The organism is Cupriavidus sp. PB-02 (genome assembly GCF_058252315.1).
In genome coordinates this window covers 1,203,241-1,259,596 of sequence record NZ_JBXPSX010000003.1, presented here as the reverse complement: position 1 = coordinate 1,259,596, position 56,356 = coordinate 1,203,241, and the positions used below count along the sequence as shown (strand labels likewise).

Genomic DNA, 56,356 nt, shown 5'->3' with positions numbered 1-56,356 from the left:
GGACGGCGTGGACGGTGCGTACCTGTGCTATCCGGTGCGTCCCGGCTACATCCAGGCCACCTCATACTTCGCTGATGCCGCACGGCGTGCCGGCGTTGAGGTCGTGGTCGAGATGTCGCAAATCTCGGCACGAGAAGATTCCAAGAGCCATGCCGCGCGCGACCACTGGATTGCCGAGCGCGTTCTCGACTGGTCCGATGTTCCGACCGTCCATATTCGCCCGACCTACTTCTCCGAGTGGCTGACATTTCCGTGGGTGCTCGATCCCCTGGTGCAGGAAGGCAAGATCACGTTGCCCTACGGGGAAGGGCGTCATGCGCCGATTGCGGCCGAGGACCAGGCGCGCCTGATCGCCAGTATTCTCGCGGAACCCGCAGGCCATATTGGCAAGACTTACTCCCTCTTCGGCCCCGTCGAGCTGAATCAGCAGGAGGTCGCGAGCGAGATCAGCAAGGTGCTGGGACGCGAGATCACCTATGTGCCCTCGACCCTTGAGCAATATCGCGAACATCTGCAGAAGTACAACCTGCCTGAGTTCGTGATCCAGCATTTCCTTGAAACCGCCATCGACTATCAGAACGGAATCTTCTCCGGTACGGATGGCGTTATCGAAGAAATCACGGGCCAGGCGCCGCAGACTGTGGCTGCGTTTGTACAGGACAATCGTCAAGTGTTCCAGGCGTAGTTTCGGCAGGAACCCGCTGCCCACACAGTCGGATGATCGTATGGGCGGGCGGGGGACGTAGGTCCATGAAACGCAGTGGCAACTCTACATTTAATACGAGCGGTACGTCTGGCATTGGCTTCGAACCGCCGTTCAGGAGAACGAAGTGAGCATCCCTGTCACTATCGGTGGCTTCATCGCGCCCGATTCGGAACTGTCTCGAAAGGCCGCATCACTTGTCGAGAGCGTGCACTCGAAAGCGATGCTGAACCACGTCCACCGGACCTGGTGGTTCGCCGAGTTCCTTGGGCAAAGGCGGCAATTGAAGTACGACCGGGAGGTCGTTTACCTTGCATCCGTCCTTCACGATCTTGGCTTGACCCATGAGTTCGTTGCCGATCAGCGTTTCGAAGTCGATGGCGCCAATGCTGCCAGCAAATTCTTGCGAGGACATGGCTACCCGGCATCCAAAACCGATCTGGTCTGGGAAGCGATCGCGCTGCATTCCAGCAGTGGCATCGCCGAGCTTATGGCGCCAGAGATTGCCCTGGTCTTCATGGGCGCCCATGTTGATGTGCTCGGATTGAGTTATGACGAGGTGACGCCTTCCTTCGTCGATGACGTTGTTCAAGCGTATCCGAGACTCGGATTCAAAGCGGCATTCCAGGAAGCCCTGGCCGAAGTCGCCAGGAAGAAGCCACATACCGCGATCGGCACTGGACTGGCCGACATCGGGCACCGCCACGTACACGGATTCTGCATTCCGGACGTCTGCGACCTGATCAATGGCACCCCGTTTAAAAGTTGATACAGCCATTGCCGTATCGGTGGCCCTGCATCAATGAATGACTTTGGTGACATATCCTTCAACGCCAATACGACCGCATTTTCGCGAGTCCGCGCGCTTGGGAGTTGCCGGCGGCTGTTCAGGGGCGGCTACCGGCCCTTCTCCGACGTTCGGTTTGGCGAGGTGAACGGCCGCTATGGCCGACGAGCGGGGATCCTGGCTTTGCCTACGGAAGGTCCGGTGAGCGTCCGTCAGCGGTCATTCAAGGCGGTGCGTTGGTCGTCTTTTCACCTGGGCCGAACCGGGCCCTCGAAAATGCTTTGAAATATAGCGCGTGAACGCCCGCGCGGGAGACGGCGCGCAGCCGATCGATGACCTCGGCAGGAAGGGAGAACGACGTGAGCAGTTTGTTCATGCAGGCCCGTTCCGCTTTGTCCGTCAACTATGAGCGAGTAGCATGAGCAGCCTGGGCCGGAGCAAGGGCTTTTCTTAGGGAAATCGCCGTCCGCCTACCATGCCAACGACGCCAGTCCGCGGGCAGCCCCTGCCACATAGATGAACAGGGCAACCCAGTTCAGCCCATGGACAAGCGACATGCGCACAAACTGCGCCGAGCCGATCACGGAGCGGTAGCCGTGCAGGATGTTGCGGGCATTCAAGGGCTGACGGCGCTCTGGCGGCAGCGACTCTGGCAAGCGCGCATACACGATCAGCATCAGCCCGCCGACTACACCGAGAAAACCGAACACCGCGCGCCAGCCCCAGAGTACGGTGAGCCAGCCCGCCAATACCGGCAGGACGATAGGGCCTGCGGCCTGGATCAAGCTGGTGCGGGCGATCATTTTTTGTGCGACTTCGCCGCTGTACAGGTCGCGGATGATGGCGCGCCCCAGGATCATCCCCGAGCCCGCCGCCAATCCTTGCACCATGCGCAGCACCCACAAATGTTCCATGCGGGTAACCAGCAAGCACGCGAGGGAAGTCAGAGTGAGCACGCCAAGCGAGCCGAGCAGCACCACCCGGCGACCCAACGCATCGGCCAGCACGCCGTGCCAAAGGGCCATGAAGGCGCTGGCCAATAAGAACAGGGACACCACCTGCTGCGCTTCCGATGCGGACGCACGCAGATCCCGCTGCAGGGCTGGTAGCAGGGGAATCAGCATGTCGCTCCACAAGGGCATGAGCACAGCCATGATCCCCAGCAACAGCAGCATATGGGCGCCTTGATGGGCGTAGCCGGCGTGGGAGCTTCGTCGATCGTCGTGGTGGCGGTGGTCATGGCGTCGTTCGGTTAAGGTTGGCGTACACCGTCAGTTTCCCTGTGACGGTCAGCTCAGCGAGCCACTAAGAGGACCGCGGCAACCAGGATCGCGAGGAACGCGGTCTCGCTGACCATCAGTACGACCGGCTTGAATCCCACGGTCGCGATATCCTTCAGGTGCGACTTCATGCCGATCGCGGCCATCGAGACCACCAGCAGCCAGGTCGACAGCGTCTGCAGCGCGTGCTGCAGTGCGGCTGGAATCAGGCCGGCGCTGTTGATGGCGACCATCAGCGCGAAGGCCACCACGAACCAGGGCAGCATCGGCGGCTTCTTCGTGCCGGCCGGCCCGGCAACATGGTGCTTGCGGTACGACAGCGTGATGACCAGGATCACCGGCAGCAGCATCGCGACGCGCAGCAGCTTCACGATCGTCGCGATGTCGCCGGTCTCCTTGGACATTCCGTAGCCCGCGCCGACCACCTGCGCCACGTCGTGGATCGTGCCACCCAGAAAGACGCCGGCATGCTCGCTGCCAAAGCCAAGCGCCGAGACGATCATTGGGTAGAGCACCATCGCGGCCGTGGAGAGCGTGCTGACGCCAATGACGGTGAAGATGGTGGCGCGCTCCTTCACGTTGTCTTCTGGATGGGCGGGCATCACCGCGGCGATCGCCATCGCCGCCGAGGCACCGCAGATCCCCACGGCGCCGCCCGTCAGGACGCCGAACCGGTTTCGATAGCCGAGCATCCTGGCCAGCACGATGCCGAATCCGATGGTCAGCGCCACCGACAGCACGACCATCGCGATCGGCATCGCACCCAAGGCCGTGATCTGCGACACCGTGATGCGCACGCCGAGAAGCGCCACGCCGATGCGCAGCAGCGTGGTTGCGGAGAACTGGATGCCCGGAACGCACCGGCCCTCGGTCGACAGGAAGTTCAGGGCCATGCCGAGCAGCAAGGCAAAGAGCATCGGCGACACGTGGTAGTGCCCGGCCAGGGAGATGGCGGCCACCGCCACCACCACCGACACCAGGATGCCGTGGAAGTTCGTGCGGGCGGGCTCGCGCCAGCCGGACAGCGTCAGTGAGAGATTCATGGAGGAGGACTCGCGGTAGGGAGTTGCGTCGAAGTGGTCCCGAATGCGTTCAGGCCGCCGCTTGCGGCCGCGATTTCTTCCTTCGTGGCGCCAATTTACAGCGCCTTCCGGATATGACGGCGCGTGCCCGGTGCGTACAGATGCGTTCACTGCGATACCGAGAAATTCAAGCACCTTTCGGCTCGAGCACGCCGGGCACAGCGGGAGGCACGCCCATCACCACGAATTTCTCGGCCCACTCGAAGTATGGTCCATACGTGAATTTGCTTTTGACGATCCGGGAGATTGAATTTACATCTTGGGAGGGTCAGGGAAAACGTGATGTCCTGTCTATTACGCAGCGCCAGCCTCACCAACTACGTCGAAGTCGCACTCGCAAACTTACTGGCCCTTCCGCTGGGGAAAGCACCGGGAGGTTTCATTGCTCGTCAACATCAGTCCCCGACTTGCCGAACTGAAAGCGGCTTCGATATTGCCCGGGAGAAGAACCGATGCGCTCACGGAAGAGTCGGGAAAACGACGCCTCCCAGACAGCCCGACACGCCGGTGATGACGCCGACATGGTCGAGCAGGCGAGACCTCTTGCCTGTCGGTCCGACGACTTCGGTGTTGCGCAGGAATTCAAGGACGCCGTACGAGAATGCGGCAGCGCGTGTTCCGCCGCCCGAGAAGGCCAGAATTATCAGGTTCTCGTTGTCCGCCGCGTACTGTGGGCGCGTAAAAAGCCGATAGCCGGCATTGGGGTCAGCGTGGGTGATCGGAGGATTGACAGGCCGGCTGGCGCAGCCGCCCAGCAGGAGCAACAACGCAAGTATCAGCAATGCAGGCATCTGCATTCGTGTCGTGGATCCTCCGGATCGGCCCATGCATGCCTCGTTGTCACGAGCGAGCGTGCGAACCTGGAAATCGGTTGCGACCGCGAATTAGAATAGTCGGAAATCCGGTGTGTCTGCTAATGCATACACCAAATGGTTGGCGCTACCGCAAGGAGAATTCGATGCGATTCGGAATTGGAGGAAGCCAAACCTCGTTGGCGTCCCTCGGATATCGGATCAGTAAGTTTTTATCCGCACTCTATAGGGCTGCCCCCGGCTTTCCCCCGGTCTCGATCAGCGGAATCGCACCTTCCTTTTCCGCCAGTTCCGGCAGTTCGCGCATCGGGCCCGGGGGGCGGCCCACCAGCGAAGCGGTCAATGGGATCCTGATGTTCGGCGTCTCGACCTCGGTGATGACCGCAGCGGTGATGGATATGATCAAGCACAACATGGCCAGGCTGCCGCAGGGCGAACGGCCGTAGGTCAGAAAGGCAGAAGCCGGGGCCAGAGAGTCTTTGTGGTTCCCTTGAGTTTCACCGGCGTGTTTGACGACAACCGGTATTTTGACGTCTTTGTCGAATACGCTAAGGCGGCGCCTGAAGACGTGCTGGTGCGAATCAGCGTCTTCAACCGCGGCCCGGACGCGGCACCACTGCACCTGTTGCCGACCCTGTGGTTCCGCAACACGTGGTCGCAGCCGTGGGGCGGTTCGAAGCCGATCCTCGAGCGCGTCGCTGCCTCCGGGCAGGCGGCGGTCCGCGCGCGTCACAGCGACCCGTTGTTTCAGGAATCGCTGGGCGAGTATTACCTCTACTGCGACGCCGACGTGCCGCTGCTCTTCACCGAGAATGAGACCAACAACACCCGGCTGTTCGGCACGGGCAATGCGTCGCCCACGTGAAGGACGGCATCCACAACTTCATCGTGCACGGCGATGCCGCGGCGGTGAATCCCGCGCAGCAGGGAACCAAGGCGGCGCCCCACTATCAGCTCAACATCGGCGGTGGTGAGTCACAAGTCTTGCGGTTGCGGTTGACGACCCAGGCGCCGGGGGCGGCGTCCGCGCCCTTCCATGGCTTCGACGCGGTGTTCGCCGCCAGGCTGGAGGAGGCCGATGCCTTCTACGCGTCGATCACACCGCTCGCGATTCGCGATGACGCGGACCGTGTGAGCGTCATGCGCCAGGCGCTGGCCGGCATGCTGTGGACGAAGCAATACTTTTACTATGACCTTGGCCTCTGGCTCGACGAGCACGGCGCGGGTGCCCGCTTGCCGCAACTGGAACGCAAGCGAGTGCGCAACAGCGAATGGGCGCATATGTTCAACGACGACATCATCTCGATGCCGGACAAATGGGAGTATCCCTGGTACGCCGCGTGGGACCTGGCGTTCCACATGATTCCGCTGGGCATGGTCGATCCCGACTTCGCCAAGCAACAGCTCGACCTGATGCTGCGCAACGACTACCTGCACCCGAACGGCCAGCTCCCTGCTTACGAGTGGAACTTCGGCGATGTCAACCCGCCCGTGCATGCCTGGGCGACGATGCAGCTCTACTTATTCGACAAGGAGCGCAGCGGTGGCAGCGGCGATGTCGAGTTCCTCAAGTACGCCTTCGCCAAACTGCTGGTCAATTTCACCTGGTGGGTCAATCGCAAGGACCGCGCCGGTGCCAATGTCTTCGAGGGCGGCTTTCTCGGGCTCGACAATATCGGCGTGTTCGACCGCTCATCGCCACTGCCCACTGGCGGGTACCTGGATCAGGCCGACGGGACGGCGTGGATGGTGTTCTTCAGCGAGCAAATGCTGCGCATCGCGGTCGAGCTCGCGTTGCAGAAGCCGCTCTACGAGGAGTTCGTCGAGAAATTCTTCCAGCACACGGTGTTCATTGCCGGCGCGCTGGACCGCGTCGGTGAGCGGAACGACGAAATGTGGGATGAGGAGGATGGCTTCTTCTACGATGTATTGCGTTTCCCGGACGGCAGCGCCACGCGACTCAAGGTGCGCTCCATCGTCGGGCTGCTGCCACTGGCCGCAGTGGCCGTGTTCGAAGAAGACATCCTCGTAAAGCTGCCGAAGTTCCGTGAGCGTGCGGGACTGTTTCTGAGTCGCCACCCCGAGCTTGCCGCCAACATGCATTTGCCTCCAAAGCCCGGCGTAGCCAATCGCCGCATGCTGGCGATCGTTGGCGAGCAGAAGCTGCGCCGCATCCTGGCGCGCATGCTGGACGAGGACGAGTTCTTCGGCCCGCATGGCATTCGCGCGCTGTCGCGCTTCCACCTCGAACACCCCTATGTCTTTCACCACGCGGGTCAGGAGCATCGGGTGGCCTATGTGCCGGGCGATTCCGACACCGGCATGTTCGGCGGCAATTCCAACTGGCGCGGGCCGGTGTGGATGCCGATCAACTTCCTGCTTTACACCGCGCTGATACGCCTGTACGCCTATTTCGGCGAGGACTTCAAGGTTGAGTGCCCAACCGGCTCGGGGCAGATGATGACGTTGCTCGACGTGGCCAAGGAATTGGGCGAACGCCTGAGCCGGATCTTCCTGCGCGATCGCGACGGCCGCCGACCGGTGTATGGCGCGGCGAGCAAGTTCCGCGACGACCCGCACTGGCGCGACCTGGTGCTGTTTTATGAATATTTCCACGGCGACACCGGTGCCGGGATCGGCGCGAGCCACCAGACCGGCTGGACAGGCTGCGTCGCGCGTATTATCCAGGCGAATTCCGTGCTGTCGAAGGACATGCTGCTCATGCCGGGCGCGGAGGTGGCGGCCTTACGCGCCCCGCACACGCCCCCGGAGTCTGCCATCTCCGGCAATCCTGTCAATCCCGAGGAAGCTATCTAGGCCACCTAGGCCGCCCAGGCCATCGAGGCGACCGAGGCGACCGAGGCCATCCCGGCCGCGAGCGACGAAACCTGCAGAGCCCGCGCGATGCCGCGCCTGCCGGGCAACGGAACGAAGGAGTACACCATGGAAAGTTACTACGCCAGCAGAAACCTGCCCCATCCGACGATCCCGGCGCTGAAGCCCCTCGACTTGCTAAAAGGCCAGACCGCGCTGGTGACCGGCGCCAATTCCGGCATCGGTCGCGCCATCGCGGTCGCGCTCGGCAGAGCTGGCGCCAACGTGGTAGTCAACTACGTGGCTAACCCCGCAGATGCCGAGGCGGTTGCCGAAGAGATTCGCGGCGGCGGGCAGCACGCGATCATCGCACTGGCCGACGTAGCGGATGAGGCGCAAGTGCAAGCCATGTTCGCCGCGGCGGTGCAGGAGTTCGGTACCGTCGACATCCTCGTCAGCAATGCCGGCATGGAGCGCAACGCGCCGTTCCACGAGATGAGCGTGGCGCAATGGGACGCGGTGATCAGTGTCAACCTGCGCGGCGCGTTCCTGTGTGCGCGTGAGGCCGTGCGCGAGTTCCTCCGGCGCGGCGTGCGCCCGGGCATTTCAGTGGCGGCCGGCAAGATCATCTTCACGAGTTCAGTACACGAGGTGATTCCGTGGGCTGGCCACGTCAATTACGCAGCCTCCAAGGGTGGGTTGATGCTGCTGATGAAGAGCCTGGCACAAGAGGTCGCCGAGAAGCGCATCCGCGTCAATTCCATAGCGCCGGGCGCAATTCGGACGCCGATCAACACGGCGGCATGGTCTACGCCCGAGGCCTATGCCGAACTGATGAAGCTCGTGCCCTACAAGCGTATCGGCGAGATCGAGGAGATTGGCCATGCCGCAGTCTGGTTAGCTTCGGACTTCACCGACTACATTGTCGGCACGACGCTTTTCATCGATGGCGGGATGACGCTATATCCTGGGTTCGAAACAGGGGGTTGACGGCTGTGCTGACACCTCGCTATCCAGCGCTTTACCAGCTCAACACCCGGGTCTGGTTGAGCGAGTGTCGCTATCGCTCGGCCATGCGGCCACGCTGGATGATATCGCCGACACCGAACTGGACCGTCTGGTGGAGATGGGTTTCGACTGGCTCTGGTTGCTGAGCGTTTGGCAGACGGGGCCAGCCGCGCAGCGCATCTCGCGCAGCAACGCGGCGTGGCGGCGCGAGTTCGTGCAAACGCTGCCTGACCTGCGGGAGGAGGATATCGCTGGCTCCGGCTTTGCGATCACGCGTTACACCGTGCGCCGCGACCTCGGAGGCGACGAAGCGCTGGCGCGCCTGCACACTCGCGCGCGACAGCGCGGGCCGCGCCTGATGCTCGATTTCGTATGGGCTTCGCACGAGTGCATGTTCGTGGCCGTGAACTACTCGCCGCAGCAAAGCCAATGCTTCATGCGAACTCCCTTCAGGGAACTGGGGGAGGGGACCGTACGACTCCAGGACTGGCTTAGCCCGGCTGCCTATGATCGGCCGGGCGATGACCTGCGCGCCCGTGGTCTTTCCCTGGACATGCCGCCCTGGGGCTACCATGCCTTTGATGTGCAATGGATTGACTGACGGGGGGAGTTTGGCCGCGGGGACTGCATCAACTAGTCTCCGAGGGCGCGCTCCGGCGCGGTCGCCCCCGCCAGGCTGCGAGGGGCCGGACACGACTCACTGCTGCTTTCCTCCCTTGATGTTGCCGGCCACGCCTCCCGCGACGGCACCTACTGCGGCGCCAGTCCACCCGCTTCCTCCCGCGATGGCGGCAATGCCTGCACCGGCTAGTGCACCCACGCCCGCGCCGGTCACCGTCCCTTGTTGTTGCGGCGTCATGTTCGTGCAGCCGACAACGCCGGCGAGGACGAGCGCCATGCCAATCCCTTCGAGTCCTTTCATGTGTGTCCCCTACTTGTTGCTCTGCAGTCCGGGCACGACCATTTCGAACCATATCGTTTCGATGACCGGCCGCTGCAGCCGATCCGAATGCGCGGCGTACCAGCGGTCGAGTCCTTCGCGCACCGTGTCGAGCGTCTGGCCCTTCAGCCCCCTCGCAAGACGCGGAATGACGCTTTGCGAATCGGTTGGCGGTTTGCCTGCATGAAAGGCGATATCAACCTGGGCGAGATTGGCGATGCCGATGAGGTAGGCCTTTTTCGTCTGTTCCGATGACTCGGTCCACTGCTTCCCGGTGATCAGGGGGATTTCTTCCGCGCGGAGAGTGCCCGATACCATCGCCAGCGTCACGCATCCCACGGCCATCGCCGCGCGCAGTTTCAGTTTCATCAACATCGCGTTCTCCTCGGGACTCTGCGCTGCAATGGTCCCGTAAGCGGGCTGGACCCTGCGATACCGCAAAGCCCGGTTGCGCAGGTTCCTGGCCGCGGTGGCAAGAAATCGCGTCCAACCGCCAGCCCCGTCGACCTTTCGTTCCGCAGGCTCATTTCTTCGACGCGGGCTCGACCGAGACGGCCACCGCTTCGGTATAGATCGCCTGAACTTGGTCCCCCTTCTTGATGTTTTTCAACTGGTCTGGATCCCGAACGTTCAGGTCGACCGTATTACCTTTTGGTCCGCGCAGCGTAACGAGTTGCTTTTTCGTGTCCACTGCGACGACGTTCGCAACGATTGTCACCTCGCGGGCCGCGCTCCCGCCCGGCTTCGCGCCAAGCGGAGCCCGCTCCCCCGACTCGCGCTCGGTTTGTCCGGCAATGCCACCACCACCTTTCTTGAGATCCAGCGACAGCGCCTGCTTGTATTCGGCGACGACCTTGTCGCCTACCTTGAGCTGGTCGAAGTTTCGTACTTCTTCGCCCGCCACGAGATTGGATACCCCTTTCGGTCCCTTCAATGTAATGGTCCTCGTTGCCGGGTCGATGCCCACTACGGTTGTCGTCTCTTTCACGGTCTGGGAAAAAGCGGCCTTACCGGGCGCAGTCATCGACTGGCCCGTGGTTTCCTGCGCCGGTGCGATTACCGGCTGCGTGAGCAAGGCAAGCGTGGCCAGGGTGGGAAGTATCGTCATCCTCATTTTGTTCTCCCTTGAATGACCGAGCTCAAGCTCCACCGGCCTTCGCTTGTGGCAATGCGTTTAAGGGCGGCGAGCGCGTCATGTCCGTACGATGGCCCTGGCACACCGAGACGAGAAGCAATCTCATTGAGGTCGCACCGAATTCTAGGCCATGGGATTGATTTGCCTCGACGTTTAACTATAGGAGCCAGTCAGGCGTGGAGTTAATAAATCGCAAGGTTATAAGCACGCGGCCCCAAACCATTGATATGACGGCGACGGTACGCGGCTTCCCGATGCCGGATAAGCGCCGTACGTAATGCTTTTCGCTCGCCTGCCGAGACCGATTGAGCCTTGGTTCGGCAGCGCGCAGTGTGGGAGCCCGGCGCGGTGGATGCGCGGCGGGCGCTATGATAGCGCCCCCACGGCGTCGCGAACCTCTGAATCCAAGGCGCTTCTGTGCATCAACTTTCAGATCGCGCCATGCAAAGGACCGGACGCCTTGACGGCTGTTAGCGGCTAATCCCCCGTGATCCAACAACTGGCGCAAGACCGGTGGTTGTCATGTTCTAGACTCAAGGTATCGATGGTCAGGCGCGGAAGGGCTGACGGGCGCGCAACGGCCTTCACGGAAGGCTGGCGGCGCTCACCGTGTGGCTGGGCGTTGCCACCATGCGCACGGAGTTCTTCGTCATGAACGCGTCCCGGCTGGTCCATATCCTTGCTGGACTCCTGTTCATGCTGGCCTTTGCCTTACAGGGTGTCCAGGGCGCTGAACCGCAATCGCCGACAGGCGCCTCCGCTCCGGCCGCTCCCCCACCCGCACGCCAGTTCAGCCTGAATCACGCGCCCTGGCGCGGCGACTTCGACGGCATGCTTGAGCGGCGCTCAATCCGTGTGCTCGTACCCTACAGCCGCACGCTTTACACAACCGCGCGCGGTTTGCCTTCGCCAGCTACAACGCCGGCCCCGCTGATATCGCCAAGATGCGCAAGGAGGCCGTGCAGCGCGGGCTGGACCCTGACCAGTGGCTCAACAATGTGGAGATCGTGGTCGCCGAGAAGATCGGCATCGGGACGACCACGTACGTGCGGAACATCTACAAATACTACGCTGCCTACCGGCTCATCGTGGACGGCAAGGCAGAGCGGGACAAAGCCATCGAGAAGGTGCGCCAGTAACGTAGGCTCTTGAAGAGAAGGGGGAGTCAAGGTGAACGCAAAGAAGTCGCGGGGAAAAGCCAAGACGGCAATCGCCGAGGTGGAGGAGAACGCCCCGGTATTTCGCGCACGCGCAGAGCGTCTCGCCGCCGGTAAGGCTTTGCGCGATAGTGTTTCGCGCGTCAGTCACGCGGACTGGACACCGCCAGCCCATGGCCGGGACCCCATAGAGATTCTCGAAGCATCGAGTCAGGACCGACTGCCGGAACTGGTACCAATCCGCTACGGCCGCATGCTCCGTAGCCCTTTCACGTTCCTGCGCGGCTCCGCCGCACTCATGGCGCACGATCTCGCCACGACCCCAAGCACTGGAATTCGGGTGCAAGCCTGCGGGGACTGCCACCTGCTGAATTTTGGTTTGTTTGCGACGCCGGAGCGCAATCTGGTCTTCGATCTGAACGACTTTGACGAAACCCTGCCCGCCCCCTGGGAATGGGATCTCAAACGGCTGGCAGCCAGTTTTGCGGTCGCAGCACGCGACAACAAGTTGTCAGATGCGGATGCCCGGAAAGCCGCCCTGGAGTGCGTGCGTGCGTATCGGGAGCGTCTGCGGGAGTATTCCCGGATGGACCCTCTGGAGGTCTGGTACGCGCGCCTGGACGCGGAAACCATCATTGCGATGGCGCCCGATGAAAAGGCGAAGAAGTTCCGGGAGCAAATGGCTGCGAAAGCCCGCCAGCGTGTCGTCGAACACCTCTTTCCAAAGATTGCCGAGGAAGCGGGTGGGCGACTCCGCCTTGTCGACCAACCACCCCTTGTCTATCACGTCACTGACGCTGACATCGAGGAAGGGTTTCGTGAGGGGCTGATCGACTACCGGCAGACGCTTTCCGACGAGCGGCGCGTCCTGCTGGATCGCTACCGCCTGGAAGACTTCGCCCTGAAAGTGGTGGGTATTGGCAGTGTGGGAACGCGCTGCTTCATGGGACTGTTTTCCGACGAAGAAGGGCATCCCCTGCTCCTCCAGATCAAGGAAGCCTGCCGGTCTGTTCTTGAGCCCTACGCGGGCAAGAGCCGCTATGACCTACAGGGGCAGCGCGTCGTCATGGGGCAACGGCTGATGCAGTCCTCCAGCGACATCTTTCTGGGATGGGCGCGGGGGCGACAAGGCAATGACTATTTTTTGCGCCAGTTGCGCGACATGAAGATGTCTTTTCCCGTCGAAGGCATGGCCCCCGTGCAGTTCAACCGCTATGCCGAGGTCTGCGGCTGGACGCTTGCTCGTGCCCACGCCAAGTCCGGGGATGCCACGACCATTAGTGGCTATCTGGGCAAGGGCGACACGTTTGACCAGGCAATGGGCGCGTTCGCTCTTGCCTACGCGGATCAGACGGAGCATGACCACGCGGCCTTGGTGAGGGCGGTACGCACAGGACGGGTCGAGGCTCTTATTGAGGAGGAGTAGAGATCAGAACGCAAGCCGCCATGAAAGCCGCATCCAAAGAAGATCCTCCGGCCGCAGCGCCGCCTGGCTCCCTGACTCTTGCTGCAATGAGGCTAGGGTTGTGCATTGGGGCGGTGGCGCTGTTCACCGGTTGCGGGTCTCTCGGCCCCAAAACCATTCCCATGGATCGTTTCGATTACAGCACGGCGGTCGCCGATTCGTGGAAGCAGCAAATGCTCTTGAACATTGTCAAGCTGCGCTACATGGATTTGCCGGTCTTTGTGGAAGTCGCGTCCGTCGTTAGCGGCTACTCGCTGCAAACCGGCGTGACCGTCGGCGGCACGCTTTCGTCGGAGCGGGCGGTTCAGGGCAACTTCTTCTCGTCGGGGGTACAGGGCATCTACACTGACCGGCCCACCATCACCTACACGCCGGCGACGGGGGAGAAGTTCTTGCGTGGACTCATCACGCCAATTGACCCAAAGAACATTTTCTTCATGCTCCAGGGAGGTTATGCGGCGGACTTCATCCTGAGTCTGACCGTCGAGTCGCTCAATGGCGTGCGTAATCGCTCGATAGCTGGCGGCGCACTGAGGGAGGCGGATCCTGAGTTCCGGCGCGCGCTCGCGTTGTTGCGCGAAGTGCAGGCCGCAGGTGCGGTCGGGATGCGGGTGGAGGAGGACAAGACCAAAGGCTCGACCGCTGTGCTGTTCTTCCGGCGTGACGACCTGCCGCCTGACATCGTGGAAAAGACGGCTGAAATCCGGCGGTTGCTCAAGCTCCCGGCCGACGCGCAAAGGCTCACGCTCACCTATTCCCCGGCGCGTGGAGCGGCCAACGAACTGTCAGTGAACAGCCGCTCGATGCTACAAGTCATGATTGCCTTTTCGAGTTACTTGGACGTACCGGAAGCGCACTTGAAGGAACACAGCGCGCTGCCCGCGTTCGAGCACGCGTCCACGGAGAGCCGGGAGGATAGGGTTCGGATTCACAGCGGCAAGGACAGGCCGCCGGACACATTTGCCGCCGTGCACTACCGCGACTATTGGTTTTGGGTCAACCACGGCGACTTGCAAACAAAACGCGCCCTCACGGCGGTCATGTTTTTCTTCACGCTGGTCGAAACTGGCGGCAACGAGAGGCTGCCGTTAATCACAATCCCGGCACAGTAGGAGCACATACGGTCCCAGTGACGCAAGAAGCATGGCGATTTCATGCTGGACACCAGGGGCAGTGGCGCTCCAGCGCGGCCGGCTTCATCGCTCCTGCCGCGCTCGCCACTGAGAGACGCTGCAGCCAAAGTGCCCGTTAAACCAGCGCGAGAAGGCACTCAGGGACGAGAAGCCCAGCAGTGTCGCCACTTCGGAGAGCGGACGCTCGCGATTCTCGATATACCGTGTGGCCAGGTCGACCCGCACTGCATTGACGACCTTGGAATAGTTTTCACCGTATTGCTCGAGATGATGATGCACGGTCCGACGGTCCACACCGAGTTGCTCCGCCACGCGCTCGACCGAGCAAACGCCCAGCGGGAGCATGGCAATCACCAGTTGCCGCACCTTGTCGGGCATGCTGGCGTTGGACTGCGCAAGCATCGTGTCGAGATACCGTCGCACCTGGTTCGCCATGGCCGGTTCATAGGAGGGCAAGGGTACTTCCAGGTCAGCGGCCCGGCATACGATGCCGTTGAAATCCTGATTGAACATGACTGGCATGCCGAACACGCGCATGTGCGTGGCGGTGCTGACTGGCGCCGCGTGCGTAAAGCAGATGCTGCGCGGCCTCCAGGACGCTCCCACGAAGGCCTGCAGCAAGCGATACAGCACGCCAACCATCAACTCAATGGACTGGCGCAACGAGCCGGGAACCCCGCTCAGCACTTCCTCCCGGATCATGACAAGGCCTTCCGCTTCCTCGATGCGCATCGCCAGCGCCTCATTGTGCAACCGTAGGTAGCGGGCCATGGATTCGACCGCCTTGCGCAAGGTGGGCTCCTCACGCACCGCGAAGGCCAGCGGGCCAAGGTTGGCAAGCTGGCGTGTCTCGGCCATGCGCAAGCCGAAGTCCTCGGCGTCCGCCGCCTGCGCGGAGGCCTCAAGCAGGCTGGCCACCGCTTCAGCCGGGATCTTGATGTCGTGGTCCAGTAACGCGTAACGGCTGATTCCGGCAGCGCTCAAGTGCTGATAGGGATCCAGGCCCACGGCGCGTGCGACCTCGACATAGTTGGTGAGGCTGGCGCTGCGTAATAGGTAGGACATCGCGTTTTCCCTGAATCTCCCAAAATGTAAATTCAATCTCCCAAATCGTCAAATTGGAATTGGTGGTTGGCCAATACTTCGGGTGTCGCGCCGAACCCCTTGTAGATGGCAACGATTCGAAGGAGACGATGATGAGTAGTGAGAAAAGCAGCAGGGCCGAGCCCAGCCCCACGCCGGTCTGCGACCAGATGCGGGCCACGGGGAACTGGAACCCTGCCTGGGACGCCTTTGCCGAACTCGACCCGATCTGGGCCGAGAAATTCATGGTGATGGGCGTGCATCCCATTCTCGCGGGCGTGCTCGAGCCGAAGGTGCTTGAGTTTCTTGCTATCGCAGTGGACGCGTCGTGCACCCATATGTACGCGCCGGGCACGCGCCGTCACATCCGCAAGGCGCTCGAACTTGGCGCCACCAAGGAAGAAATCGCCGCCGTGCTCCAGGCGGTCAGCGTGCTGGGGATTCACACCAGCAGCCTGGGAGCGCCAATTCTTCTCGAAGAGTTGGCCGCCATGCAACGGGAACGCGCTGCTGACGACCGCGCAGCCGCCTGAAGGCCATCCCCAGATCCAATCACATTCTCAAAGAGGAAGACAAGACATGCATTTCCTAGACGACTCCCTGCTGCCCGAAAATCAGGAAAAGCTCGTGATCCAGGTCGCGCCCTATGGCCCGCAGTGGATCCCGGGTGATTCGGATGACATTCCGGTCACCATGGACGAGCAGGTCCAGAAGGCAGTCGACTGCTACAACGCCGGCGCGACCGTGCTTCACGTGCATGTGCGCGAGGCCGATGGCAAGGGCAGCAAGCGCCTGTCCATGTTCAACGAGATGCTGGCGCGCCTGCGCGAGGCGGTGCCGAAGATGGTGCTGCAAGTGGGTGGTTCCATCTCGTTCGCCCCCGAGGACGAAGGCCAGGCTGCCAAATGGCTTACCGACGATACGCGCCACATGCTGGCCGAGCTGACGCCGCGTCCTGACCAGGTGACGATCGCCATCAACACCAGCCAGATGAACATCATGGAGCTGATGACGCCCGCTGACGTGGCCGGCACCTCGTTGACCAATCCGGCGATCCAGGCGGCTTACAACGACATGATCGTGCCGTCGAACCCGTCGTGGCATGTGGAGCACCTGAAGCGGCTGACCGCCGCCGGCATCCAGCCGCACTTCATGCTCGGCAGCCTGACCCAGTTGGAAACGGTTGAGCGCCTGATCCGCCGCGGCGTGTACACCGGGCCGCTGGTCCTGAACTATGTGGCGATCGGCGGCGGCCAATCCGGCCTGCATCCGGCCGACATGATCGAGTTCGTGCGCCGCACCCCGGATGGCGCCGTGCTCACGCTGGAGACGCTTAATCGCAATGTGGTGCCGATGAACACCATGGCCATCGCCATGGGTCTGCACGTGCGGGTCGGCATTGAGGACACGCTGTTCGGGCCGGACGGCGAGCGCGCGACTTCCGTGCAGCAGATCGAGAAGATGGTGCGCATCGCACGTGAGCTGAATCGCGAGATCGCCAGCGGCGAAGACGCACATCGCATCTATCAGACTGGTACGTACTGGAACAGCACCGACGAGACGCTGCGGCACCTCGGCATGACGCCGAACCGGGCGCCCGCACAGCGCGGCATTCCGCTGCGCAAAGCAGCCTAGCAAAAATGAATCGGGGCGGCGCGCGGCAGCGTACCGCGTCCGCCCCCGGGGCGCTGTAGAGCGCTTCTGGGCGCAACTATCAGTCCCCCTCAGGAGACAAAAGATGTTCTGGAAAAAGAGTCCTTCCACCGTCCTGGCAGGCCTGCTTGTGATCCACCTGCTGGCGCACGTGGATCGCAATATGCTGCTGGGCTTCTCGCCGCAAATCATTGCGGATCTCAATATCAGCAACGCACAGTATGGTTTCCTGGTTGGCGCCGTCTGGGTCCTGAGTTTCGGATTCGTGGCCCTGTTCATGGGCTCGCTGGCCGACCGCTTCAGCCGCACGCGGGTCATCGCCGCCGGTGTATTGATCTGGAGCGCCTGCACATGGGCCTCCGGGCATGCCCAGAGCTTTGAACAAATGGTCGTGGCGCGCTTCTTTGTCGCCAGCGGCGAAGCCGCGCTGGTACCCGCGGCAGTGGCGTTGCTTGCCGAGTTGTTCTCCGCGAAGCGCCGCAGCTCGGCCATGGGCGTCTTCTTCGTGGGCATTCCGTTGGGCGTCGGCTGCAGCTTCCTGCTCGCGGGAACGTTCGGTGCCGAGCATGGCTGGCGTACCACCTTCTATGCATTGGGCCTCATAGGCGTGGCTATCGCGGTGCTGCTCGCTTTCCTGAAGGATGACCGCAGCCAGCTCCCGCCGCACGAGCGGGGCGCGCCCTTCGGGCAGCAGGTGCGTTCGGTGCTGGGAACCATTCATGATCGTCCTGCGCTGCTGCTCATCATCATCGGCTTCGTACTCGTGCACATGATCTTTGCCGGGCTCGCCTTCACGCAACTGTGGCTGGTCAAGGAGCGCGGCATGGACGCCGCCGAAATCGCCACCCGCATCGGCATGCTGCAGCTTGCGTTCGGCGCGCTCGGCTCCCTCGTGGGCGGCGTCATCGGCGACAGCCTGGCCCGAAAGTTCCGCGGCTCCCACGCCTCGCTGATGACTTTCCTGGTCATCCTGTGCGCGGCACCGATGATCGCCTACCGCTTTGCCGCCCCCGGCTCGGCCGTTTTCTATATCGGCATGTGCGCGGGCTTCTTCCTGCCACTTACGCTGTACGGTCCGGTCAACGCCGCCATCATGAGCATGGTGCCCCAGCAGACACGCTCGACAGTGACTGGCTTCACGATGCTGTGCATCAATGTGTTCGCGGTCGCCATCGGCAATCTGGCTGTGGGCTGGGCGATCGACTATCTCGATACGCACGGCGTGCCAGCGCCGCTCACCCAGGTGGTGCTGGTAACCGATGTGATCGCGATCAGTTCGGCGCTGTTCTTCGCGCTGGCCGCGCGCGCCGCGCGCAGTGTGCCCCTGACGGGAAACATCGTCCAAAGTGCGAGCCAGGGTTAGGGCGCGGCATTGCAATCGCTCGTCGCTTTTGATCGGCACTCCCATCCCAATATCTCAACATCACCCGCTATTTCGAGGGGGAGGCTTACATGCAGCAAAATCTCATCATCCCAACGCCGTCGGCGTACGCGTACCCGTTGCTCATCAAGCAATTGCTGGTCAACGCACTGAGCCTTTACGGCGATCAGGAAATTGCCTATCGCGGCGACATGCGCTACAGCTTTCGCGAGTTCCGTCAACGCATCGGCCGGCTTGCGTCGGCGCTAAGCACGCTCGGTGCGCGCCACGGCACGACGGTGGCGGTGATGGACTGGGATAGCCATCGCTATCTGGAGGGCTACTTCGGCATTCCGATGATGGGGGCAACGCTGTTTACCGTGAACGTACGCCTGTCGCCGCAGCAGATCCTCTACACGCTGAATGACGCCGAGGCCGCGATTGTGCTGGTGCATGCGGACTTTCTCCCGGTCCTCGAGCAGATCAAGGATGGCCTCAAAGGTGTGCGCCAGGTTGTGGTGATGGCAGACGGCCAGGCCATGCCGCAGACAGAACTGCCGGTGGCGGGCGAGTACGAGGCGCTACTGGGGCAGGCCTCGCCCGGTTTCACGTTCCAAGACTTCGACGAGAATACCAAGGCGGCGACCTTCTACACGACAGGGACGACAGGCGACCCGAAGGGCGTGAGCTATAGTCACCGCGATATCGTCCTGCATGCCCTCGTCACGGCCACGAGCCTGTGTGCGCAAAAGGATGGCCAGCGCCTGCACCGCGAAGACGTCTACATGCCCATTACGCCGATGTTCCACGTGCTTGCATGGGGCATGCCATATGTCTCCGTCATGCTTGGCCTCAAGACTGTTCTACCCGGCCGCTACGCCCCCGACCTCCTGTTGAAACTGCGCGAGTCGGAGCGGGTCACCTTCTCCCATTGCGTCCCGACTATTCTGCAGATGCTGCTGCAGGCGTCACACGATGGCACGCACGATCTGTCGGGGTGGAAACTGATCATCGGCGGCTCGGCGCTTTCACACGCCCTGTGCGAAGCGGCTCTCGCCCGAGGTATCGATGTGTTCGCCGGCTACGGCATGTCGGAGACCGGACCAGTCGTTTCGCTGGCACAGCTTCCGCCTGGCCTTACGGATGCTGATCCGCGCGACGAGGTATGGATGCGATGCTCGCCCGGCCGTCCCGTGCCGTTGGTGGACTTCCGTGTCGTTGACGACGGGATGAACGATTTGCCGCGCGACGGCAAGAGCCAGGGGGAGATCGTCCTGCGCGCACCCTTTCTCACGCAGGGCTATATTACTCAGCAGTCCCAAATATATGCGACAGATGGGGCATCAAAGAATGATCGAATGAGGGTGCGCTTTTTCTGCAGCCCACGCAGTTGTTGCTCGACGCGAATCTCCAGCTTCTCGCCGGTGCGCAGCGGATTGCGCGCCACGCCGGTGCGCTTGAGGTGACTCCATACCAGCTCGTCCGGATTGAGGTCCGGCGCGTAACCCGGCAGGAAGTGCAACGTTAATCTGCCGCCAGTGGATTCGACGTACTCGCGCACACTTGCCTTCTTATGGGCTGGCAAGCCGTCAATGACAAGATGCACCGGCTTGCGCCTGCCCCTCATCATCTGCCTGAGCAATTCGATGAACAGCTCCGCGGTGAGCGCGCCCTTGTACGTCGCGAACCAGAAGCCGCCCCGGGCGTTGACCGCCGAGGCTGCCGAGATCGATTGGCGCTGGCCGGGGCGCTCGATCACCGGACTCTGCCCTTTGAGCGCCCAAGTCTTGCCGTGCACCGTGTCGGCTCGAAACCCGGATTCATCCCAGAAGTAGATTTCCGCCCCACTACGTCGGGCCCTTGCTGCAAGGTCGGGATAGGTCTCACGCTGCCAGCGCTCAATCGCCTGGGGATCTCGCTGATAGGCGCGCTGCAGTGGTTTTTGTGGCGTCAGGCCCAAACGGGCCAGCAACCTCCCCACTGCGGTCAGACCCATGCGCACACCAAACTTTTGCTCAATCAAGGTGGCCACGATTTGCCGCGTCCACAGCCCGAAGTCCAATCCGAATTGCCGCGGGTCCCTGCCGTTAATCCAGCGTAGAACCTGGGCCTGCTGGCGCGCTGTGAGCTTGGGCGGTCGACCGGTGGCAGGCCGCGCTGCCAGTGCCCGCTCCCCATTGCCGCGCCCGCTGGCAGCCTTGAGCCATCGGTAGATCGAGGTGCGATTCATTCCCAGGGACTTCACTACCTCCGACGGCTTCTCGCCTTCCTTCACCCGGCGCAACGCCAGCAGCCGAAATTCTTCCTGCGTCGCGCGATCCAGTTGGCGGCCATCTCGTTTCATGGCTCATGAGACTACCGTCGATCCCATTCGTTCAATTTTTGTCGCCTTATTTTGGGACTGGTCAGTAAGAAGCCCGAAGCGTCCGAGGAACTCTGGTCAGGCGGCTATTTGCACACGCAGGACATCGCGGTCATGACGCCAGACGGATTCGTTCAGATCGTCGATCGCATCAAGGACGTGATCAAGACCGGTGGCGAGTGGGTATCCTCAATCGAGGTGGAAGGCCTTATCGCCGACGTACCAGGCGTGCAAGAGTGCGCCGTGATCGGCGTGCGCGACGAGAAGTGGGGCGAGCGCCCGATGGCGTTCATCGTTTGCAAGCCTGGTATTCGGCTAGAGCCAGGGGCAATCTGCGAACGACTGCTGGAACATGTCGAATCGAAGCGAATCAGCAAATATGCCGTCCCGGAACTGGACCGCATAGCCTTTGTTTCCGAAATTCCGCGAACCAGTGTCGGCAAGATCAATAAGAAAGAACTACGCGAGCGCTCGGCCTGATCAGGATGGGGCGGCTTTGATATACGTGGCCCCCTCAGTTTCTTCTCATCCAGCCCTCCCCTGCCGGTGAGGTGCGAAGAGCGGTCATCCAGGGGGAGGCTGGCAATCATCTCTCCCTCGGCCAAAGCGGTCGGCCTCCGGAGCGCATCATGGAACGGCCGAGTCTGGCCGGGAAGGGACCTCCGCCATCAGGCTGCCGGTCGGCGCTTGCCGACCCGTTGCCATCATTCGGGTTTCCGCGACGGCAACGTCCGGGCATCCCGCCTCATCGGCTGAGCGAGCTGTCCGGATTTCGCTTGCTTGAGCCGTGGATTGATATCAATGCAACGCCTCACTATTATGATTTGATGCGGCTGCTCGGGCAGGAGCCTGCGAGGAGAATCGTCATGCGGATGCTATGGAAGGCTGCGTTTCGGACATTCCCAGTCTTGCTGTTCGCCTCCGAGAATGCCGGCTGCTTCTGATCACAATGGTTCCGAGGGCAACAACCGAATCCTGCTATATTTCGGTTGGCTGACCCTGTTCGTCCATCTGGCAACGCCGGCCGGTTACCTGGTTGATATACAGACGTCGTACCTGCTCAAGAATCAGTTGCATGCGACGGCGACGGAGATATCGACATTCCGCCTGGTTACGGGCATACCCGTGTACATTGCGTTCGCTTTTGGACTCGCGCGCGACCATTGGAATCCGCTGGGATTGCGGGATCGCGGCTTCTTCCTGATTTTCGCTCCCGCAACCTCGGTGGCATTCATCTGGATGGCGTTTTCAGGTATCTCATACACGGGACTGGTCGTCGGGATGCTACTGGCAATGCTGTCGTCCCGATTTACTGCCGCAGCCTATCAGGGGTTGATCGCTCTGGTGGGTCAGGAGAAGCTCATGTCTGGGCGCCTGAGCGCTCTGTGTAACGTGGTCAGCTCCGTCCCCGTCGTCGCGGGAGCGTTCGCTTCCGGGTACGTCTCCGATCATCTTGCCGCGAAAGAGGCCTTCTTCCTGGTGGCGATGGTCACTTTTTTGATTGCCGTGTTTGGACTCTGGAAGCCCATTTCCGTCTTCGGCGATACGTACGAGAAGCCGCAGGCCAGGGGCGCAGATTTCGTTGGGAATATCAGGCGGCTGGTGAAGCATAAGGCCGTCTATCCAGCAGTTCTCATCTGCTTTCTATGGAACTTTGCGCCAGGATCGGCCACTCCGCTGCAGTTCTATCTGACCAATGAGCTGCATGCATCGGATTCCGTTTACTCGTACTACAACGGGATCTTTGCCGCCGCGTTCATCCCGACATTTTTCCTGTATGGCTTTCTGTGCAAGAAGGTATCGCTGAACAAGCTACTGTGGTGGGGAACGATCGTCGCAGTGCCGCAGATGATTCCGCTGGCATTTATTCACTCAGCCAATCTCGCGCTTGTATTGGCGGCACCGATAGGGCTGATGGGCGGTCTAGCCACGGCAGCATACTTCGATCTCGCGATGCGGTCCTGTCCGCCGGGCCTGCAAGGGACCTTGATGATGCTGGTGGAGGGCGTTCTGGCGCTCTCGGCGCGTGCCGGCGATCTATTGGGCTCATGGATCTATAGCAGCGGCGCAACGCACGGATTCACATTTTGTGTGGCCGCCACTACCGTGGTGTACGCACTGATCCTGCCCTTGATTCCGCTTACGCCGAAAGCATTGATTGCTACCAAGGATGGTGAACCAAATCCGGAGATCGAGGCCGAGGTGCTGAAACGAGATCCGGCGGATTGAGCCTACATAGACTTCCGCGGCTTGGGCGGGAGTAGGCCGGTTGATGGGGAAGCCGCCAAAAAAGGAGCGGAGTACGTGTAGGCCGACCCTCGAAGGGCTGGTCATAGCCGGCCTCGGCAGCTCAAAGCGGGGTGCTGGCCGTTCTGTGGCACATCGACGACCAACTTCCGGAGCCGACCCTCTCCGGACCCTTGGTCGAATTTTGCGAACGTCTCTACCCCGTTCAAAAGCGGCGGCTCCTGTCGGTACCGGCCATATTCACCAAGAATTATCCTGCTGCGGACATTTCCGGACGGATGCATCGGCACCGCCAGGTTGTCTGCCGAGTTCGTCGTCGTTCTCTACCGAGCCACACGTACAGCTTCTGCACGGAAGCGCACAAGAAAAATGTTTGATGAGAACCCCGCGAGCTATCTCGCCGGATAAAAAAACGCCAACCCATACGGTTGGCGTTTTGCTTGGGGTATTACTGGTATCAGAACTGGTTCATGGTGTTGTCTTTACCCGCCGCTTTCAGAGCCGCTTCGCCGCTGAAATACTCCTTGTGGTCGTCGCCGATGTCCGAGCCGGACATGTTCTGGTGCTTGACGCAGGCGATGCCCTGACGGATTTCCTTACGCTGCACGCCAGCCACATAACCCAGCATGCCCTGGTCGCCGAAGTATTCCTTGGCCAGGTTGTCGGTCGACAGTGCGGCGGTGTGGTAGGTCGGCAGTGTAATCAGGTGGTGGAAGATACCTGCTTCGCGCGACGCGTCGGCCTGGAAGGTCCGGATCTTTTCGTCGGCAAGCATCGCCAGTTCGGTCTGATCGTATTCCACGCTCATCAGCTGGGCGCGGTCGTATGCCGACACATCCTTGCCCGCGGCCTTCATCGCGTCATACGCCTGCTGGCGGAAGTTCAGGGTCCAGTTGAACGACGGGCTGTTGTTGTACACCAGCTTGGCGTTCGGGACGACCTTGCGAATCTCGCTGACCATGCCGCCGATTTGGGCGATATGCGGCTTTTCGGTTTCGATCCACAGCAGGTCAGCGCCGTTTTGCAGTGCGGTGATGCAATCGAGTACGCAGCGCGCTTCGCCCGTGCCGGCGCGGAACTGGAACAGGTTGCTAGGCAGGCGCTTAGGACGCAGCAGCTTGCCGTCGCGCTTGATGATGACGTCTCCATTGCCCAGTTCGTCGGCCGACAATTCGTCGCAATCGAGGAAGGAATTGTATTGGTCGCCCAAGTCGCCTGGCGTGTTGGTCACGGCGATCTGCTTGGTCAGGCCGGCACCCAGCGAGTCGGTACGGGCCACGATGATGCCGTCGTCCACGCCCAGTTCCAGGAAGGCGTAGCGGATGGCGCGGATCTTGGCCAGGAAGTCCTCGTGCGGCACGGTGACCTTGCCATCCTGGTGGCCGCACTGCTTCTCGTCGGACACCTGGTTTTCGATCTGAATGCAGCATGCGCCCGCTTCGATAAACTGCTTGGCCAGCAGGTAGGTTGCTTCGGCGTTGCCGAAACCCGCGTCGATGTCCGCGATAATGGGCACGACGTGGGTGACGTGGTTGTCGATTTTTTCCTGGATGGCGGCCTTGGCAGGGCCTTTGGCAGCGTCCAGCTCGCGGAACAGACCGCCCAGTTCACGGGCGTCGGCCTGGCGCAGGAAGGTGTACAGCTCGCGGATCAGCGCGCTGACGGAGGTTTTTTCGTGCATCGACTGGTCCGGCAGCGGGCCGAACTCGGAGCGCAGCGCGGCCACCATCCAGCCGGACAGGTAAAGGTAGCGACGGTCGGTGCTGTTGAAGTGCTTCTTGATGGAGATCATCTTCTGCTGGCCGATGAAGCCGTGCCAGCAGCCCAGCGACTGGGTGTACTTCGACGAGTCGGCATCGTAGGCGGCCATGTCGGCGCGCATGATCTTGGCGGTGTACTTGGCGATGTCCAGGCCCGTTTTGAACTTGTTCTGGGCACGCATGCGGGCGGCATACTCGGGATTGATGGCATTCCACGCGCTGCCGTGGTTCTCTTTCAAACCGGCAACTGCCTTGATGTCGTCTTGATACTTGGCCATGCGAATTTCCTAAGAATAAAGCGCGTTTGAAATAATTTGAGTGTGCCGACGGATGTCGAGGCAAGCAGCGTGACCTCATTGTAGGACCTTTTTGATGCGTCGCGGCCATGTCTTATATAAGACATAAGAGTTAATTTGTCTTTATTTTTCAATGAGATAGATGGTAAATTTCGCGATGTGGAACACCTTTTCAAAAAACGAAAAATACCGCTGCGGGAAACATGGAGTGAATTCCACAATGTGAAACGCGCTTTCAGTTGTCGGCGGGAGGGGCAAGCACGGATGGCTCGAGCAACGATAGGTGGGGGATTTTGTAGACGTCTGTTCCGACGAACAGTGTCCTGAGCAGGCGCGGCAACGTGTGGCTGTGTTCGTGTCCGCTTCGGTCATTCGATCACGAGCGATGGTCGTCGGAAACTGGCCGGGAGCGGCCGGTCGCCGCGGTATGCCGGTGTCTAGCCGTCTTCATCCAAGCCCGAGATGGAGTCCTATGGTAAGGTTGGCGGGATGAGTTCAGGACTTCAACTGGTGATGCATGGGCCGCACCTATGTGCTGGGAGAGTGATGGAGCGTGAGTGATGCGAAGCAGGAAACGCGGCGCACGCTGCGGACTGAGAGAGTTTCAATCAGCAGGGCGTTGCGCCTGAGCGTGCCGCCAGAGGCCAGGCCTGCGCCGGTCAACGGGAAAGACTGGCTGCGGCAGAGGAAAGAGCAATTGCAGGCTGCCCGTGCCGCTGCCAAGCAAAGGCGCGATCTACTAAGAGCCGAAATCATGTCGGCCGTGCAAGATGTCGCCCGAGAGGAACGCACTGCTGCGCGGCTAGAAGCTGAGCGCCTGAAGGCGGAAGCCAAGACCGCGCGGACCCACACGCGGGAGGACGCACGCGCCGCCGCCAAGTTCGAGCGCGGCCAACCAACCCGCTCGGCGTCCAAACGAAAGACGCTTTCCAATGAGAAACGCAAGCTGGTTTCTTACGCTGATCTGTTGCGGATGCGTGGGTGATCTGGCGGAAGTTCGCCAGAGCGGACTGCCTATCGATTTCGTGGAAAGCGGCTTCGATCTCGTGCGGGGTTAGTTCGAGAAGGGAGCATTGCAGCGGCTACGAAGTGATTAACGTTCAGCGGCCTTGCCGCCACAATCGGTTACACGGTCTCCCCGCCAGTCCCGCGCCAGCCCGCTACAGGTCAGGTAGAATCCCGCCCTATGTCGCGCGTGATTGCCATCCTCCTGATGCTGATCCTGCCGCTGCAGGCCTTGGCTGCAGCGCAGCGGCAACTCGTACATTCGGCCGGCTTCCCGCCGGACCATATGGCGGCGCACGCCGAGCATATCCCCCATCACCACGATGACGACGGGGAGATCGCGTTCGACGATTCCACAGCATCCGCGTCGCACCAACTCGACTTCGACTACGGCACCCACTTCCAGGCGCCGCTGCCAGCGGGCCTGCTGTTGCCGCTGTCGCAGCAGACGCAGCCCGAGCCGTTATTCCTCGCCGGCCGCATGCCTGATCCCCGCGGCAGTCCACCTTTACGCCCCCCTCACGCGCCCGCCTGACGGCGGGGCATTGACCTCCTGATTGCATGCCGTGGCGCAATGGCTTGCGCCGCGCCCCGCCGCATTGCCTGTGTCATCGCGATTTGCGTTGGGGATTCCATGCAGAAGTTTTTCATTTCCATTGTTGCGTCTGCGCTGCTGATGCCGTCGGCCCATGGCCAGCGTGCGCCGGCGGATCTGCACGCGCTTTTTAATACCGCGTGGGAGCGGTCCGTTGCATTCCAGGCAACCGAGGGGCGGCGCCTGGAGGCGGCGGCCAGTCGGGTCCAGGCGGATTCGCTGCTCGCCGGGCCACCGACGCTCGGTCTGCTGCACCGCGACGACCGCTGGACCGAGAAGCGCGGCCTGCGCGAGAGCGAGGTCCAGCTTGGCGTCCCGGTGTGGATGCCGGGCCAGCGCGCGGCACGCGGCGACTTGGCCGACGCACAAGCGGCCGAGGCTGAAGCCGGCGCCGCATTGGCGCGGCTGAACGTTGCCGCCGAGGTGCGCGAGCGTGTCTGGCAGCTCGCGGCCGCGGAAGGGGAGCGCGATGTGCTGCGGCTTCGTGTAGGGATCGCCGTGTCGTTGCGCGACGACGTGCGGCGGCGGGTCACCGCCGGCGACCTCGCGCGCACCGACCTGCTGCTGGCGCAGCAGGACTACCTGGCGGCGCAGGGCCTGCTCGCGGACAGCGAGGCCGGCCTGGTGGACGCCAGGGCGCGGCTGCTGCAAGCGACCGGAGTATCGGCACTGCCGCTGCGGTACGACGAAGCGGCAGCGCCTGTGAGCGATCCTGCCGCGGATGCCGTGAGCCATCCGCGGCTTGAAGCGGCGCAGCGGGCAGTGCTGCGTAGCGAGCGCCAGGTGGGCTACCTGCGCAAATCGCGCCGCGACCCGCCGGAAGTTGGCGTGATGTACCGCAACGACCGTGCGGGCGGCGGCATGCCCAGCGACCAGACTGTCGGCCTTTTCATCAGGATCCCGTTTGCCACCGACGCGCGCAACTTGCCACGCGAGACTGCTGCACAGACGGAGCTGATGACAGCCCGGGCCGAGCTCGATCGCACCGAACGCATCGTGCGCTCCGATATCGACGCGGCACAGTCGGCGCTGTCGCTCGCAGAGCTGCAACTCAAACTTATCGAAGAGCGCAGCGCCACGCTGTCTGAACGGGCAGCGCTGCTGCGCAAGACATTCAATGCCGGCGAAATCGGCTTGCCTGAAGTGCTGCGCGCACAGAACCAGGCCCTCGAAGCCGAAGCCGACCTGGCGCGTCAGCGTGCCCGGCGTGGCATCGCCACTGCCAAGCTGAACCAGGCTCTCGGAGTCTTGCCATGATCCGCCAGCTCATTCTCACCCTGCTCTTGTCCCTTGCCTGTGCCGCGCATGCCGCGCCGGGCGCCCATGGCCCCAATGGCGAGCATCTGGATGCGCCGGCGAGCACCGGCGCCGCGGCGAATGCCCAGCCCGTCATCGAAGCCAATACGGAATCGTTCGAGCTGGTTGGCACGCTGGCCGCTGATGAGCTCTCGGTGATGGTCGACCGCTACGCCACCAACGAGCCGGTGCTGAACGGCACGCTGGAGGTCGAGTTCAACGGCATCAAGGCACAAGGCAAGCTGCACGCCGACTTCGGCGACTACTCCTTTACCGACGAGAAACTTCTCAAGGCGCTGCGCCAACCGGGCAACCATGCGCTCGTGTTCACGCTCGTTGCCGGCAAGGAGTCGGACCTGATCGAGGGGACCCTGAACGTTGCCGCGGACGGGCACGCCCACGGCCTCGGGGCATTCTGGCGAGCGCGCTGGCTGTGGGTCGTCCTGCTTGTAGCGGTTGTCCTGGCCGCCGCAGTCTGGGGCGTGAGGCGCCGCAATATCCAAAAGAGGAACTGAGGCCCGACATGCTGAAGACATCCAGTTTCGCAACGATCGCCATCGCGCTGGCTGCCTGCGCAACCATGCCGGCACTGGCCGGGCCCGGTGCACACGGGCCCGGTGGCGAACACCTTGATGCACCGGGGGTGGTGTCCGGCAGCGGCGGCCTGGCTCGGCTGCCCGACGGCAGTGTCCAGGTGCCCAAGCTCGCGCAACGCCGCATGGGCATCCGGACCACAATGCCGCAGGAAGCCTTGCACCCCGTGACCGTAGAGCTGAATGCCGTGGTGGCGATCGACCCCAATGCGGGCGGGCGTCTGCAGGCAGGGCACCCGGGCTGGATCGAGCCGCCGCCGGACGGCTTTCCGGTGCTGGGGCAGCGTGTCAGCAAGGGCCAGGTGCTGGCCGTGCTACGGCACAAGAGCGAGCCCTTCGATATCGGCAATCAGCAGGCGCAGTTCGCCAACCTGAGCGCCAACCTGAAGCTGGCCCGGCAACGGCTGCAGCGGTTGGAATCGCTGCAGGACAGTATTCCGCGCAAGGAGATCGAAGCTGCCCGCGCCGAGGTCCAGAGTCTTTCCGGCCAGCGCGAGGCGGTGGGCAAGAGTCTGCACCAGACCGACTCGCTGACCGCGCCGGCCAGCGGCGTCATTGCCACGGCCAATGTGCTGGCCGGTCAAGTGGTTGCCGCTGGCGACGTGCTGTACGAAGTGGTTGACCCATCCCGGATGCTGATCGAGGCCAACACCGCGGATGCCTCGCTTGCCAACCGTATCCAGGGCGGGACCCTGGGCCGGTCGGACGGAGGCAAGCTGGAGTTCATCGGCGCCGGCCGCAGCCTGAAGAATGGCGCCGTGCCGCTGATGTTCCGGCTGACGGGCAATGCGGTGCCGCTTGCCGTCGGGCAGCCAGTGACTGTGGTTGCTACGCTAACCGATACGGTCAAGGGCATCGCATTGCCAAGCGAGGCCCTGGTCCGCAATGCCAGCAACCTGCCGGTGGTGTGGATCAAGTCCGGCACGCAGCGCTTTATCGCCCAGCCGGTTGAAGCTCGCGTGCTGGATGCGGGAACGGTTGTCGTGGTCAAGGGACTATCGCCGGAGAACCGGGTGGTGGTGTCCGGGGCGGCGCTTATCAACCAGATCCGCTGAGGGGCGCGCATGTTCAACTGGATCGTTCGCGCGAGCCTCGGCAACCGGCTGCTGGTACTAGCCGTCGCCATAATCCTGATGGTGTACGGCGGCGTGACCGCATGGCGCACGCCGGTGGATGTTTTCCCGGACCTCAACAAGCCGCTGGTGACGGTCATCACCGAGTCCGGCGGCATGGCGCCGCAGGAAGTGGAACTGCTGGTGTCGTTCCCGATCGAGGCCGCGCTCAACGGCATGCCGGGCGTCACCCGGGTCCGCTCGGTGTCGGGCGTCGGCCTGTCGATCGTCTACGCCGAGTTCGACTGGGGCAGCGATATCTATCGCAACCGCCAGCTTGTGTCGGAGCGGCTGGCGCTGGTGAAGGAACAGTTGCCTGGCGGGCTCACGCCCATCCTCGGACCGGTCTCGTCGATCATGGGCGAGATCATGCTGATCGCCTTGCCGATCGACCCGACCAAAGCCAGCCCGATGCACGCGCGCGAGTATGCCGACTTCGTGCTGCGGCCGCGCTTGCTGTCGGTGGCCGGCGTGTCGCAGGTCATTCCGATCGGCGGCGAGGTGCGCCAGCTCCGGGTGGAACCGGACACCGCCAGGATGGCGCAGTTCGGCGTGGCGTTGCCGCAGGTGGAAAGCGCGTTGCGCGACTTCTCCGCCAATACCAGCGGCGGCTTCATCGACCTGAACGGCCGCGAATACCTGATCCGCAACCTCGGGCGCACCAACCGGCTCGACGACCTGAAGGGGCTGGCAGTCGCCTACAAGGACGGCATCCCGGTGCTGCTGGAGCAGGTAGCCGGCGTGCGTTATGCCGCGGCGCTCAAGCGCGGCGATGCCGGATTCAACGGCAAGCCGGCAGTGATTGTCAGCGTGCAGAAGCAGCCCGCGGCCGACACGGTACGGCTGACGCGGGACCTGGAAGCAGCGCTCGGCGAACTGAAGCAGGGGCTGCCGCCGGGCCTGTCGCCGCCGCAGGTACTATTCCGGCAAGCGGACTTTATCGAGGCCTCGATCGGCAACGTAGTCGAGGCGCTGCGCGACGGCGCCATCATGGTGACCGTGATCCTCTTCGCCTTCCTGCTGAGCGCGCGCACCACCGCGATCTCGCTGGTGGCGATCCCGCTGTCGCTCGCCGTCACCGCGCTGGCTTTCCACCTGCTGGGCCAGTCGATTAACGTGATGACGCTGGGCGGCCTTGCCATCGCCATCGGCGAGTTGGTCGACGACGCAGTAGTCGACGTGGAGAACATCCAGCGCCGGCTCAGGCAGCGCGTAAGCATGGAGGACCCGCCGTCCGTGCTGGAAACCATCTGGCGCGCCTCGGTCGAAGTCCGCTCCGGCATCGTCTATGCCACGCTGGTGGTGGTGCTGGTGTTCGTGCCGCTGTTTGCGCTGCCGGGTATCGAAGGGCGCCTGTTCGCGCCGCTGGGTATCGCCTACATCGTGTCGATCCTGGCATCGATGCTGGTGTCGATGACGGTGACGCCGGTGCTGTCGTACTACCTGCTGCCGCGGATGAAGCGGCTGGAGCATCCGGACAGCCCGCTGGTGGCGTGGCTCAAGCGGGTCGATGCCAGGATCCTGGGCTGGTCGTTCCCGCGCGCCAAAACGGTGCTTGCCGCGGCTGCGGTCGCCGTCGCGCTGGCAGCCGCCACCGTGCCTTTCATGCCGCGAGCCTTCCTGCCAGCCTTCAATGAAGGCTCGCTGGTGATGTCGCTGATGTTCAATCCGGGCACCTCGCTGGCCGAAGCCAACCGCATGGGTGCCCTGGCGGAGACGCTGATCCGGCAGGTTCCGGAGGTGACGCAGGTCGGGCGGCGCACCGGCCGTGCCGAACTGGACGAACATGCCGAAGGCGTGCATTCCTCCGAGATCGACGTCGACCTGAAGCGCTCCGACCGCAGTCGGGAGCAAGTGATGGCCGCCATCCGCGCCCAGCTTGGCAGTCTCCCTGCGTCGGTGGCGATCGGCCAGCCGATTTCCCACCGGCTGGATCACTTGCTTTCCGGTGTGCGGGCACAGATCGCGCTGAAGATCTATGGCGATGATCTCGATACGCTGCGCGGCCTGGCGGAGAACGTGCGCGGGCGGCTTGCTGCCATACCAGGACTCGTCGATATCACGGTCGAGCGCCAGGTATTGATACCGCAAGTCAATGTGCGACTCGATTACCGGAAGGCCGCGCAATACGGCATCCCGGCGGGTGAGGCGCTGAAGGCCTTGCAGACGTTGTCGGATGGCACGCGGGTAACGCAGGTGATCGAAGGCGTGCGCCGCTACGACCTTGTGGTGCGGTTGCCCGATACCGGCCGTACGCCGCAGGACCTGTCCCGCGTCATGCTGGATTCGCCGCGTGGCGCGGTGCCGTTGTCGGCAATTGCCAACGTCGAGGATGGCGACGGCCCGAACCAGATCGGGCGCGAGAACGGCCGCCGGCGCATCGTAGTCTATGCCAATACCGACGGCTCGGATATGTCGAAGATCATCGGCGATGTGCGCAGCGCGGCCGCGCGCGCCGGGCTGCCCGGCGGCTATTTCGTCAGCATCGAGGGGCAGTTCCAGGCGCAGGAGCAGGCGACGCAACTGATCGTGCTGCTGTCCCTCGTTTCGCTGGCGCTGATCTACCTGGTGCTTTACTCGCGCTACCGCTCTGCGACACTCACGCTGATAATCATGGCGAACATCCCGCTGGCGTTGATCGGCAGCGTGATCGCCATGTGGATCGGCGGCCTGACGCTGTCGGTGGCGTCCATGGTCGGCTTCATCACGCTGACTGGCATCGCCACCCGCAACGGCATCCTGAAAGTCAGCCACTACATCAACCTGTGCCGCTTTGAAGGGGAAACCTTTGGTATCCCGATGATCGTGCGTGGGTCGCTGGAGCGGCTGACGCCGGTACTGATGACCGCGCTGGTCGCGGCGTTCGCGCTGGTGCCGTTGCTGGTGTCAGCCGACGCGCCCGGCAAGGAAATCCTGCATCCGGTGGCGGTGGTGATTTTCGGCGGGTTGGTCAGTTCGACCATCCTGGATTCCTTGCTGACACCATTGGCGTTCTGGTTGTTCGGGCGCCGCCCGCTGGAGCGGATCCTGTCGCAACCGCAGGGCGACGCGTACTGATTGCGGGCTTTGGCAGCGACGCCCGTAAGTCGCTGCACCAATGGAGTATTCGATGAAGAAACAGATCTCAGTCATGTTGTTTGCCGGCAGCCTCGCACTGTCCGGCCTCTCCGGCCTGGCCATGGCCCACGGCGCCAAGCCCGCTCAGTACGGCGGCATCGTGCAGACCGCCAGCGACCTGCAGTTCGAGTTGGTCAACAAGGATGGCGCCGTCACCATTTATGTCGACGACCATGACAAGAAGCTGCCGGTGGCTGGTGCCAGCGGCAAGCTGACGGTGCTGACCGGCGCCCAGAAGACGGAAACGGCGCTGAACCCGGGGACGGACAATGCGCTCGTGGCAGCCGACAAGCTGCAGCTCAAAGCCGGCTCCAAGCTGGTCGCGACGATCAAGTTTGCCGACGGCAAGACCGTGACGGCACGCTTTGTGGCGAAGTAATACAAGGACCGGCCGGCTTCATAAGCCACTGTGACCATCAGATGCCGGAGCGAACGGACATGCGCGCTAGTGAAGGTCCGGCCATCTGGGATGGAGATCATCAATCGTGAAGGCGTGCCGGTGGCTGTGGCTGCCCGTGCGCTCGCCTTCAGACAGGTGGTCCTCGAGCGCCGTATCCGCCGGATGGCTGTGGTCGAGGATATCGTGATCTGCGGCCGGCCACATCCGCCAGGCAATCCCCACACCAAGGACTGTCAGCGCAGCGAGGACGGCAAAGGTCGGCGCCATGCCCAGCCTCGCACCAAGCTGCCCGGCCAGCGGATACGTGACCAGCCAGCACGCATGCGACAGGGAAAACTGCGCGGCGAAGATTGCCGGCCGGTCGGCCGAGCTTGCCGAGCGACGCAGCAAGCGCCCGCTGGGCGTCAGCGTCATCGAGTAACCAATGCCGATGGTGAACCAGGCTGCAAGGAATGTCGGCCATTCAGCCGGCCCTCCCAGCCCCGCGATAGCGATGCCGGCCAGCAAGCCAAGCGCCATGACCGAAGCACCGGTTAGCATGGCGGGCCTGTCGGGCCGCCTGTCGAGGTACTTCGGCAGCAGCAATGCCACGAGCATCGATCCGCATCCGAACGCAGCCAATGCAATCGGAACGTCGCTGGCGGGCCGCTGCATTTTGCTTTGCACGTAGACGACAGTATTCACGAAGACCATCGAACTCGCCGCCGCAGCGGCAAGGTTCAGCGCAAGCAAGCCCCTGAGGCGCGGCGTCCGCAGATAGATCGACATGCCATGAGATGTCTTGGCGTAGATGCTTCCCGATCGCTCCACTGCCCGTGACTGAGGCAGGCGCACAGAAACAACCAGCGCAGCCGAAACGAGGAAGCCGATGACGGTACCGGCAAACAGCCAGTGGAAGCCGATCACCGTCAACAGCGCCGCGGCCAGCGCAGGGCTGGCAAGGCTTTCCAGGTCATACGCCAACCGCGACAATGACAATGCCCTGGTGTAGTCCTTCTCGTCGGGCAGAACGTCGGGGATCGTCGCCTGGAACGTGGGCGTGAACGCCGCCGACGCCGACTGGAGTAGGAAAATGAGGAGATAGATTTGCCAGGCTTCAGTCACGAACGGTAGCGAGACCGCGACACCGGCACGGACCAAGTCCATCGACACCAGGAACGCGCGCCGGGGCACCCGGTTCGCGAACGCACCGACGACCGGTGCGACACCGACATAGGCGACCATCTTGATCGCCAGCGCTGTGCCGAGGACGGTGCCGGCGTTCGCGCCAGCCAGGTCATAGGCCAGCAACCCTAGCGCAACAGTCGCCAGCCCGGTGCCAATCAGTGCGATAACCTGCGCGAGAAGCAGGTGGCGGTAGGTGCGGTTGGCCAGGGCATCCAGCATAACTGTGACTCTTACAGATATTTGCTGATGGACTTGAACTCACGCAGCGCTTCGTCCGCCGTGCGGGTACCGGCGCGAATCGCATCGTCAAGGCAATGGTCGATATGGTCATGGACCAGCGTTTTCTTGGCATTTGCCACGGCGGATTCCACCGCCTGCAACTGCTGCGCGACCTCCACGCACGGCCGCTCTTCTTCGAGCATGCCGATGATGCGCCTCAGATGGCCTTCGGCGCGCTTCAGGCGCTTGATGATTTCGGGGTGCGTGGCGTGCGTCGACATGGTGGCTCCTATCCTGGGGGGGAGGATAGCATTGATGTCCCTCGGCTGAGGTAAGGCGGAGCTAGCGCTCCTCATCATCCGACGACTCCTCGTCGTCCCTTTCCCACCACTATGGATCGGATACTTCAGCGCTGCGACAACGACGATCGCGGCCAGCACTGCTGTGATCCAGTCCAGTAGGTCCACATCCGGCTCCGATGGTCAGTTGAGTGGCTTGACCCGACGGAACGCGCGCAGCATCGCGAGGTCGTAGAAGATCTTCAGCAGGCCGCAGGCGACCAGCGGCGTGCTGGCATAGCCGTAGGCCATCAACGCGGCGGCGAGCGCAGGACTGAGGGCCGCAGCCAGGCTGCGCGGCACTGCGGTCAGACTTGCAGCCGCCGCCCGTTCAGGCGGGGTGACAACGGCCATCACATAAGCCGTCCGGGTCGGCACATCCATTTGCGACAGCGCGCTGCGAGCCAGCAGCAAGGCCAGGCTAAGTGTCAGCGTGGGCGCGAAGGCGGCTGCAATCAGGCACAGGCTGGACGGGATATGCGTAAACACCATCGTGTTGAGCAGGCCGATCTTTCGCGCCAGCGGCACCGCAGCGAGCTGGGAGAGCGTCGTCAGCATTCCTGCCAGGAAGAAGAACTGGCCGGTCGCGGCAGGACTCAGGCCGAAACGCTGCATCAGCCACAGCGACAGCAGCGAATTGACGACCAGCCCGCCCGCGAACGCGTCCACGCTGAACAGCATGGCCAGGCGTAGTACGATCGGACGGGACGGACCCAATGGTGTTGTCGCCGTGGTCGCCGCTGCATGCGGCTGCGTGACAGGTACGCGCGCATAGAGACGCCACAGCAGCAGCCCTATGATCCCGTAGAAGACGAACATCAGACGCATCGCATCGAGCGAGGACAGCCAGGATTGCTCGACTAGCCATGCCGGTATCGCCGCTGCCAGTGCCCCCAAAGCGGATGAAAATGCGCCGATCAGGCCGTAGCGGGCGAACAGCGCTGTCCGGGTGTCAGGCGATGCCGATTCCGCTAGCCGCGCGTGTTCCAACGGCAGGAAGACACTGACATCACCGGAGCCAGGGTTAAGCGTGCCGACGAAGGCAATCACCAGAAGCGGCCACAGCGTGGAGAAGCCCGCAAAGCCCAGGCCAGTCGCAAACATCAGGGCAGCCGCCAGCATCAGCAAGCGGCGTTGCGGGTAGCGGTGTCCGACGATCCCTATCAGGATCGTGGCGAGGGCAGAGCCGATCAGCGTTGCGCTGCTGATGAGCCCAACTGCCATCGAATCGAAGCCAAGCGCCAGCAGGTAGGTCGGCAACAGCACCGCAGTATAGCCATCACAGATGCCACGCAGCGCGCGGCCGGCAAGCAGCGGCAAGGCGTCAGGGTGAACGCCGGAGGGCAGCGCGATGCGTTCGAGCCAGCTACTGTTGGCGCTCAAGGGGTGGTCCTTATCCACAAACATGACGAGCCTGACTTGCCTGTGTGGCATCAAGGCCAGTTGGCGAGGGCGGACTGCTGCGTGGATTGCAGCCTGACATGGCGCCTGCCGCCTTATCTGGTGTCGTTGCTGCCAAACGAGATGGCATCAAAGAGGGTCACGCTGTCCGCCTTGGTCCAGACTCCGATGGCACCGGCGCCCGGGATATGCTCGTCCGAGGTGTCGATGTACAGCTTGCCATCGAGCGCCACCCGGATGCGCGGGCCGGTAAATTCCACGTGCAGCAAATGCCAGATGCCGGGGGCAACGGGCGCATCACGATAGCGGATCGTGTGCCTGCGGCCGCCCGTCGTGTAGTACAGCGACACATTACCCTCCAGCGCATTGGCCCGGGCGACATAGTAGTTGTTCCCATCCTTCCAGCGCCAGACGACGCCACCCGCTTGATCCTCGCGGCCGGCGACGGGCTTGAACCGCGCCTCCACGAAGCCGTCGGCCAGGGAAACGTCCTGTTTCACACACCAGGGGAAGTCGCCGGACCCCGATTGCCTGAGCACATTGCCGAGGTTTGGGCGCGTCGTGTCGCGTTCAATGGTCCAATTCGGATTGCCGTGCCCGGTGACGCCGCACACCCAACCGGCGGGCAATACGCCGGGGCGCTGCTGACTGAACAGGATGGTCTCGCCCATGGCCGGTATGGCCATCCCCAGCAATAATGCAATGAGGAGAATCGGCTTCATGTGGCAACTCCTGGCTGATGGTGGGCGCAGCGTTCAGGCAGGCATCTTCGGCGGCCAGCGGTGGGTCTCCGCTTGGCAGTGCTGACACCACGCATAGAGCGCGTCGTACATCACCATGCCATGGCCGAGCATCTCGTGATCGTCGGCATACACCTGCGAGAGGCCAAGGGAAATCGCATAGAGTCCGCTGGACTGTGGCGTCAGGTCGAGCTTCGACGTATCGGCGCCGCGCACGATCTCTGCCAGTTGCCGCAAGGCGGGATCGGGCAGGCCGTACTTGTCCAGGAAGGCATCAAAGCTGCATAGCTCACCGGCATGCGACAGCTCCACCCCGGGGATGTCATAGGGAATGGCGCCGGTCTCGCCTGCCACGCGCAAAACGTCGCCGGCGGGCACATAGAGAAATTCCGGCGCCTCGTCGATGAACCGGGCGATGAGCCACGGGCAAGCGATGCGGTCGATCTTGGGGCGCTCCCGGGTAATCCATTTCATGGTGGTCTCCGCTCTGGTTCGTCGAGGTGAGGCTAGGTCTAGGCGGTCGGAATTCTCCCTGACTATTTGCTCACCCCTCCGAAGCGATCGGCGACCCTTGCCCAATTGATGTTCTGCATGAACGCATCGACATAGGCCGCGGCTTTCGCACCATAGTCCATGTGGTAGGAGTGCTCGTACATATCCAGCGCCAGGATCGGCGTCGCGCCAGCCAGCGTATGGGCGTGGTCAGAAGCCCACTGGTTGACCAGCCGAGCGTCGCGCGGGGAGTAAGTCAGCAGTACCCAGCCCGAGCCGCCGCCAAGTGCCTTGCCCATGGCGGTGAACTCCGCTCGCCAGCGCGCGACAGAGCCGAAATCGCGCACGAGCGCCGCTTCCAGTTCGCCGCCTAGACTGCCGCCGTCGCCGAGGCTGTCGAAGTACACCTCATGCAGGATCATGGAGTTCGTTGCAATCAGTTCTTCGCGCTTCAGGCCGTTCAGCACAAAGACCGGTGTGGCTGCAACGTCGAGTGTTGACAGCTCTGCGGTAATCGCATTCAGTCGCTTCACCGCGCCGCCATAGTTGTTTTCGTAATGGCTGACGATCAGTTTCTCCGACAGGCCCGAAAGCCGGGCGGGATCGCATGCCAGTGGTTTCATTTCGTAACTCATGGTGTCCCCTGGTTCGTGTGGTTCAGTGATGCAGCACCGGATAAATGGCAAGGCCGATCAGCGCGGCGCAGATGATGATGACTGGCTCAGGCAGCTTCTTGAATTTCAGCAGCAACGCGACCGTGCCCAGCGCCAGCAGGATGGTCGGAACGTCGACAATCGAGCGCTTGGCCAGTACGAACACTGCACCGGTGATGGCGCCAATCGCAGCCGCCGTGACGCCATCGACAAAGGCCAGGATGCCCGGCAGCTTTCCGTACTTCTTGAAGTAAGGGGCCGGCAGTACCGTGAACAGGTAGCAGGGTAGAAAGGTCGCAAGTGCCGCCACGCAGGCGCCGGGCAGCCCGGCCACCAGGTAACCGATGAAGCCGACCGTGATGACCACCGGGCCAGGCGTGATCATGGCCACGGCTACCGCATCGACGAATTGCTTGTCGTTGAGCCAGTGATGTTCCGTCACGACACCGCCGTAGAGGAATGGCACGATGGCGAGTCCAGAGCCGAAGACAAAGGCGCCTGCCTTGGCAAAGAACACGCCGATCTGAGTGAGTAGCGGCCAGTCCAGCGTGCTCAGCAGGCCGCTCGCGGCCGGTACCTGCGTGACCGCGAGCGCATTGGCGCCACCCTGGCGCAGCCATTTGGGTGGGGCGCGCCAAAACCAGGCAAGCACGCCGGCTGCCACGAACAGCCAGGCGATTTCGGACTCTGTGACGATGGTCACTGCAGCCAGCACCAGGTAAATTGCCCACAGCAGTTTGTCCTTGCCCACGCTCTTTGTCGTCAGCTTGTAGGCGCTGATGGCGATGATGCCGATGACGGCGGCGCCCACGCCATAGAACACGGATTGCATCCAGGTCAGCCCGCCAAACCGGACATAGGCCCAGCCTAGCGCCAGCACCATCAGGAACGACGGCAGCACGAATGCCAGGCCGATCAGCGTGGCACCGAGGACTCGATAGTGGACGTAGCCGAGGTAGATCGCCAGTTGCGCTGCCATCGGCCCGGGCGCCAGTTGTGCGAGCGCTATGCCTTCCTTATAGTCGCCATCGCTGATCCAGCCTCGCCGCTCCACGAGGTCGCGGTGCATATAGCCGGCCAGCGCGACGGGCCCGCCAAAGCCGAACGTGCCCAGGCGAAGGAAATAGAGCACGAGTTGCCAGAGGGTGTAGGCGGGCCGTTCCGAGACGTCCGGCGGAGCCATGCCGGCTTGTTGCATGCGATTCATAACGGGATCTTGGACGAAGGTTGAAGTCAGGGCTTTTTGTTGGTGGAGAAGTGTGCGTAAAGCGAATCCAGCACCGTGCCGATTTCCGCCAGCAGCGCGTCGTCGTCCGCCAGGCGCGCTCGTGCGCCGGCCAGCATGGCTTCAAAGCCGCTGGCTTCCGGTACCGAAATGCCGCCAATGTCCAGCGCATGGACCATGGTGCCGAGCCGGCTAAGCCCGCGGTCGGACTCGAGGCCGAAGCTCGACAGCAGCACTTCAAATGAAACGCGCTCGCCCACATGCGTGAAGGTCGCGTCGTCGAAATCGAAGCCCAGCGCATCGTCAGGGCAATCGGCGGGGCTTCCCAGCCACAGGAACCGGGCGTGGGGATCGATGAAGCGCTGGATCAGCCAGGCGCTTGCCACGCGATCCACCCAGAGGTGGCGGCGCGTGGCCCAAAGCCGCCCTTGATACTGGGCAGGATCCCTACGAGCGATTGCTCGCGTGAGCGCCTGCGGTTCGCCCGGAGACTGGATGGTCTCGATGGCGCGGCTGAAGTCATTCCATTGGGCTTCGGCACGGGTCGACACCTCATTGGGGAAGAAGTCGATCGTGCGGATCGCTGCGTAGGCACGTCCGTGACGGCGCAGCAGGCGATTGAGTTCGGCGCTGCTTTGATCGGAAAGCGACTTGCGCGCATCTGACAGGGCAGCCTGAAGTTCGGCATAGTCAGCGCTGCGGTCGAACAACGCCCGGAAAGCGGTCTCTTCCTCCGGATTGGCGGCGCGGACATTCAAAAGCCAGGCCTGGCCGTCTTCCTGGCGGGCCTCGTCGGCCAGCTCGCGCAACTGGGCGATTTGCTCATCACCTGCGGGCAAAAGGTAGGCGCCGTCACGCAGTGCGGCGCAACCAATTGTCTTGATCGCGCGCCAGATCCGCATCCGGGCGGTGGCGCCGGAGGTTGGTAGCGTGACGATCAGCAAAGCCCAGGAATCGGTGAACGCAGTCATGAGCGCATGTTAGAGGGCCATAGCTCGCATTTCAACGATGTAGATATCCCTACATTAGAGACTTTTTCGCCATATTTCGGGCGGGGCTGAGAATGTAAGTACGCCCGCGGACCAGCGATGGATACGTGGACCGTCCATGGCCGCCCAGGCGGAAGCCGCTCCCCAACGACAGCCGGAAGCTGCCATTTGCGCTTGCCGCATGTAGAAAAGCAGCGGCCCCGTGCGAGAAGCATTGCGCCCTTCATCGATAGAGGGTCGGTAGTTGGTGCGCCCAGATCTGATTACCCAGCGTAAGGACGATCGCGCAAGCTCAAGTGCCCAGAAACGACCTCTACCTGTAGTAGCCAGCCGGCTACCTGCCACGATCACTTACCGGCCTTGACATCCTCTCCTCCCTAAAAAGGGAGGAGATTCCCTCTGCAGGCGATCGATGTCCCGATCGGGCAAGGATATTTAGCGCAGCGTTCACATCGCGATCATGTACAGCACCGCATCGACTGCATACCCACTGCCTTATTCCAAGGTCTGCGATACCTTTCGGCCTCTCCGGCGGCATCGTGTCACACGAAGAGCAGACCTGGGTGGTGAAACGTTCGTCGACTTCCTCGTACCACGCGCCATGCGCAATCGCCTTGTACGCGAGCATTGTGCGGAAGGACGACCAGCCTGCATCGAGGACGGACTTCGCCATGCTGGTTCTGGCGAGGCTGGCGGCATTCACATTACCCACCGCGATGTAGTCGAAGTCCCGCACGATGCGATGCGAGAGCTTGTGCAGGAAGTCACGCCGCGCATTGGTGATGCGCGCGTGGACGTTGGTGGCCTGTCGTTTCTTGCGCGCACGCTGCGCTTTGGCAAGGGCTTGCTCAAGTTGGCCAAGGTGGCGCGGATTCCCGATCTTCTCGCCGGTGGAGAGTGTGGCAAGGTCCTTCAAGCCCAGATCGATGCCGACGCCGCGTTCCGGGCAGCGGGCCTGAGTGTCGGCAACTTCAATCACGATGTTCAGGAACCAATTGCCCCGGGCGTCGCGCGAGAAATTCGTGCCGTCCTTGATCTTGCCCTCGGGAAGGGGCCTCGAGTTGAACACGCGAAATGTGCTGCCGGCAAAGCGGAATGCGTCGCCCGAGCGCTTGAGATCCCGGCCCTTGAGCGGCACCCAGCCGAGGGATCTGCGGCCGCGATAGCGCAAATAGGCCCGGCGATGCTGGCTACGCGACTTGGCGTACTGCTCGCAAACCGCATTGACGGTACCCGAATGGATGCCGAGCTCCTTGCTGCTGCCGGTCGTCAGCACGTTCAGATCGAAGCCCGTAGGCCATTTTTTGCCCCATTTGAGCGCGTGCTTCTGCGTATCATTGCAGAAGTTCCAGACGTAGTTCACTACGCGGCTCTGCTGATTGAGCAGGCCGTTCAGCGACTTCACCCGGTAGCGATAGACGAGAAGCATGCCGGCCATTCTAACTTGGGAATGCCGCCTGTCGGCGGCGCTCCTTTCACTCCCCGCCCTGAAGGCCCTGAAGGGCGGGGTTTCTCGGAGCAAGTCTGATGAACGGTCATCGGCCAAGCCTTCCGACCGAAATAGGACTTAGGCCAACGGTTGCTCACTGTCTTCTCGGTGCCCATAGTCGCCTTCGACGCGAGCTCCGACGTGCGCCGCCTGCGCCTGCTAATGAGTGACTCTGAGTCGTCGCGCGTAGCAGTGATCCGCGGCGATCGCTGACCTGCGGCGGACCTCCGCCCCTCCTTCGCGCTGAATATGACACTACTGCGCAGGAAGGCCTGATCGGCCGCCACCCGCGCACGCCGCTGCGTGATGCGGTGAGCGAGACGTACATGCAATTCCACAGCAATATCGCCAGCGGCGAAAATCGCGGTATTTGACGCTCCCCTGGGATCGTTCGGTATGGATTCAGATGCTGGGGATCCCGCCACTTCCGGCCGTCAGGGCGACGCCGCGGCGCTACTGGACCGACCTCCTTTGTCCCGCCTGCCATCCTCGCCCCGTGTACCACGAGCCGTGCTAAAGGCCCATTGCAAGGCGCCGCGTCCGCAGCCGCCTTCGTGTTTTCCCTTGCCGCCCCGAAATGTCAAGCGAACGTCCCGGCTTGTCAAATCTCCTGGCGCCATTGACGGCTATTTTTGCAGTGGAACTCGATTTCCTTGGTAGTGCAAAAGCCGCGTCACCGGTCTGCAGCAGTTAAACCGACATCTGGAACATATATGCAATTTCTCGACGATTCCCTGCACCCCGAAAACCAGGACAAGGTGGTCATCACCGTGGCCCCGTACGGCCCCGAATGGATGCCGGAGGATTTCCCGGAAGACATTCCGGTGACGATGGAAGAGCAGGTCCAAAAGGCCGTCGATTGCTACAACGCCGGCGCCACCGTGCTGCACCTGCACGTGCGCGAACTGGATGGAAAGGGCTCCAAGCGCCTGTCCAAGTTCAACGAGCTGATCGCGGGCGTGCGCGCCGCGGTGCCCGACATGATCATCCAGGTGGGCGGCTCGATCTCCTTCGCGCCGGAAGACGAAGGCCAGGCAGCCCAGTGGCTGTCGGACGACACCCGCCACATGCTGGCTGAGCTGGATCCGAAGCCGGACCAAGTCACCGTGGCGATCAACACCACGCAGATGAACATCATGGAGCTGCTGTACCCGGAATACCTGAAGGGTACATCGCTCGAACTTCCGGCCTACCAGGCGGCTTACCGCGAGATGACTGTGCCGGCTGGCCCGGGCTGGGTGGAGGAGCACCTGCGCCGCCTGCAGGCTTCGGGCATCCAGCCCCACTTCCAGCTCACCGGCATCCACGCCATGGAGACGCTGGACCGCATGGTGCGCGGCGGCATCTACAAGGGCCCGCTGAACCTGACCTGGATCGGCATCGGCGGCGGCTTCGACGGCCCCAACCCGTTCAACTTCTTCAACTTCGTCCACCGCGCGCCGGACGGTTGCACGCTGACCGCGGAATCGCTGCTGAAGAACGTGCTGCCGTTCAACATGATGGCGATGTCGATGGGCCTGCACCCGCGCTGCGGCATCGAGGACACCATCATCGACCAGCACGGCAACCGCATGACCTCCGTGCAGCAGATCGAGCAGTGCGTGCGCGTGGCCAAGGAACTGGGCCGCGCGATCGCCTCGGGCAAGGAAGCCCGCGAGATCTACCGTATCGGCACCTGGTACGACAGCGCCGACGAGACGTTGGCCGCCAATGGCATGGCGCCCAACCGGGCGACGGGGCAGAGGAACCTGCCGCTGCGCGTCGTGGCTTGACGTGTAGGCCTGGCCGGGGAAGGCGTATCCGCGGTCGGGCTCGGACACGAGCACAGCTACGACGCCGCCCTGTTCCCGATCCCGTCCATGTATTGGAACTTGCCGCACATTACCGGGGCCAAGGACGTTCTACACACTGTATCGACTACGGAGTTACTCATGCAACATTGCCGCGCCTTCTCCCGGATCCGCATGGTCGCCGTCGCCGCCGTCACGGCCCTGGCCATGCCCGCTGCGATGGCATGGACCACCAAGCCAGTCAGGATCCTCGTACCGGCGCCCGCCGGCGGGTCCATGGATGTGCTGGCCCGTGTGCTGTCCGATCAACTGACGACAGACCTTGGCCAGGCCGTGGTGGTCGACAACAAGCCCGGTGCCGGAGGCGGCATTGCCATCAATACCCTGCTATCGGCGCCGGCTGACGGGCAGACCATCCTGGTTGCGACCACCAACGTGCTGACCGAGATCCCGCATGTGATGAAGGTCTCGTTCGATCCCATGCAGGACGTGAAGCCTGTCGCGGCGGTCGGCAAGGCGCGCCTGGTGCTGGTCGGTTCGACCAGCCTGCCGCCCAGGGACCTGCAGGGCCTGATCCGCTACGTGAAGGACAACCCGGGCAAGCTGAGCTTCGCCACCTACAGCGCAGGCACGGTCGCCCACTATGCCGGTGTCATCATGAACCAGAAGTCTGGCATGGACCTGCAGCACGTGCCGTTCGCCGGCTCCCCGCCGGCGCTGGCCCAGGTGATGGGCGGGCAGATCGCCGTCATGTACGACGGCATGGTGTCCTCCTTGCCGATGATCCGGGCCGGCAAGTTGCAGGCATTCGCGATCGCATCGAAGGAGCGGTCGCCCCTGCTGCCCCAGGTGCCGACCTTCACCGAACTGGGCTATTCGGACCTGGACTTCAGCAACTGGGCCGGTGTTTTCGTCTCCTCCCACGTCCCGGCAGAACTGGTGCAGAAAATCCAGGCAGCAGTCGACAAGGCGGCGTCGACGCCCAAGGTGCGGGACCGGGTCGCCTCCCTCGGCTTCGAGCAGATGCCTGCCCAGACTCCCGCGCAGCTTGGCCAGGGATTGCGGACCGAGTACGAGCGCAATGCCGGCATCGTCAAGACTTACCACATCCTGCCCTGATGCGAGCAACGGCCCGGACCCGGTCCGGACCGACCGTTAGCGCTCTGCGCTTTGCTGCGTCCGTCGCTGATGGCGTGCCGCAGCGCCATCCCATCCGCGTAGCGCCGGCTTTTTCCGCTGTCCCGAATGGTCAAGGCGATGACCCCGGGCATCAACCGGTCAACCCTAAGCGCTTTCTAGAATCGCCACACATCCCTAACGATGTGAGCCGCCCCACCGCAGGGCAGCGTGCATCGACGAATCAAGGAGCCTGTCTTGCGTTCTTCATCCTGGCCGCTGGAGCCGGCCCACTCGCCGGAAGATGTCGGGCTTTCTTCGTGCCGGCTGCAGGCGATCGCTTCGGTGCTCCATCGCGATATTGACCAGGGAATGATCCCCGGCGCGGTCGTGCTTGTGGCGAGGAAAGGGCGAGTCGCCTGGTACGAGGCGGCTGGCTTCGAGGAGCGGGACGATCCGGCGCGCATGATGCAGCGCCATTCGGTCTTCCGGATCGCGGCGATGACGCGCCCGGTCGTCAGCGTGGCGGCGCTGACGCTGGTGGAAGAGGGCCGGCTGGCGCTGTGCGATCCGGTCGAGCGGTATATCCCGGAATTTGGCGGCCTGGAGGTTGGCGTCGAGCACGTCGACACGCGTACAGGGCAACGGAGCCTGATGCTGGAGCCGCTGTCCCGCTCGATCACCGTGCATGACCTGTTCCGACACACGTCAGGCCTTACCTACGGGCAGTTCGGCGATTCGTTGGTGCAGCGGCGGTATCGCGACAGCGATCTCATGCATCCCGGCCAGACCAATGCCGGGATGGTGGCAACGCTGGCAACCCTGCCGCTGCAATGCCAGCCAGGGACCGCATTCGAGTACGGCATGTCCACCGATGTGCTGGGGCGCGTCATCGAGATCGTGTCCGGCATGGACCTCGAGCGCTTCATCGCCGATCGCGTGACCGGTCCGCTGCGCATGCACGCGACCGGCTTCCGGCTGGCCGCACAGGCGGGAGCGGGCCTTGCGCTGCCATTGCGGCAGCGTGGCGGCGCGCCCGCTGCCTTATTTGACTATGACGAGCGCAATCCGCCCCGTTGGCATTCCGGCGGCGCCGGCCTGTTGTCGACAGCCGGGGACTACGCGCGCTTTTGCCAGATGCTGCTGAACGGCGGCATGCTCGACGGCGTGCGCTTGCTCTCGCGCAAGAGCGTCGAGCTGATGCTCTGTGACCACCTGCCGGCGGGCGTCGGCCACGGCGGCTCGACCCAGGGGCTGGGCATCAACGCGCCATTGCCCGAGTTGGGGCAGGGCTATGGGCTCGGCGTCGGCGTGCGGCACGCCGCAGGCCTGTGCCCCGTGCCAGGTTCGAACGGCGATTTTTTCTGGGGCGGAGCGCTCGGGACCTACTTCTGGGCCGATCCCCGGGAGGAGCTGATCGCGGTCCTGATGCTCCAGGAAAACGACATCGCCACGCGCGCCTGGTATCGGGCATTCCTGCGCAACGTCGTCTATGGGGCGGTGCAGGACTAATTCGCCACAATCTTGTCATTGCCGGGACGCCAGTCCCGGCCTGGAGGAATTTGATGAAAACGATGAATCGACGTTGGGTACTCAGGCACCGCCCGGTCGGCGACCTCAGCGAGGGAGACCTGGAACTCGTCGAGACGCCGCTACCGGTGCCCGGCGACGGCGAGATCCTGGTGCGCAACATCTACTTGATGGTGGCGCCGACCAACCGGGTCTGGATGAGCCATATCGACCAGTACATGCCGCCGGTGGCGATCGGCGAGGTCATGCGCGGCGGCACGATGGGCGTTGTCGTCGAGTCCAACCATCCGGACTTCAAGGCGGGAGACGTCGTCGAGGGCGGCATGGCCTGGGAAGAGTACTCGGTGAGCAGGACCGCGCGGCGCATCTCGCTGGAGTACGACCTGCCGCTGTCCGCGTTCGCGAGCGTGCTGGGCAACGCCGGCATGACCGCCTACTTCGGCATGCTCGACGTCGCCCGTCCGAAGGCCGGCGACACCGTCGTCGTCTCGGCGGCCGCGGGCGGCGTCGGCTCGATCGCCGCACAGATTGCCCGGATCGCGGGGTGCCGTGTGGTGGGCGTCGCCGGCGGGGCCGACAAGTGTCGCCTCGTCAGGGAGGAATTCGGCCTCGATGCCTGCGTCGACTACAAGGCGGGCAACGTGCTCGCCGACCTGCGGGCGGCATGCCCGGACGGCATCGACGTCGACTTCGAGAACGTTGGCGGCGACACCATGGACGCGGTGCTGACGCTGATGAACGTGGGCGCGCGCATCGCCCTATGCGGCATGATCTCCACGTACAACGCGCAAGGCGACTGGTGGAGCCCGAAGATGTTCCGCAACATCATCATGAAGCGGGCGCGGGTCGAGGGTTTCCTGGTCTCCGACTACCGTGCGCGGTTCCCGGAGGCGGTCGATGCCCTGGCGCAATGGATTCGTGCCGGGGAGCTCCGGTACAGGGTCGATATTGTCGATGGCATCGGGCAGGCGCCGGCCGCCCTGAACCGGCTGTTCAGCGGAAGAAACGTCGGCAAGCAACTCGTCCGGCTGTCTCCCGATCCGACCTTGGCATGATTCCCGCAGACAACATCGACTCGCCCATGATGCCCCAACCGACAGCCCCCCGACACGGCGAACCGCGCGCGCCCGGCGACGCGCAAGTCGCACTCGCCCGCACGGGCATCACGGATTTCCGCGGCAAGGCGGCCATCATCACTGGCGCCGCGTCGGGCATCGGCCTGGCGCTCGCCGAAGCACTGGCGGAGCGCGGCGCTGACCTCGCTCTCGCGGATGTCGACGCGCACGGGCTGAAGGCGGCCCGTGAGCGGCTGGCCGTGACAGGCAGGCGCATCTGCACGCGCGTTCTCGACGTATCGTGTGAGGCGGACGTCCGTGCTGCGGCATCGGCCTTCGGGACTGCCCTGGGCAGGATCCATCTCGTCTTCAACAATGCCGGCATCGACATGAGCGGCGGGCTGGCGTCACTGTCGGGGAAAGACTGGCAGCGAGTCTTTGGCGTCAACGTGTTCGGCGTGATCCACGGCATCCGCCATTTCGTCCCACTGCTGCGCAGTCACGGCGAGCCCGCCCATGTCGTCAACACGGCCTCAGGCGCCGGCTTCTGGGTGAACGGCGATATCCGTATGGGCGCCTATGCGGCGACGAAGTCATGCGTGGTCGCGCTGTCCGAGGCGCTCGAGCAGGAACTCGCCGGCTCCGCCATCGGCGTTTCCGTCCTCTGCCCGGGGCCGGTCAGGACGTCGATCGCCGAGCGCTCGCGCCATGCGAGCGACCAGTTGAAGGCGGGCATCGCCGCGGGAGAGCCGCCCGCGGCGGTTGCGCACCAGGTGCTGGAGGCGATCGTGCGCGGGGAGTTCTATGTCTTCACGCCCAATCGCATGCGCGCGGGCGTGCAAAGACGATTCGCGCGCATCCTCGATGCGCTGGACCGCATGTCTGGTGCTGCCTGATCCTGCCGGCAGGCCCACGGCTCATCCTGGCAGGCGATCCCGGATGCCGTGGTGTTCCTGCTGCGGCAGGGCTGGCGTCGGTCCTGCCTGCGCGCGCCACACGCTCGGGCTGCAGCCAAAGCGGTCGCGAAACCAGCGGGTGAACGCGCTGTGCATGGAGAAGCCAAGCAGTTCGGCGACGTAGCTGATCGGCCGCTCCCTCTGCCCGAGATATTGCAAGGCCAGCGCGGCGCGGACCTCGTCGAGGATGGCGCTGAAGGTGATGCCTTCGAGCAGCAGCCTGCGATGGATGGTGCGGCGGTCGATGCCTAGCTGGACGGCCACCCGTTCGATGCTGCAATTCCCGGTCCTGAGCAGCGAGAACACCATCCGCCGGACTTTTTCGGCGAGCGACTGGTTGGTTCGCGCCAGCAGCGAGTCCAGGTAATCCCGCGCATACCTGGCCAGGGTCGGGTGCGCGGCGGGCGGAACGGCATCCAGGTCCCTGCGATCGCACACGATCCCGTTGAAGTCGTGGCCAAAGGTCACCGCGCTGCCGAAGATGCGCAGATGGGTCGCCATCTGCCTGGGGGCACTGTGCGACAGGCAGATCTGCCGCGCGCGCCAGGCCGGGCCGAGCAGTTCCTGCAGCACCCGGTACAGCGCGCCGAGCACCATCTCGTCGGCCTGCCGCGTCGGCCCGATGTCGTCGAACAACAGGTACATGCGGAGCACGAAGATGCTCTCGTTCTCCTCGAAGTCGAGGAGCGCCGCCTCGCTGTGCAGCGCGAGGTAGCGGACCATGGCGGCCAGCGCCTCACGCAGCGTGGGGGAGTCCCGCACGACCATGCCGAGCGGTCCGAGGATCGAAATCTCGCGGCTCTCGCACATGCGCAGGCCGAAGTCCTCGGCGCCAGAAGCGGCTGCCGACTTCTCAAGGAGACGGCAGGCGGCACTCGCGGAGATAAGGCTGTCGGCGAAGTCCAGCGTGCTGCGGGGGATGCCGGCTTCGGCCAGGAGCGGCAGCGGGTCGAGCCCCGCCGAGCGCGCCACCTCCTGGTAACCGGAAAGGGTTGCACTGCGCACCAGACGGTTCATAAAGCTCTCCATGAAACTGCGGCCGCGCGGTGCCGGTTCAGATCACCGCCCCGCCGTTAGGGCTGATGACCTGCCCGACGAAGTAGTGATCTCCCGCCAGGAACGTCGCGATCGACGCGTATTCGTCCATCGTGCCGAAGCGGCCGGCGGGGATCACCTGCCAGAAGCGGCGCTTTGCCTCCTCGCCGATGCTGTCGAGGTATTGCTCGAAGAACGGCGTCGCCACGCCCCCCGGCGCCAGCGCGTTGACGAGGATGTTGGCGCCCGCCACTTCCGCCGCGACGGACTTCGTAAAGGCGATGACTGCGCCCTTGGTGGCGCAGTAGTGTGGGCTGTGCGCACTCATGGTCGAGTACCCGGCGATGGAAGCCAGGTTGATGACCCGGCCATATCGCTGTGCTTCCATCAGGCGCAGGGCCTGGCGGGTGCAGTAGAACATCCCGTGCACGTTCACGTCCCAGTAGCGCAGCCACTCCTCGTCGGTCAGGTTGCTGGTGAAGCCCAGGGACTGTCGCGGCACCGGCGTGGTGATATAGGCATAGTGCTTGTTGCGCCGGACTTCATCGGCGGCCGTGGTCGGCGCGCGCGCGGCATTGTTCACTAGCACGTGCAGGGTGCCGAAGCGCTCGACGATGCGGGCGAACATGTCCGCCACTTCGCTGCTCGAGGAGATGTCGCAGCGCAGTGCCAGGCACTCCGCACCGGTTGCCTCGACGGCGGCGCGAGTGTCTTCCAGCGCGGGCATGTCGACGTCACAGATGACGACTTTCGCGCCGGCGGTGCCGAGGTGCCGGGCGATGGCACCGCCGAGGCCGCGCCCGGCACCGGTGACCAGGGCGACCCGGCCGGCCAGCTTGCTGTGGTCCGCCGTGCCGGCCGCGTGCGCGGACGCGAGAGGTAGTTGCTGCATTGCTGTGTCTCCTCGTTGGAAATGGAATGTGTGGGATGGGCGCTGTGCACTGTGTCGCGGGCCTCAGGCGCGGCGCATGAGGCTGTAGCTCTGCGCGCTGGGGCCGACATCGGGCATGCTGGCCAGGAACAGGGCGAGGGGAACGACGTCCTCCGGCTCCTTGACCCACTCGCCGGGCGGCATCGTGGCGTCGCGCGTGAGCTCCGTCCTGACCGGCCCGGGGATCAGTTCGTTGACGCTGATGTTGAGCTCCTGCAATTCGACAGCGAGGGACTGGGTGAGCATCCACAGGCCGCTTTTGGAGCACGAGTAGGCTGAGAAGCCCGGAGCGGGGCGGTTGCGCTGGCCGGATCCGATCATGATGATCTTGCCGGCGCGGCGCCGGCGCAGGTGGGGGATGGCCGCGTGGGCGGTGTGGTAGGCGCCCGTCAGGTTGATATCGATGGTTTTGCGCCAGAGTGCCGGATCGCTGTCGGCGATCGGTCGCAACTCCGTCGCGACGCCGGCGTTGGCGACGACGATGTCGACCCCGCCGAATTCGTCGCTGGCGCGCCGGAACAGGGCGGCCACTGCCTCGTAATCGCCAACGTCGGCGCTCTGGGCAATGGCACGGCCGCCTGCTTCGCGGATCTTGCTCGCCGTCAGGGCGATCTCTGCCTCGCCACGTGCGCTGCAAACCACGGTGGCTCCTGCGCGCGCATAGGCCAGTGCGATGGCACGGCCAATGCCGCGGCCGGCGCCGGTGATGACGGCTACCTTGTGTTTGAGCAGGATGGGATCGGTATGGCTCACGGTTGGTAACTCCTTGGGCTGCTACGGTGTCGGGCCCGCTCAATACGGGCGGTCGCCGATGACGGTTGCGCGGTCCATCCGGCGATGGCACGGCGGATAGTCCATGACGGCGTAGTGCTGGGTCGAGCGGTTGTCCCAGATCGCCACGCTGTCCTTGGTCCAGCGCCAGCGCACCTGGTGCTCCGGGATATAGGCCTGGCTGATCAGGTAGCGCAGCAGCTCGGCCCCGCCCTGGTTGAGGTCCTGCCCGAAGCGCACGCGCTGGGGCGTATGGAAGTTGGTGAAGTGCGTGGTAAAGCCGTTGACGAAGAGCACCTTCTCGCCGGTTTCGGGATGGGTCCGCACGACCGGATGCTCGGCGTCGGGATACTGGGTCTTCAGTGCCAGGCGTTTCTCGATCGGCATGCCTGCGCCGAAGCTGGCCTCGATGCTGTGGCGTGCCCGCAGGTCCGAGATCTGTTCCTTGACGTGGGCAGGCAGGTTCTCGTAGGCGAGCACCATGTTGGCCCACATCGTGTCTCCGCCCACCGGCGGACACTCCCGGCAGCGCAGGATGCTGGCAAGCGGCGGCGCTTCGCGCCAGGTGGCATCTGTGTGCCAGGCATTCTCGTAGCGCGGACTGGGCTGGTCGGGGTTCTTGTAGATCCGGACAAGCCCGGGGTGCTCGGGATCGCTGCCTGCAACCGGATGGTCCTCCAACTCGCCGAAGCGGCGGGCAAACGCCACGTGCCCGGCGGCCGTGATGTTCTGGTCGCGCAGGAACAGCACGCGGTGCCTGAACAACGCCTCGCGGATGGCGGCGAACATCCCGTCATCGTGGATGGCATCGGCCAGGCTGATGCCGGTCAGTTCGGCGCCGATGGCGCAGGTGAGTGGCTCGACGCGCATGGGGGCCCCCGTTACACGGTAAAGATCGACGAACCGGTGGTCTTGCGCGCCTCCAGGTCGCGGTGCGCCTGCGCGGCGTCCTGGAGTGCGTAGCGCTGGTTGATCTCGATCCGGATCCGGCCTGCGGCGACGTGGCCGAACAGCTCGCCCGCGAGCGCGTCGCGCTCGGCATGGTCGACGATGTAGTCGGCCAGGGCGGGACGGGTGAGGTAGGGCGAGCCCTTGGTTGCCAGGATCTGCGGGTTGAAGAGCGGGAACGGACCGGATGCAGTGCCGAGACACACCATCAGGCCGCGCCGCTTGACCGAGTCCAGCGAGGCATCGAAGGTGTCCTTGCCCACGCTGTCGAACACGACGTTGACCCCCACGCCGTCGGTAAGCGCGCGCACGCGCCTGGCCACGTCCTCGTGGCTGTAGTTGATGACATGGTCGCAGCCGTGCGTGCGCGCGATCTCGGCCTTCGCCTCGCTCGACACGGTGCCGATCACCGTCAGGCCGAGCAGCCTGGCCCACTGGGAGACGATCAGGCCCACGCCGCCCGCCGCCGCGTGCAAGAGGATGGTGTCGCCCGGCTTGAAATTGTAGATCCGGCGCATCAGGTAGGACGACGTCAGGCCCCGCATCGTCATGGCCGCCGCGGTCTCGCAGGAGATGCCGTCCGGCAGCCGGATCAGCGGCGCGGCCGGCACGAGGCGCTCGGTGCTGTAGGCGCCGATGGTGTTGAGGAAGCCGGTGTACGTGACGCGGTCTCCAACCGTGACGTTCATGACGCCCTTCCCGACGGCCTCCACGATGCCGGCGGCTTCCACGCCCATGCCGGACGGAAGCGGCATGGGATAAAGGCCCGAGCGGAAATAGGTGTCGGCGAAGTTGAGTCCGACCGCTTCATGGCGCAGTCTCACCTCGCCCGGGCGGGGGTCGCCGACTTCAACCGTTTCCCAGCGAAGGACTTCCGGTCCACCGGTCTCGTGCATGCGAATTGCGTGGGGCATCTCTTTCTCCGTTTCGGGTTTCCGTTGCGCGCTGCATGGGTCATGCGTCACGGCATGCGGGCCAGTATTGGAGAAGGTGTGTCCGGCTAGTTGACATTCTGGGGCAGGAACTTTACCTTTTGGGGCACTCCGGGTAATTCCTATGTCGACGCTACTGCAACACGCAAGCCTGACGAACTTCGTCGATGTGGCCCTGAAGGCAGGCCTGGATCCCTACCGACAGCTCCGGCAGGCCGGCATCAGTCCCACGGTCCTGGTCGACCCGGATATCCGCGTCCCGACGAAGTCGGTGATGCAGTTGCTGGAGGAGTCGGCCCGGCTGGCCGGGCTGGAGGACTTTGGCCTGCGCGTGGCGGAAGCACGGCCGCTTGCCAGCCTGGGGCCACTGTCCATCGTGATGCGCGAGGAGGCGACGCTGCGCACGGCGCTTGAAGCGATGGCGCGTTATATCCGCCTGCTGAACGAGGCGCTGGACCTGCGGATCGAGGAAGTGGGCGAGACTGCGCTCATCCGGCTTGAGTTCCTGGTGAGCGTGCGAGGGTCCACGCGGCAATCGACGGAACTTGTTGTCTGCCTGTGGTTCCGCTTGCTACGCCTGCTGTTCGGGCCGGCATGGAAGCCGCGCAGCGTCATGTTCACCCACGAGGCACCGTCAAGCCTGGCCACCCACCGGCGCCTGTTTGGCGTGCCCGTCCGCTTCCGGCAGGATTTCAATGGCATCGTGCTGTCAGCCACCGACCTCGACGTGCCAGGCCCGGCCTATGACCCGGCGCTGGCCCGTCATGCGCGCGAATTCCTCGACGCCAAGCTGGCGCGATCAGACGACACCATGCCCGACAAAGTGAGGAAACTGGTGTATGCCCTGCTCCCGTCTGGAGAGTGCGGGGCGGAGCGCGTGGCCGAGCAACTCGGCATCGACCGGAAGACGGTGCATCGCCACCTCGCGCGCCACGGGCAGAACTACCAGTCTATCGTCGACGAAGTCAGGCTCGAACTGGTTTCACGCTATGTCAGGCAAGGCGAACGGCCCTTATCGGACGTGGCAGTCCTGCTCGGCTTTTCTTCGTTGAGCGCCTTTTCCAGATGGTTCTGCGCTCGCTTCGGCTTCAGCGTGTCGGCCTGGCGGCGGCGTGACAGGAGAGCAGAAGGGTAGCAGTCAGCGTCGCTCTCAATAGTGAATCTCGCCCGGCAGCCCGCCACCTACCGGGATGGCAGCGCCGTTGATGGCAACGCTCAGCGGTGAGGCGAGGAATGTCACGACGTTTGCCACCTCGCCGGCATCGACGATGCGGCCAAGGGTGTTCCACGTTGCGACGCGCGCCTCGGTGGCGGGGTCCGTCTGCTCCGTGCGGGTGGCGCCCGGATGGACGGCGGTGACGTTGATGCCCTTCGGGCCCAGTTCGTCGGCCATGCTCTTGGTGATAGCCGCGACGCCCACGTTGCGCAGGGTCGCCACGGGCCGGCCGGTGCGATAGATGGCCAGGCCACCGATGTTGATGATCCGGCCCCAGCCATTGGCGATCAGGTGCGGCGCAAGCGCGCGTGCCGTGCGCAGGTAGCCAATGACCTTGATGTTGATGTCTTCCAGCGCCTCCGCATCGACGATCTGTTCCAGCGCCGTCGCTGGTGAAATGCCGCCAGGCAGTGCCGCCGCGTTGATCAGGATATCGATGCCCCCCAAGGCACCGATGGCCTGTTCCACCATGGCGTCGACGGACGCCTGGCTGGCGGTGTCGACTGTCAGTGCCACGACGCGGCGTCCCGTCTGGGCCGCGAGTTCGGCCGCTGTCGCCTCCAGTGCTGCCTGCCCCCGTGCGGCGAGAACGAGATCTACCCCCTCCTGGGCGAGGTGGCGCGCGATTGCCTTGCCAATACCGCGGCTGCCACCGGTGACGATGGCGCGCTTGCCGGCCAATTTGAGATCCACGATTCCTCCTTGAGTCGATACATCGTGGGACTTATTGTGAGCGGCTTTTCCATGTTGCGCTTGATCCCAGATGCCACCGGCTTGACGGATCGGGACAAAGCTGGCCGGCCGAATTGCCGGTCAGCAGCCGGGTTGCCGCCGCGGCCGGAGCGCTTCGGGTTTGCGAGCAAGCCCAACCGAAAGCAGAGTTCGAACGCCCGCGTCTGCAGGGAGTAGGACCGCGTGAGCCGAAGGCAAAGCAACGTAGCTACCGATCATTTCAGAAGCTTACGGTTACATCAGTGCACCATTCGCGTTAGTTGTATGCAGACAGTCCATCGTCGTGACGACAGGGAGTCGGCTCCGATGAGCCAACTCCCGCCGACCGCTTATTGCGCCTTGACCTGCGCGCGTGCAGATTCCATCGAAAATACAACCAGCATGCCACCGAGGATGGCAATGTTCTTGAAGAAGTGATTGAACTGGTTCTGGTAGTTCGCGACGTCGGCACTCCAGAAGCCATGGAAGACCAGGCTGACGGGCACCAGGAACAGCGCCAGCACCAGGGCGCCCCAGCGTGCGTTCCAGCCGGTGATCAGGGTCAGACCGCCGCCGACCTCGACCGCGATGGTCATGACGAGCAGGACGCTTGCGAGTGGCAGACCGGCGCTGGCCATCCAGGCGGCAACCCCGGCGAAGCCGACAATCTTGAAGATGCCGGAGAGCAGGAACAGCACGCCAAGCAGGGCACGGCCGGCGGGGTAAAGACGGGTGATGGTCGAGTTCATTTGTAGGGGCTCCAGGGTTGGTTAGAGGAAGATCATCAAACCGTGTGAATCTGTAATTCCTCTTGGTGGGAAGGATGATAGGTTGGATGCCGTCGGCAAGGGGGAGCCATAATCAAGGAGATGTTCGAAATTTTTGAACATATGGAGGTTGCGTGTCCGACATGCCCGGTCATGATGGTCGATGTCTACAGTGAGGTACGCGAGGTGCCTCCGGCGCCGCAAGTAGTTGCCGACATAAGGAAAAGCTCAGTGGCAGCCAATGCCTGTCGACCAGTCGAGGACGGGCGCTAGGGTCGCGTCGCACGCATTGGAATCGGATCGAGGAGGGCTCATTAAAGTGCTTTATGCAGCATGGTTCGCGGCAGTTTGCTTCGAGACAGTCCGGCGACGATCGGCCGGACGACGCAGTCGGTGCTGGACGAACCTGTAGCTTGGCGGCTGACACTTGACCAGGATCATGCGAGGCCTCGTCCAGCGCCGCTACACTTTGCCAGTCGTAGCCCGACGCGCGTCCGACTCATCCTGATGGGCAGCTCTCGAAGCTGCCTTCGCCCCCCGCCATGAAGCCTGCAATCGCCCGACACACTCCCATCGAGAACTTGCAGGCACTGCTGATAGGCACGCTGCTTGTCGCACTGGCGGTAACCATGTTCAAGCAGGCAGGTTTGCTGTCCGGCGGTACGGCTGGTCTGGCATTCCTTGCCCATT

50 protein-coding genes and 5 pseudogenes (2 of these 55 running past the window's edge) are annotated in these 56,356 nt (G+C 63.3%); 29 read left to right on the top strand and 26 right to left on the bottom strand.

Annotated elements, in window-relative coordinates; all coding sequences use genetic code 11:
• Positions 1 to 685 carry the 3' portion of an NmrA family NAD(P)-binding protein gene (locus AC10V3_RS40440; protein WP_022539960.1) on the top strand. 197 nt of this gene lie to the left of the window's left edge, so the window shows 685 of its 882 coding nt (coding positions 198-882); its start codon lies beyond the left edge, outside the window; its stop codon occupies positions 683 to 685.
• Between the two features lie 145 nt (positions 686 to 830).
• Positions 831 to 1,472, top strand: a complete 642-nt coding sequence (locus AC10V3_RS40435; RefSeq protein ID WP_022539962.1) for an HD domain-containing protein — start codon at positions 831 to 833, stop codon at positions 1,470 to 1,472.
• Positions 1,473 to 1,713: 241 nt separating this feature from the next.
• On the opposite strand, the gene AC10V3_RS40430 is transcribed toward AC10V3_RS40435, so the two are convergent.
• The 4 genes from AC10V3_RS40430 to AC10V3_RS40415 form a co-directional block, all read right to left on the bottom strand.
• Positions 1,714 to 1,866 (bottom strand): hypothetical protein, encoded by a 153-nt coding sequence (locus AC10V3_RS40430; protein ID WP_349607065.1) that lies wholly within the window; start codon positions 1,864 to 1,866, stop codon positions 1,714 to 1,716.
• 94 nt (positions 1,867 to 1,960) lie between these two features.
• Positions 1,961 to 2,665, bottom strand: a complete 705-nt coding sequence (locus AC10V3_RS40425; protein WP_022539963.1) for an MFS transporter — start codon at positions 2,663 to 2,665, stop codon at positions 1,961 to 1,963.
• Between the two features lie 119 nt (positions 2,666 to 2,784).
• The gene (locus tag AC10V3_RS40420) at positions 2,785 to 3,813 is read right to left on the bottom strand and encodes a YeiH family protein (RefSeq protein ID WP_041682272.1); all 1,029 of its coding nucleotides are present in this window, start codon (positions 3,811 to 3,813) and stop codon (positions 2,785 to 2,787) included.
• Positions 3,814 to 4,310: 497 nt separating this feature from the next.
• Positions 4,311 to 4,643, bottom strand: coding sequence for a hypothetical protein (locus AC10V3_RS40415; protein WP_349607067.1), 333 nt, complete (start codon positions 4,641 to 4,643; stop codon positions 4,311 to 4,313).
• 353 nt (positions 4,644 to 4,996) lie between these two features.
• Here AC10V3_RS40415 and AC10V3_RS40410 point away from each other — a divergent pair.
• The 4 genes and pseudogenes from AC10V3_RS40410 to AC10V3_RS40395 form a co-directional block, all read left to right on the top strand.
• Positions 4,997 to 5,110 (top strand): annotated as a pseudogene (locus AC10V3_RS40410) (two pore domain potassium channel family protein); the annotation flags it as partial.
• Between the two features lie 11 nt (positions 5,111 to 5,121).
• A pseudogene (locus tag AC10V3_RS40405) lies at positions 5,122 to 7,481 on the top strand (MGH1-like glycoside hydrolase domain-containing protein); the annotation flags it as partial.
• A gap of 126 nt (positions 7,482 to 7,607) precedes the next feature.
• Positions 7,608 to 8,468 (top strand): SDR family oxidoreductase, encoded by an 861-nt coding sequence (locus AC10V3_RS40400; protein WP_022539970.1) that lies wholly within the window; start codon positions 7,608 to 7,610, stop codon positions 8,466 to 8,468.
• A gap of 64 nt (positions 8,469 to 8,532) precedes the next feature.
• Positions 8,533 to 9,087 (top strand): alpha-amylase family protein, encoded by a 555-nt coding sequence (locus AC10V3_RS40395; protein ID WP_022539971.1) that lies wholly within the window; start codon positions 8,533 to 8,535, stop codon positions 9,085 to 9,087.
• A 96-nt stretch (positions 9,088 to 9,183) separates the two neighbouring features.
• Here the strand turns inward: AC10V3_RS40395 and AC10V3_RS40390 are convergent, their stop codons facing one another.
• From AC10V3_RS40390 to AC10V3_RS40380, 3 genes are all read right to left on the bottom strand, one after another.
• Positions 9,184 to 9,408 (bottom strand): YMGG-like glycine zipper-containing protein, encoded by a 225-nt coding sequence (locus AC10V3_RS40390; protein ID WP_022539972.1) that lies wholly within the window; start codon positions 9,406 to 9,408, stop codon positions 9,184 to 9,186.
• 9 nt (positions 9,409 to 9,417) lie between these two features.
• Positions 9,418 to 9,801, bottom strand: a complete 384-nt coding sequence (locus AC10V3_RS40385; protein WP_022539973.1) for a hypothetical protein — start codon at positions 9,799 to 9,801, stop codon at positions 9,418 to 9,420.
• Positions 9,802 to 9,949: 148 nt separating this feature from the next.
• Positions 9,950 to 10,540: a hypothetical protein gene (locus AC10V3_RS40380; protein ID WP_022539974.1), complete on the bottom strand. Its 591-nt coding sequence runs from the start codon at positions 10,538 to 10,540 to the stop codon at positions 9,950 to 9,952.
• Positions 10,541 to 11,448: 908 nt separating this feature from the next.
• Here AC10V3_RS40380 and AC10V3_RS40375 point away from each other — a divergent pair.
• The 3 genes and pseudogenes from AC10V3_RS40375 to AC10V3_RS40365 all read left to right on the top strand — a co-directional run.
• Positions 11,449 to 11,700: pseudogene (locus tag AC10V3_RS40375) on the top strand (lysozyme family protein); the annotation flags it as partial.
• Positions 11,701 to 11,770: 70 nt separating this feature from the next.
• On the top strand, positions 11,771 to 13,144 hold the full coding sequence (locus AC10V3_RS40370) for a DUF2252 domain-containing protein (protein ID WP_041682346.1): 1,374 nt from the start codon (positions 11,771 to 11,773) through the stop codon (positions 13,142 to 13,144).
• A gap of 20 nt (positions 13,145 to 13,164) precedes the next feature.
• On the top strand, positions 13,165 to 14,295 hold the full coding sequence (locus AC10V3_RS40365) for a hypothetical protein (RefSeq protein ID WP_022539977.1): 1,131 nt from the start codon (positions 13,165 to 13,167) through the stop codon (positions 14,293 to 14,295).
• An 84-nt stretch (positions 14,296 to 14,379) separates the two neighbouring features.
• On the opposite strand, the gene AC10V3_RS40360 is transcribed toward AC10V3_RS40365, so the two are convergent.
• Positions 14,380 to 15,381: an AraC family transcriptional regulator gene (locus tag AC10V3_RS40360; RefSeq protein WP_022539978.1), complete on the bottom strand. Its 1,002-nt coding sequence runs from the start codon at positions 15,379 to 15,381 to the stop codon at positions 14,380 to 14,382.
• 131 nt (positions 15,382 to 15,512) lie between these two features.
• On the opposite strand from AC10V3_RS40360, the gene AC10V3_RS40355 reads away from it, so the two are divergent.
• From AC10V3_RS40355 to AC10V3_RS40340, 4 genes and pseudogenes are all read left to right on the top strand, one after another.
• Positions 15,513 to 15,932, top strand: a complete 420-nt coding sequence (locus AC10V3_RS40355) for a carboxymuconolactone decarboxylase family protein (protein ID WP_022539979.1) — start codon at positions 15,513 to 15,515, stop codon at positions 15,930 to 15,932.
• 46 nt (positions 15,933 to 15,978) lie between these two features.
• On the top strand, positions 15,979 to 17,034 hold the full coding sequence (locus AC10V3_RS40350; RefSeq protein WP_022539980.1) for a beta-keto acid cleavage family enzyme: 1,056 nt from the start codon (positions 15,979 to 15,981) through the stop codon (positions 17,032 to 17,034).
• Between the two features lie 103 nt (positions 17,035 to 17,137).
• Complete coding sequence (locus tag AC10V3_RS40345) at positions 17,138 to 18,415, top strand: MFS transporter (protein ID WP_022539981.1); 1,278 nt, start codon at positions 17,138 to 17,140, stop codon at positions 18,413 to 18,415.
• 89 nt (positions 18,416 to 18,504) lie between these two features.
• A pseudogene (locus AC10V3_RS40340) lies at positions 18,505 to 19,716 on the top strand (AMP-binding protein); the annotation flags it as partial.
• Positions 19,717 to 19,721: 5 nt separating this feature from the next.
• Here AC10V3_RS40340 and AC10V3_RS40335 read toward each other — a convergent pair.
• Positions 19,722 to 20,756 carry an IS630 family transposase gene (locus AC10V3_RS40335; RefSeq protein WP_022539961.1) on the bottom strand — a complete coding sequence of 345 codons (1,035 nt, stop codon included), beginning with the start codon at positions 20,754 to 20,756 and terminating at the stop codon, positions 19,722 to 19,724.
• A 66-nt stretch (positions 20,757 to 20,822) separates the two neighbouring features.
• On the opposite strand from AC10V3_RS40335, the pseudogene AC10V3_RS40330 reads away from it, so the two are divergent.
• Positions 20,823 to 21,254: pseudogene (locus tag AC10V3_RS40330) on the top strand (AMP-binding enzyme); the annotation flags it as partial.
• A 447-nt stretch (positions 21,255 to 21,701) separates the two neighbouring features.
• A complete protein-coding gene (locus AC10V3_RS40325; RefSeq protein WP_022539986.1) occupies positions 21,702 to 23,003 on the top strand; it encodes an MFS transporter in 1,302 nt (433 codons plus the stop codon).
• Positions 23,004 to 23,478: 475 nt separating this feature from the next.
• On the opposite strand, the gene AC10V3_RS40320 is transcribed toward AC10V3_RS40325, so the two are convergent.
• Positions 23,479 to 25,059, bottom strand: coding sequence for an isocitrate lyase (locus AC10V3_RS40320; protein ID WP_022539987.1), 1,581 nt, complete (start codon positions 25,057 to 25,059; stop codon positions 23,479 to 23,481).
• 571 nt (positions 25,060 to 25,630) lie between these two features.
• On the opposite strand from AC10V3_RS40320, the gene AC10V3_RS40315 reads away from it, so the two are divergent.
• The 7 genes from AC10V3_RS40315 to AC10V3_RS40285 all read left to right on the top strand — a co-directional run bounded on the left by AC10V3_RS40315 (position 25,631) and on the right by AC10V3_RS40285 (position 33,174).
• On the top strand, positions 25,631 to 26,062 hold the full coding sequence (locus AC10V3_RS40315) for a hypothetical protein (protein WP_022539988.1): 432 nt from the start codon (positions 25,631 to 25,633) through the stop codon (positions 26,060 to 26,062).
• 201 nt (positions 26,063 to 26,263) lie between these two features.
• Positions 26,264 to 26,617 (top strand): hypothetical protein, encoded by a 354-nt coding sequence (locus tag AC10V3_RS40310; RefSeq protein WP_022539989.1) that lies wholly within the window; start codon positions 26,264 to 26,266, stop codon positions 26,615 to 26,617.
• A 99-nt stretch (positions 26,618 to 26,716) separates the two neighbouring features.
• On the top strand, positions 26,717 to 27,934 hold the full coding sequence (locus AC10V3_RS40305) for a TolC family protein (RefSeq protein ID WP_022539990.1): 1,218 nt from the start codon (positions 26,717 to 26,719) through the stop codon (positions 27,932 to 27,934).
• Complete coding sequence (locus AC10V3_RS40300) at positions 27,931 to 28,488, top strand: hypothetical protein (protein WP_022539991.1); 558 nt, start codon at positions 27,931 to 27,933, stop codon at positions 28,486 to 28,488. Before AC10V3_RS40305 ends, AC10V3_RS40300 begins: the two co-directional genes overlap by 4 nt.
• A gap of 8 nt (positions 28,489 to 28,496) precedes the next feature.
• Positions 28,497 to 29,621 carry an efflux RND transporter periplasmic adaptor subunit gene (locus AC10V3_RS40295; RefSeq protein ID WP_022539992.1) on the top strand — a complete coding sequence of 375 codons (1,125 nt, stop codon included), beginning with the start codon at positions 28,497 to 28,499 and terminating at the stop codon, positions 29,619 to 29,621.
• Between the two features lie 9 nt (positions 29,622 to 29,630).
• Positions 29,631 to 32,735, top strand: coding sequence for an efflux RND transporter permease subunit (locus AC10V3_RS40290; RefSeq protein ID WP_022539993.1), 3,105 nt, complete (start codon positions 29,631 to 29,633; stop codon positions 32,733 to 32,735).
• A gap of 52 nt (positions 32,736 to 32,787) precedes the next feature.
• A complete protein-coding gene (locus AC10V3_RS40285; protein WP_022539994.1) occupies positions 32,788 to 33,174 on the top strand; it encodes a hypothetical protein in 387 nt (128 codons plus the stop codon).
• A 66-nt stretch (positions 33,175 to 33,240) separates the two neighbouring features.
• Here the strand turns inward: AC10V3_RS40285 and AC10V3_RS40280 are convergent, their stop codons facing one another.
• The 9 genes from AC10V3_RS40280 to AC10V3_RS40240 all read right to left on the bottom strand — a co-directional run bounded on the left by AC10V3_RS40280 (position 33,241) and on the right by AC10V3_RS40240 (position 41,848).
• Positions 33,241 to 34,581 carry an MFS transporter gene (locus tag AC10V3_RS40280; RefSeq protein WP_022539995.1) on the bottom strand — a complete coding sequence of 447 codons (1,341 nt, stop codon included), beginning with the start codon at positions 34,579 to 34,581 and terminating at the stop codon, positions 33,241 to 33,243.
• A gap of 11 nt (positions 34,582 to 34,592) precedes the next feature.
• The gene (locus AC10V3_RS40275; protein WP_041682276.1) at positions 34,593 to 34,862 is read right to left on the bottom strand and encodes a metal-sensing transcriptional repressor; all 270 of its coding nucleotides are present in this window, start codon (positions 34,860 to 34,862) and stop codon (positions 34,593 to 34,595) included.
• A 201-nt stretch (positions 34,863 to 35,063) separates the two neighbouring features.
• Positions 35,064 to 36,326, bottom strand: coding sequence for an MFS transporter (locus tag AC10V3_RS40270; RefSeq protein WP_051370052.1), 1,263 nt, complete (start codon positions 36,324 to 36,326; stop codon positions 35,064 to 35,066).
• Between the two features lie 89 nt (positions 36,327 to 36,415).
• On the bottom strand, positions 36,416 to 37,042 hold the full coding sequence (locus tag AC10V3_RS40265) for a LamG domain-containing protein (RefSeq protein WP_022539998.1): 627 nt from the start codon (positions 37,040 to 37,042) through the stop codon (positions 36,416 to 36,418).
• 33 nt (positions 37,043 to 37,075) lie between these two features.
• Positions 37,076 to 37,534 carry a chromate resistance protein ChrB domain-containing protein gene (locus AC10V3_RS40260; RefSeq protein WP_022539999.1) on the bottom strand — a complete coding sequence of 153 codons (459 nt, stop codon included), beginning with the start codon at positions 37,532 to 37,534 and terminating at the stop codon, positions 37,076 to 37,078.
• 62 nt (positions 37,535 to 37,596) lie between these two features.
• Positions 37,597 to 38,187, bottom strand: coding sequence for a superoxide dismutase (locus tag AC10V3_RS40255; protein ID WP_022540000.1), 591 nt, complete (start codon positions 38,185 to 38,187; stop codon positions 37,597 to 37,599).
• A gap of 22 nt (positions 38,188 to 38,209) precedes the next feature.
• Positions 38,210 to 39,403, bottom strand: a complete 1,194-nt coding sequence (locus tag AC10V3_RS40250) for a chromate transporter (RefSeq protein ID WP_454754333.1) — start codon at positions 39,401 to 39,403, stop codon at positions 38,210 to 38,212.
• A 35-nt stretch (positions 39,404 to 39,438) separates the two neighbouring features.
• Positions 39,439 to 40,401, bottom strand: a complete 963-nt coding sequence (locus tag AC10V3_RS40245; protein WP_022540002.1) for a chromate resistance protein ChrB domain-containing protein — start codon at positions 40,399 to 40,401, stop codon at positions 39,439 to 39,441.
• Between the two features lie 352 nt (positions 40,402 to 40,753).
• Positions 40,754 to 41,848, bottom strand: a complete 1,095-nt coding sequence (locus AC10V3_RS40240) for an RNA-guided endonuclease InsQ/TnpB family protein (RefSeq protein ID WP_051370073.1) — start codon at positions 41,846 to 41,848, stop codon at positions 40,754 to 40,756.
• A gap of 773 nt (positions 41,849 to 42,621) precedes the next feature.
• Between AC10V3_RS40240 and AC10V3_RS40235 the strand changes: the two genes are divergently transcribed.
• The 5 genes from AC10V3_RS40235 to AC10V3_RS40215 all read left to right on the top strand — a co-directional run bounded on the left by AC10V3_RS40235 (position 42,622) and on the right by AC10V3_RS40215 (position 48,295).
• Positions 42,622 to 43,680, top strand: a complete 1,059-nt coding sequence (locus AC10V3_RS40235; RefSeq protein WP_022540004.1) for a beta-keto acid cleavage family enzyme — start codon at positions 42,622 to 42,624, stop codon at positions 43,678 to 43,680.
• A 159-nt stretch (positions 43,681 to 43,839) separates the two neighbouring features.
• Entirely contained in the window at positions 43,840 to 44,817 is a 978-nt protein-coding gene (locus AC10V3_RS40230) for a tripartite tricarboxylate transporter substrate binding protein (protein ID WP_022540006.1), read from the top strand.
• Between the two features lie 369 nt (positions 44,818 to 45,186).
• Complete coding sequence (locus AC10V3_RS40225; protein ID WP_490924396.1) at positions 45,187 to 46,326, top strand: serine hydrolase domain-containing protein; 1,140 nt, start codon at positions 45,187 to 45,189, stop codon at positions 46,324 to 46,326.
• A gap of 53 nt (positions 46,327 to 46,379) precedes the next feature.
• Entirely contained in the window at positions 46,380 to 47,399 is a 1,020-nt protein-coding gene (locus AC10V3_RS40220; RefSeq protein ID WP_022540008.1) for an NADP-dependent oxidoreductase, read from the top strand.
• A complete protein-coding gene (locus tag AC10V3_RS40215; protein WP_349607084.1) occupies positions 47,396 to 48,295 on the top strand; it encodes an SDR family NAD(P)-dependent oxidoreductase in 900 nt (299 codons plus the stop codon). The genes AC10V3_RS40220 and AC10V3_RS40215 overlap by 4 nt, the downstream gene beginning before the upstream one ends.
• A gap of 21 nt (positions 48,296 to 48,316) precedes the next feature.
• On the opposite strand, the gene AC10V3_RS40210 is transcribed toward AC10V3_RS40215, so the two are convergent.
• The 5 genes from AC10V3_RS40210 to AC10V3_RS40190 all read right to left on the bottom strand — a co-directional run bounded on the left by AC10V3_RS40210 (position 48,317) and on the right by AC10V3_RS40190 (position 52,954).
• The gene (locus AC10V3_RS40210; RefSeq protein WP_022540010.1) at positions 48,317 to 49,372 is read right to left on the bottom strand and encodes an AraC family transcriptional regulator; all 1,056 of its coding nucleotides are present in this window, start codon (positions 49,370 to 49,372) and stop codon (positions 48,317 to 48,319) included.
• Between the two features lie 37 nt (positions 49,373 to 49,409).
• The gene (locus tag AC10V3_RS40205; protein ID WP_022540011.1) at positions 49,410 to 50,282 is read right to left on the bottom strand and encodes an SDR family NAD(P)-dependent oxidoreductase; all 873 of its coding nucleotides are present in this window, start codon (positions 50,280 to 50,282) and stop codon (positions 49,410 to 49,412) included.
• 63 nt (positions 50,283 to 50,345) lie between these two features.
• Positions 50,346 to 51,074, bottom strand: a complete 729-nt coding sequence (locus tag AC10V3_RS40200) for an SDR family NAD(P)-dependent oxidoreductase (protein ID WP_022540012.1) — start codon at positions 51,072 to 51,074, stop codon at positions 50,346 to 50,348.
• Positions 51,075 to 51,113: 39 nt separating this feature from the next.
• Positions 51,114 to 51,962 (bottom strand): TauD/TfdA dioxygenase family protein, encoded by an 849-nt coding sequence (locus tag AC10V3_RS40195; protein ID WP_022540013.1) that lies wholly within the window; start codon positions 51,960 to 51,962, stop codon positions 51,114 to 51,116.
• Between the two features lie 11 nt (positions 51,963 to 51,973).
• Positions 51,974 to 52,954, bottom strand: a complete 981-nt coding sequence (locus tag AC10V3_RS40190) for a quinone oxidoreductase family protein (protein WP_022540014.1) — start codon at positions 52,952 to 52,954, stop codon at positions 51,974 to 51,976.
• A gap of 142 nt (positions 52,955 to 53,096) precedes the next feature.
• Here AC10V3_RS40190 and AC10V3_RS40185 point away from each other — a divergent pair, with 142 nt between their 5' ends.
• Entirely contained in the window at positions 53,097 to 54,107 is a 1,011-nt protein-coding gene (locus AC10V3_RS40185) for an AraC family transcriptional regulator (protein WP_022540015.1), read from the top strand.
• A 15-nt stretch (positions 54,108 to 54,122) separates the two neighbouring features.
• Here AC10V3_RS40185 and AC10V3_RS40180 read toward each other — a convergent pair whose 3' ends face one another.
• Positions 54,123 to 54,881 (bottom strand): SDR family NAD(P)-dependent oxidoreductase, encoded by a 759-nt coding sequence (locus AC10V3_RS40180; protein ID WP_022540016.1) that lies wholly within the window; start codon positions 54,879 to 54,881, stop codon positions 54,123 to 54,125.
• A gap of 368 nt (positions 54,882 to 55,249) precedes the next feature.
• A complete protein-coding gene (locus tag AC10V3_RS40175) occupies positions 55,250 to 55,648 on the bottom strand; it encodes a DoxX family protein (RefSeq protein WP_022540017.1) in 399 nt (132 codons plus the stop codon).
• Between the two features lie 560 nt (positions 55,649 to 56,208).
• Here AC10V3_RS40175 and AC10V3_RS40170 point away from each other — a divergent pair.
• Positions 56,209 to 56,356, top strand: the start of a protein-coding gene (locus AC10V3_RS40170) for a YitT family protein (RefSeq protein ID WP_022540018.1). It continues 458 nt past the right edge of the window; 148 of the gene's 606 nt are visible here — the first part of the coding sequence; its start codon is at positions 56,209 to 56,211; its stop codon lies off the right edge, out of view.

What these genes read in the sequence shown, in the direction of transcription:
- AC10V3_RS40325 (WP_022539986.1), top strand. Translation starts at nt 21,702, where the DNA reads ATGCCGGCTGCTTCTGATCACAATGGTTCCGAGGGCAACAACCGAATC.
- AC10V3_RS40260 (WP_022539999.1), bottom strand. Translation starts at nt 37,534, where the DNA reads ATGAAATGGATTACCCGGGAGCGCCCCAAGATCGACCGCATCGCTTGC.
- AC10V3_RS40245 (WP_022540002.1), bottom strand. Translation starts at nt 40,401, where the DNA reads ATGACTGCGTTCACCGATTCCTGGGCTTTGCTGATCGTCACGCTACCA.
- AC10V3_RS40255 (WP_022540000.1), bottom strand. Translation starts at nt 38,187, where the DNA reads ATGAGTTACGAAATGAAACCACTGGCATGCGATCCCGCCCGGCTTTCG.
- AC10V3_RS40225 (WP_490924396.1), top strand. Translation starts at nt 45,187, where the DNA reads ATGATCCCCGGCGCGGTCGTGCTTGTGGCGAGGAAAGGGCGAGTCGCC.
- AC10V3_RS40425 (WP_022539963.1), bottom strand. Translation starts at nt 2,665, where the DNA reads ATGCTGCTGTTGCTGGGGATCATGGCTGTGCTCATGCCCTTGTGGAGC.
- AC10V3_RS40190 (WP_022540014.1), bottom strand. Translation starts at nt 52,954, where the DNA reads ATGCCCCACGCAATTCGCATGCACGAGACCGGTGGACCGGAAGTCCTT.
- AC10V3_RS40390 (WP_022539972.1), bottom strand. Translation starts at nt 9,408, where the DNA reads ATGAAAGGACTCGAAGGGATTGGCATGGCGCTCGTCCTCGCCGGCGTT.
- AC10V3_RS40220 (WP_022540008.1), top strand. Translation starts at nt 46,380, where the DNA reads ATGAAAACGATGAATCGACGTTGGGTACTCAGGCACCGCCCGGTCGGC.
- AC10V3_RS40400 (WP_022539970.1), top strand. Translation starts at nt 7,608, where the DNA reads ATGGAAAGTTACTACGCCAGCAGAAACCTGCCCCATCCGACGATCCCG.
- AC10V3_RS40240 (WP_051370073.1), bottom strand. Translation starts at nt 41,848, where the DNA reads ATGCTTCTCGTCTATCGCTACCGGGTGAAGTCGCTGAACGGCCTGCTC.
- AC10V3_RS40355 (WP_022539979.1), top strand. Translation starts at nt 15,513, where the DNA reads ATGAGTAGTGAGAAAAGCAGCAGGGCCGAGCCCAGCCCCACGCCGGTC.
- AC10V3_RS40365 (WP_022539977.1), top strand. Translation starts at nt 13,165, where the DNA reads ATGAAAGCCGCATCCAAAGAAGATCCTCCGGCCGCAGCGCCGCCTGGC.
- AC10V3_RS40195 (WP_022540013.1), bottom strand. Translation starts at nt 51,962, where the DNA reads ATGCGCGTCGAGCCACTCACCTGCGCCATCGGCGCCGAACTGACCGGC.
- AC10V3_RS40415 (WP_349607067.1), bottom strand. Translation starts at nt 4,643, where the DNA reads ATGCCTGCATTGCTGATACTTGCGTTGTTGCTCCTGCTGGGCGGCTGC.
- AC10V3_RS40320 (WP_022539987.1), bottom strand. Translation starts at nt 25,059, where the DNA reads ATGGCCAAGTATCAAGACGACATCAAGGCAGTTGCCGGTTTGAAAGAG.
- AC10V3_RS40275 (WP_041682276.1), bottom strand. Translation starts at nt 34,862, where the DNA reads ATGTCGACGCACGCCACGCACCCCGAAATCATCAAGCGCCTGAAGCGC.
- AC10V3_RS40360 (WP_022539978.1), bottom strand. Translation starts at nt 15,381, where the DNA reads ATGTCCTACCTATTACGCAGCGCCAGCCTCACCAACTATGTCGAGGTC.
- AC10V3_RS40430 (WP_349607065.1), bottom strand. Translation starts at nt 1,866, where the DNA reads ATGAACAAACTGCTCACGTCGTTCTCCCTTCCTGCCGAGGTCATCGAT.
- AC10V3_RS40265 (WP_022539998.1), bottom strand. Translation starts at nt 37,042, where the DNA reads ATGAAGCCGATTCTCCTCATTGCATTATTGCTGGGGATGGCCATACCG.
- AC10V3_RS40420 (WP_041682272.1), bottom strand. Translation starts at nt 3,813, where the DNA reads ATGAATCTCTCACTGACGCTGTCCGGCTGGCGCGAGCCCGCCCGCACG.
- AC10V3_RS40290 (WP_022539993.1), top strand. Translation starts at nt 29,631, where the DNA reads ATGTTCAACTGGATCGTTCGCGCGAGCCTCGGCAACCGGCTGCTGGTA.
- AC10V3_RS40230 (WP_022540006.1), top strand. Translation starts at nt 43,840, where the DNA reads ATGCAACATTGCCGCGCCTTCTCCCGGATCCGCATGGTCGCCGTCGCC.
- AC10V3_RS40250 (WP_454754333.1), bottom strand. Translation starts at nt 39,403, where the DNA reads ATGCAACAAGCCGGCATGGCTCCGCCGGACGTCTCGGAACGGCCCGCC.
- AC10V3_RS40210 (WP_022540010.1), bottom strand. Translation starts at nt 49,372, where the DNA reads ATGAACCGTCTGGTGCGCAGTGCAACCCTTTCCGGTTACCAGGAGGTG.
- AC10V3_RS40310 (WP_022539989.1), top strand. Translation starts at nt 26,264, where the DNA reads ATGTCGCGCGTGATTGCCATCCTCCTGATGCTGATCCTGCCGCTGCAG.
- AC10V3_RS40305 (WP_022539990.1), top strand. Translation starts at nt 26,717, where the DNA reads ATGCAGAAGTTTTTCATTTCCATTGTTGCGTCTGCGCTGCTGATGCCG.
- AC10V3_RS40270 (WP_051370052.1), bottom strand. Translation starts at nt 36,326, where the DNA reads ATGTTTGTGGATAAGGACCACCCCTTGAGCGCCAACAGTAGCTGGCTC.
- AC10V3_RS40280 (WP_022539995.1), bottom strand. Translation starts at nt 34,581, where the DNA reads ATGCTGGATGCCCTGGCCAACCGCACCTACCGCCACCTGCTTCTCGCG.
- AC10V3_RS40175 (WP_022540017.1), bottom strand. Translation starts at nt 55,648, where the DNA reads ATGAACTCGACCATCACCCGTCTTTACCCCGCCGGCCGTGCCCTGCTT.
- AC10V3_RS40185 (WP_022540015.1), top strand. Translation starts at nt 53,097, where the DNA reads ATGTCGACGCTACTGCAACACGCAAGCCTGACGAACTTCGTCGATGTG.
- AC10V3_RS40300 (WP_022539991.1), top strand. Translation starts at nt 27,931, where the DNA reads ATGATCCGCCAGCTCATTCTCACCCTGCTCTTGTCCCTTGCCTGTGCC.
- AC10V3_RS40215 (WP_349607084.1), top strand. Translation starts at nt 47,396, where the DNA reads ATGATTCCCGCAGACAACATCGACTCGCCCATGATGCCCCAACCGACA.
- AC10V3_RS40350 (WP_022539980.1), top strand. Translation starts at nt 15,979, where the DNA reads ATGCATTTCCTAGACGACTCCCTGCTGCCCGAAAATCAGGAAAAGCTC.
- AC10V3_RS40345 (WP_022539981.1), top strand. Translation starts at nt 17,138, where the DNA reads ATGTTCTGGAAAAAGAGTCCTTCCACCGTCCTGGCAGGCCTGCTTGTG.
- AC10V3_RS40205 (WP_022540011.1), bottom strand. Translation starts at nt 50,282, where the DNA reads ATGCAGCAACTACCTCTCGCGTCCGCGCACGCGGCCGGCACGGCGGAC.
- AC10V3_RS40335 (WP_022539961.1), bottom strand. Translation starts at nt 20,756, where the DNA reads ATGAAACGAGATGGCCGCCAACTGGATCGCGCGACGCAGGAAGAATTT.
- AC10V3_RS40235 (WP_022540004.1), top strand. Translation starts at nt 42,622, where the DNA reads ATGCAATTTCTCGACGATTCCCTGCACCCCGAAAACCAGGACAAGGTG.
- AC10V3_RS40285 (WP_022539994.1), top strand. Translation starts at nt 32,788, where the DNA reads ATGAAGAAACAGATCTCAGTCATGTTGTTTGCCGGCAGCCTCGCACTG.
- AC10V3_RS40385 (WP_022539973.1), bottom strand. Translation starts at nt 9,801, where the DNA reads ATGTTGATGAAACTGAAACTGCGCGCGGCGATGGCCGTGGGATGCGTG.
- AC10V3_RS40380 (WP_022539974.1), bottom strand. Translation starts at nt 10,540, where the DNA reads ATGAGGATGACGATACTTCCCACCCTGGCCACGCTTGCCTTGCTCACG.
- AC10V3_RS40295 (WP_022539992.1), top strand. Translation starts at nt 28,497, where the DNA reads ATGCTGAAGACATCCAGTTTCGCAACGATCGCCATCGCGCTGGCTGCC.